The organism is Deinococcus aquatilis DSM 23025, from assembly GCF_000378445.1.
Taxonomy (GTDB): Bacteria; Deinococcota; Deinococci; order Deinococcales; family Deinococcaceae; genus Deinococcus; species Deinococcus aquatilis.
This window is the reverse complement of record NZ_KB899736.1, coordinates 1-43,505: the sequence shown is the minus strand read 5'-3', so window position 1 is coordinate 43,505 and position 43,505 is coordinate 1. Positions and strand designations below refer to the sequence as shown.

Below are 43,505 nucleotides of genomic sequence, written 5' to 3'. Positions count from 1 at the left end.
GTCCCGAGACGCTGCTTTGCGAGGTAGGCATCAACGGTTTCAATGTGAATCCGATACAACCGGGCGACGACTTGACGGGGCTGTCCGCCTTCGATCGCAGCCACCACCCGTTCACGCAAATCCAGACTGTACCCTCGGCCTCCCACTCGTTTCATGTCATCATTATGACAAATGCTCTAAAGCTAAAATTCTGACGCCCGTTCCCACCTGCGCTTTTCCCACTCACCACTTCCCCTTTTTCGCCTATCCTCCCCCCATGACCCAACCTGCCCCATCCACCGTTCTCGCACTTGATGTCAGCAAGCGGCGCATCGGCTTTGCGGTCAGTGCCGGGGGGTTGGCTTTCGGGCGCGGCAGCATAGACCGCAAACGCCTACCCCTCGACCTGAAAGCGGTGCGCCTGCGCGTCAAGGAATCGGGGGCGGGGCTGCTGTTGCTGGGGCTGCCGCTGGACGCCGATGGGGGGCACAATGCTGCGCTGGACCGGGTGCGGGCCTTTGGGCGAATTTTGCAGGAGCAGGGTTACACGGTGGCCTATCAGGATGAGCGCTTTACCACGCAGCGGGCGCGGGCGCTGGGCGCAGCCGATGAAGACGAGGCCGCCGCCGTGCAGATTCTGGAACTGTATCTGATGGGCATTCAGCACAACGCGCCCGCCGAGGCCGAGTTCGACGACTGACCTTCGGATCAACCTCTGAATTCCGGCGCTGGGTGCGGGGTGTTCCTGCGGGCGTTCTGGATTTTGGCCCCGATTCGGCTGCCTGTCACTCTGAACCCGGTTCAATTTCCCGGTTTCCCGCTAGAATGCCTTCATACGCAGTTGTTCCCCAAGAATGGAGCCCAGAGCGAACCTGTCGTTCTTTCATTCTTTTGCACCCCTCTTTGGCCTGCCTGCTGTGTGCAGCGCGGCCACCTGCCCCGGAGGCCACCCATGCAAGGCAATATGATGGATGTACCGCTGACTGTCCCCTTCATTCTGGAACGGGCACGCACCACCTACGCCGCCCGCGAGGTCGTCAGTCTGCTGGTGGCTGGCCGCGACGAAGCTGGACAGCCGATTCCCCACCGTCACAGCACCACTTACGGCGCGGTGGCTGACCGTGCGCTGCGTCTGGGTGCAGGTCTGCTGGGCCTCGGTCTGAAGCCCGGAGACCGGGTGGCGACGCTGGCCGTCAATTCCTTCCGGCACCTGGAAGCCTATCTGGGCGTGCCCAGCGCCGGATTGGTGGTGCATACGGTGAATATTCGCCTGCATCCCGAGCAGATCGCCTGGATTCTGAACCATGCCGAAGACCGCGTGCTGCTGATCGAGAACATTTTTGCAGCCATGATTCCGGCACTGAAGGCCGCCTGCCCGCTGCTGGAGCAGATTTACGTGCTGGGGCCAACGCCCGCGCCCATCCCACTTCCCGGCGTGTCCGACTACGACACCTTTGTGATGGCTCAGGAACCTCTGGCCCGCTACCCACAGATTGCCGAAACCGATGCGGCGGCCATGTGCTACACCAGCGGCACCACCGGAAACCCCAAAGGCGTGCTGTATACCCACCGCTCCACGGTGCTGCACTCGCTGGTCAGTGCCCCCAAAGACGGCCTGAACGTGGGCGAAGCCGACAGCGTGATGCCGATTGTGCCGATGTTCCATGTGAATGCGTGGGGCCTGCCCTACACCTGTGCCATGTACGGCGCAAAACAGGTGTTTGCGGGGGCCTTCAGCGATGGCCGCACCCTGGCCGGCCTGCTGCAAAACGAGGCCGTGACCATCACAGCGGGCGTGCCGACCATCTGGATGGGCCTGCTGGGAGAACTGGACCGGGCCAGAGCTGAGGGCCAGCCCTACGACCTGCACGCGCTGGAGCGCCTGATCGTGGGGGGCAGCGCCGCGCCCGAAAGCCTGCTGCGGGCCTTCTCGGATCGCCACCACCTGACCATGCTGCACGCGTGGGGCATGACCGAAACCCACCCACTGGGCACGGCCAGCGGCGTTCCTGCCGGGGTAGACCCCACCAGCGACGAGGGCTTTGCGCTGCGGGCCAAGCAGGGCCGCGCCGTGCCACTGGTCTGGCTGGATCTGCTGTCGGAAGAGGGCGAGCGCTTGCCCCACGACGGCAAAACGATGGGCCGCCTGATCGCCCGTGGGCCGTGGATCGCCAATTCCTACTTCAAGGGCGAGGGCCAGAGCAATTTCTTTGAGCTGGACGGCAACCTGTGGTTCGATACGGGCGATATTGCCACGCTGGATTCACGCGGCTACATGCACATTCAGGACCGCTCCAAAGACCTGATCAAGTCGGGCGGCGAGTGGATCAGCTCCGTGGATCTGGAAAACGCGATCATGGCCCACCCCGCCGTGGCCCAGTGCGCCGTGATTGCCATGGACGATCCCAAATGGGATGAACGCCCGCTGGCCGTGGTCGTGACTCAGCCCGGAAAAAGCGTCACCCACGAAGAAATCATCGACTTTATCGCGCCCAAGTTTGCCAAGTTCTGGCTGCCTGACGCCACCATCACTGCCGAAAGCATTCCGATTGGGGCCACCGGCAAATTCCTGAAACGCGAAATGCGCGAGCAGTACAAGGATTTCAAGCCGGGGAACTGAGGGATTGAGGCCAGCAGTTCTGAGCCAGAAACTCTAAACGCCGACTCTTTTCTATTTTCTGCCATCCGCCGCGCCTCAGGTCAATCCGACTGGGGCGCGGTTCTGTTCACTGTGCCCCCTACGACTGCGCCGCCAACGTTTCGGCCTCCTGCAATTCCCCCCGCACCTGCTCCAGCGCCAGCCCCAGCAGATTCTGGCCCCAGCGGGCGCGGTTGGCTTCGGCGTCTGCTTCGCGGTAGCCGATGCCCCAGATGCGGTCTGACGGCGAGGCTTCCACCAGCGGCGCGTCGCCAGTTTCGAGCAGCACGGCGCGGAGTTTGGCATTCTGGCCGAATTTCAGCCGCAGCATGTCCAGCGCCACCTCAAAGCGCTTTTCTTCCCAGACCGCGTTGTCGTAGGGCGTGACCAGACGGCCCAGGCGTTTGCACTCTTCGGGCGTGGGCGCGGCCAGAATCGCGTCCAGGCGCACCTTGTCGCCAAAACATTCGGCTTTGCGGGCCATCAGGTACTGTTCGGCGGTGTGGTAGGTCAGGCCATCGGCGCTGAACACGCTGGGATGAAAGTTGGAAAAGGGATGTGCAGTGCGGTAAAAGTACACGGGAGCAGTCATGGAGACAGCCTGTCACGCGCCATGCCCTCCCGCATCGGTACTGTGGCCTAAGCCGCCCCAGCATCCCGGCGGGCTATACTGCTCTGCTATGCCGCGCCCCTCCCGAACCCCTTTCCGCCCCAATGGTCGCTCTGATCCCAATTCGCCCTTCAAGCGCAAGGCCAGCAAACCCAAAGGCGATTTCCGGGAGCGGCAGCCCGCGCACGAATACGTGCTGGACGTGTTGCCGGGGCTGGAGGCCATCGCTGAAAACGAACTGGCCGATGTGCCGTTGGCCCGCGATATTCGGGGACTGCGTTTCTGGTATCCCGGCGATATGGAGCGCCTGAACCGCCTGAAATCGGTGGTGGCCGTGTACCGCGTCAAGGCCTGGGATGTGCCGCGCCCACGCGGGTTTCTGGGCAACCAGCAGCTCAGCGAGTTGGCGACCTTTGTGGCAGAAGTGGCGCGGGTGGGCGGTCATAAATCCTTCCGGCTGGGCGCGGCGGGCAAGGAATCCAGCGTGATGCAGCGCCTTGCCTCCGAACTCGAAGGACTGATCGACCTGCCGCACCACGCCGAGGAAGGCGAATTGCTGCTGAGGTTCCGGCCCGAAGAACATGGCGAAGGCTGGGAAGTGCTGGCCCGCATGACGCCCCGGCCCCTGTCGGCGCGGGCGTGGCGTGTATGCAACATGAACGGCGGCCTGAATGCAACGCTGGCCTACGCCCTTCTGAAACTGGCCGGACAGCGCGACGAAGACCGGATTTTTAACCCCATGAGCGGCAGCGGAACCCTGCTGATCGAACGCGCCCTGATGGGGCCAGCGGCGGCGATGGTGGGCGTAGACATCGACCCCGCCGCTGTGGAATGTGCCCAGCGCAACCTCAAGGCTGCCAAGCGTGAAATAGAGGTGGCCTGCGTGGACGCCCTCAGCACGGGCCTGCCAGACCGTTCCTTCGACCTGATTCTGGCCGACCTGCCGTGGGGCGACGCCATCGGCACGCACGGCGGTAACGAGGTGCTCTATCCGGCCTTCCTGAAGGAGATGTACCGCCTGCTGAGCCGCCAGGGACGCCTTGCTGTGATCACGCACGAAATCAAACTGTTTCAGGGCTTACTCGAAGACAGTACCGAGTGGTACGCCCGAGAACTGTTTCAGGCCTACAGCGGGGGGCATCATCCCAAGGCGTATCTGCTGAGCAAACGGTAAAGAGGGTGTGGGGGGTAGGAAAAGAGCGAGTGTGGAGCATAGACCGTGGGAAAAGCTAAACCACAATCCACGTTCTACAATCCACGCTCCTTTACTCTAGGGGCATGACATCTACTGGGGCGGGCTTACGCTGGGGCATCTTGGGCGCGGCGCGGATTGCGCGGGCACTGATTCCGGCCATTCGGGCAGCGGGCGGAGAAGTGACCTTTCTGGGCGTGCGCGAGCCGAACTCCGAGCGGGCGCGGGCTTTTGCCGCCGAGTGGAACATTCCGGTGGTGGGCAGCTATGCCGAGGCCATCGCCTCCGATGTGGACGCCATCTACAACCCGCTGCCCAACGACCTGCACCTGCCCCTGACCCGCGACACCCTGCGGGCTGGAAAGCATGCCCTGACCGAAAAGCCGTTTACCCTGAACGCGCAGGAGGCCGCCGAACTGGAACGCGAGGCGCAGGCAGCGGGCCGGGTACTGCTGGAAGCCTTCGCTTACCGCTTTCAGCCGCATGTAGAGCGCATCGTGGAGTTGGTGCGCGGCGGAGAACTGGGCGAGATCCGGTCTTACCGGGGCGCGTTCGGTTTTCCCCTGACCAACCCCGACGACTTCCGCTGGGAGGCCAGCAAGGGCGGCGGCGCACTGTTTGACGTGGGCACCTACACGGTCAACCTGATGCGTCTGCTGCTGGGCGAACCCCAGGCCGTGAGCGCCCGCGCCCGCTGGACAGAAGGCGGGGCCGCGTCGGGCGTCGATGTGGGCCTGAGCGCCGTTCTGGATTACCCGCAGGCTCTGGCAAGCATCGACTGTGCCTTCGATTGGGGAGACACGGCCACCCAGCGGCTCACCGTGATCGGCACGCGGGGCACGTTGGAGATGTCGGGGGTATTCCACAGCAACACCGATCATCCCGGTGCATTCACCATCACCAATGCCGCCGGGTCACGGCAGGAAACCTTTGGGCCATTCAATGCCTACGCGGGCATGGTCGCCCATTTCCAGCGGGTGGCATTGGGGCAGGAAGCGGCCCTCTATCCGCCCAGCGACGCTGTGGCCCATGCCCGCGTGCTGGACGCCCTCTTCGCCTCGGCCCGCACGGGAGGAAGGGTGGAGATCGGGGCTTCCTGAGCTGAAGAGAGGCCAAGATTGGGCGTCTGATACGGCATGAAAGAGAGTCCGTACCTGCTGGTCGTCTGCTCTTCCACGAGGTAGAGGGACGATTTGGGGGCAGAGGTCACCTGTAAGGGGCGAACCCCCCAGTTTCCCAAAGTCACTTTCACGCCGTATCACACAGACCTGGGCGGGTTCTTTAGGCCGTCTATCAGCTCAATTATTCATATTCACGCTACGGTCCAGCAGAGCAGTTGTGCCCATGACGGCCTCCTGTGGTCAACTGCTCTAAATTGGCGCGTCTTCTGCAAATTTCGGCTCCCGCTTTTCGCGGAGGCTGGCGAGGCCCTCGCGCACGTCGGGGCCAGTAAAACCCAGGAACTCCAGCGCGAGGCTGGCGTCGAAGGTCGGGCCTGCGGCACGGAGCCAGTTGTTCAGGGCGTATTTGGTCCAGCGTACGGCGGTGGGACTGCCTGCCGCCAACTGGCGGGCCACCTTCCAGGCGCGGTCCAGCAGTTCGTCGTCGGGTACGCACAGGCTGACCAGCCCGATGCGCTCGGCTTCCTCGCCCGAGACGGGTTCTCCGGTCATCAGGTGGTATTTGGCTTTGTTCAGCCCGCACAGCAGCGGCCAGATGATCGCCGCGTGGTCGCCTGCCGCCACACCCAGGCGCACATGGCCGTCCAGCAGCCTCGCTGTTTTGGCGGCCACACTCACGTCGGCCAGCAGGGCCACAGCCAGCCCAGCGCCCACGCAGGGGCCGTGAATGGCGCTGACCACAGGTTTTCCGCAGTTGATCACGTTGTATACGAGGTCGCGGGCTTCTCGCCAGACGCGGGCCAGCGCCGTGAAGTCGGAGGCCATTTCTTCGATCAGTTCAAAATCGCCCCCCGAAGAAAAGCCGCGTCCCTCGCCCCGGATCAGCACGCAGCGCACACCCTCGGCGGCGTCTATATCGCGCCAGACCACCGTGAGGGCGCGGTGGGCGGCGGCGTTCACGCTGTTCAGGGTGCGGTCGTTTTGCAGCACCACTTCCAGAATGCCGCCCTCATGCAGTTGCAGGTGCAGGCCGGGATACGCGCCAGGGACAGTGAGCTGAGCAGCACTGGGAGAATGAAGAGTCATGCGCTGAGGCTAATACAGATCAGGTGAGGCTGGGGCAGATAGAAAGACACCCGCAACACAGGTACAGGTTCCCGGCAAGACTTGATCCCCCTGATCGGGTGTACAAGACATTGAGTCAGAAAGATCGGGCACAGCCGTTACCATAAAGGCGTTTCAGATCCAATTGACAATTCATTCTCATTCTGGAGATTCCATCATGCCGACTGCATTTCTTCGCCTGTCTGTTGCTTTGGCCGCCCTCTGCGCTATTCTGACTGCCTGCCCCAGCGACCTACCGCCCCCGCCGCCGCCCGGTGTGCAGGTCAACGTGACCGATCCGGATAACGGAAAGAATTTCAGCTATTACTCCGATAACTTTGTTCCTGTACGGGTGCCCCTCGCCTCTGCGCCCCAATCGGCTGCCGAAGCCCAGATGCTGGCAGCCATCAATGCCGAACGCGCACGCGGAGGCGTCTGCCCGGCTGCTTCGGGGGGCACGGTCACGTTTCCGGCCCGCGCTCCCTTCATTTTTGAAGGGCATCTGCATGCTGCTGCCAGTGGGCATGCGGCCTACATGGCCTCCAAGAACCTGATCGATCATATCGGTGCAGGGGAAAGCACGCCTGCCAGCCGGATGGTCGCGGCAGGCTATACCCCTGCGCCGCCCTCACAGAAGCTGGTGATTTTTGAAGAATCGCTGGCGCTGAACATAGATCAGAGCGCCGAAGTGATTGCGGCCTGGAAAACCAGTGTGCGGCCCTCTTCGATGTTCTGACAGACGGCAGCGCGGCCCGCAGTCAAAATGGAAATGTGGTGGCCTGGGTGCTGGACATAGGCGGCATCATCTCCAAGTAGCTGCGCCACAAACAGGCAGGACGGGCCAGAGAGTGGAAGCCCGTCCTGCCTTTGTTTTTCCTGCTGCTCAGCCCAGTTTGCGTTTCAGGTAATCGTCGAGTTGTGCCAGTTGCAGATTCAGGTCGCGTTGCAGAGCGTCGATTCGGGCGTTGGTGGCCGCCAGATCGGAAGGGCTGAGTTCTTTCCCCAGTCCCAGCGCTTTGGGAGCCTGCACCTGCGTCTCCAGCAGGGAGAGGCGCTGATCGAGGTGCGTCTGCAACTGCGCGAAGCGGCTGCCTTCCTGACTGTCGAGGCTGACACGCAGGCCTTCCATATCGCGCAGCAATTTGGCGCTGTCGGCCTGTGCCCGCAGCCCGGTCACGCCTGCCCAGAAATAGAACACCAGGGCAAGCACCAGCCCCAGCAGCAGCAAAATCAATCCCAGTGGCACGCCCGTATAGGTCACGAAGCCCAGGCTGAGGGTGTGGGGAAAGGTCAGAGCATTGATATTGAGGATGCCGAACAGCATCAACACCACCACAATGACAATCAGGACAATGGTACGCATATCAAGCAAGGTAACACCCCGGCCAGCAGAAGAGGCCGGGGGAGGATTGCGATAAAGTTCACGTTAAAAACGGAGATCAGTTCACGCGGTCAAGGATCAGGTCTTCGGGTGCGGGTGCGGCGGCCTGCAAGGTTAGTCCGGCGGTCAGCAATGTGCGGGCCACCTCCAGCCCCCGTCCATCCCGGTGATACAGGCGCAGCACTGCCTCTCCGGCCTGTACCGCGTCGCCGGGTTTCTTCAGCAACTCCACGCCCACGCCGTGATCGATGGCCTCACCTTTGCGCTCACGCCCGCCGCCCAGCACCAGCACGGCGCGGCCTACGCTCAGGGCGTCGATGCTGCCCACAAAGCCGCTGCTGGTCGCCAGAATGTCCTCTCTGCCGGGGGCCACATCAAACTTTTGGGGATCGTCCACGTAGGTGGGGTCGCCGCCCTGTCCCCCGATAAAGGCCCGGAATTTGGCGAGCGCGGAGCCGTCTTGCAGGGTGGCGCGGGCGCGGGCCTCGGCCTGCTGCTCGTCTTCGCCCTGCGCCGCCAATGCCTCCACCGCCAGCGATACGCACAGTTCGGTCAGGTCGTGGGGGCCGTGACCGCGCAGGGTGTCCAGCGCTTCCAGCACTTCCAGACTGTTGCCCGCCATGAATCCCAGCGGCGCGTCCATGTCGGTCAGTACGGCCCGCACCTGCCGCCCGGCCCGGTTGCCGATGTCCACCATCGCCCGCGCCAGCCCGCGTCCATCGGCCAGCGTTTTCATAAATGCGCCCGCGCCTACCTTCACGTCCAGCACCACCGTATGTGCGCCCGAGGCCAGCTTTTTGCTCATGATCGAACTGGCGATCAGGGGCAGGCAGTCCACGGTGGCAGTCACGTCGCGCAGGGCGTACAGCTTGCCGTCAGCGGGGGCGAGGTCTTTGCTCTGGCCCACCAAGGCCAGTCCAATCGTACGAGCCTGCGTCAGAAAGTGGGCTTCATCCAGTTCCGAAGTCCAGCCCGGAATGCTTTCCAGTTTGTCTATGGTGCCGCCCGTGTGGGCCAGTCCGCGCCCGCTCATCTTGGCCACTGTGAGGCCCAGCGCGGCCAGCATCGGCGTCAGGATCAGGCTGGTCTTGTCGCCCACGCCGCCCGTGGAGTGCTTGTCTACGGTGTTCGGCAGGTCGCCCAGTTCCATCTGGTCGCCGCTGGCCGCCATCACCAGGGTCAGGTCGGCGGTTTCCTGTGGGGTCATGCCCTTCAGGTACACCGCCATCAGCCACGCCGCCACCTGATAATCAGGCACGTCGCCCCGTGTGTAGCCCAGCACCATCGCTTCCAGTTCTGTGCGGGAGTGCTCTTGACCGTCGCGTTTTTTCTGGATCAGGTCAGGAATATGCAGTTTCGGAGTTGCGGTCATACGGCAGTGTACGGGGCGCGGCGGGGCCGGGGCCGTGAATCTTTGGGCTTACTTCAGCTTTCACTGCTGGGCTGAACGTCACTCTTCCAGCCGATTTTGTCGTGTGTACCGTCGCAATACGGTTTGTGGCTGCTGCCACCGCAACGGCACAGGGCGGCGCGAACTTCCCGCACGAGGCCTTGAGGGGTGATCAGGGTCAGGTCGCCGCGCACGATCAGGGGGCCGTCCGGCAACGGAGAAATGGTGGTGGTTGGGTCGGGCGTCTCGGCGGGGCCAGCCTCCAGCACGTAATGCAGCGCTCCGGTGGGGCAGGTTCTGACCACAGCGGCCACCGCTTCGGCCTCGGCGTGGGCAGGCTGAATCCAGGGGCGGGCCTGCGGATCGAACACCTGCGGCAGTCCACGCACGCAGTTGGCGACATGGCGGCAGCGCACGGCGTCGTAATACACGGTGATGCCGGGGGCGGTGTACGCCCTGCCGCTGGTGGTGGCGTCGGCGGGTCGGGTCATGCTTCAGTTTAACAAACGGGAGTTTGACCAACAGGCCGCTCACTGATCCGCGTCCCCATCTCCGAGCGCTGCACCCCAGTTGAGCTACCCTGCACCTATGCGGGTATTGGTCACGGGGGCAACAGGCTTTTTGGGTGGTGTGGTCGCCCGCGAGCTGGCCGCGTCCGGTCATGAGGTGGTGGGCGTGGGGCGGGACGCCGTGCGGGGTTCGGCCCTTGGAGAAGCTGGCGTGCGTTTCGCGGCGCTGGAGTTGCGGGACGCCGCAGGGCTGACCGGGCTGATCGCCGGGGCCGACGCCGTGGTGCATTCGGCGGCCCGCTCGACGCTGTGGGGCCGCTGGGCCGACTTTTATGCCGACAATGTGGAGGTCAGCGCGGCAGTGGCGCGGGCCTGTGCCGGGGCGGGCGTGCGGCTGGTGCACATCAGCACGCCCAGCGTATACAACGCCACCGGCCTCACGCACAACATCCCGGAAAGTACCCCGCTTGGCCCACCCCAGTCTCCACACTTCGACTCTTTATATGCCCGCAGCAAATATCTGGCCGAACTGGAAGTGCAGGCCGCGTATCCCGAAGCGACTCTGCTGCGTCCACGCGGTATCTACGGCCCCGGCGACACCAGCATTTTGCCCCGGCTGGCGCTGGCGTTGCGGGCGGGTCGCCTGCCCCGGCTGGACGGCAGGGGAGAGGTTCACACCGAACTGACGCACGTTCGGAACGTGTCTGAGGCGGTGAGATTGGCCCTGCTGCGGCCTGCTCCGGGCCTCTTCAACATCACCGATGGCGTCACCATTCCTATCTGGGCCACCCTGGACCGCCTGGCCGATGCGTTGGCCGTGCCGCGCCCCACCCGGCAGGCCAACCCCCGCGTGCTGGAGGCGGTGGCCCGCGTGCTGGAGGGCGTGTACGCGCTGCACCCCCGCCGCCCGGAACCGCCCCTCACAGCCAGCGGTGTGCGCCTGCTGACGCGGGGCATGACCCTCGACCTGACCCGCGCCCGCCAGCGCCTGGGGTACGCGCCCGTGGTACATCCCGATCAGGGGTTAGAGGAAGCGATAGGAGCCGTAGCCCATGCCTGAGCCTGTTTCCTCCAACCCAATCCCATCCAGCCCCCTCCCCTTCAGTCCAGTCACCGTTCGGGTCGTTCCCCTCGCGGCGGGCGAATGCCTGAATCTGGCCGCCCTGACGCAACGGGGGGCGGCGTGGCGGGTGCAGGCGTACCCGGCGGGATTCGCGCTGCTGCTGCACCCTTCTGGCCCCGTGCTGCTGGACACCGGCTACGGCCCACAGGTGCCCCGGCTGATGCGGCGCTGGCCCGGTGTGCTGTACGGCCTGATTACCCCGGTTCGGTTGGCGGCGGGAGGCACGGCGGCGGCGCAACTGGCCCGGATGCGGCTGGATGTTCGGAGCATCAAAACAGTGATCGTGTCTCATCTGCACGCCGATCATGTGGGCGATCTGCGGGCGTTTCCGGGGGCGCGGTTCGTGCTGGACGGCGCGGCCTATCCGCCCCTGCGCGGCCTGAAGGGACTGCGGGCGGTGCGGCGGGCCTTCCTGCCCGAGCTGTTGCCGCCCGATTTCGAGGCCCGCACGAACGCGCTGCATTTTGCCCCGGCCCCCGCGTGGCTGGCCCCCTTTGCCGAGGCCGCCGACATTTTTGCCGATGAAAGCGTGTGGGCGGTGCGCGTGCCCGGTCACGCCCCCGGCATGATCGCCCTGATCGTGCGCGAGGCGGCGGCGGGTGAGGACGGCTCCGAATGGACGCTGCTGGCAACCGACGCCGCGTGGAATGTGCGTGCGTTGCGTTTGCCCAGAGGAGAAGGGGCCGAAGGCGAACAGGACGGTGAGGTGCATCCACTGGCCCGCATCGCCTTTTTTGATGTGGAGCAGGAGCGCCGCAGCCGCCAGCAGTTGCAGGACTGGCTGGCCCGCCATCCCCGCGCCCGCGTGATCGTGAGCCACGACCTCCCCGAAAGCCGTTTGGCCCAGCCATGAACGATGCCCTCGCTGCCGTCTGGTACGCCCTCGCGGAAGGCCGTCTGCATTTCCGCACGCGGGCGGCGCTGGAACGGCATCAGCAGCGGCTGGCGCGGGAGCAACTGCGCTGGGTGGCCGCGTACAGTCCCGCCGTGGCGGCCCGGTTCCGTGCTGCGGGCCTCGGCCTGAGCCAGTGGCACAGCCTGCCGCCCACGGGCAAAGCCGAGATGATGGCGCAGTTCGACCACCTGAATACCGCCGGACTGAAACTGGCCGAGGTGCTGGCACTGGCCCGCTCTGCCGAAGACCAGCGCGATTTTTCCGGCCAGTTGCGCGGCGCGGCCCCCTCCGCCTTTGCGGGGCAACCCCTGACCGTGGGCCTGTCCAGCGGCACCAGCGGCACACAGGGCGCGTTTCTGGTGGGTACCACCGAGCGCCAGCGCTGGGCGGGCGTGGTGCTGCGGCATCTGCTCCCGCCGCCTTTTTTCCGCAGTCTGCTGCGCCCCCAAAGGGTGGCCTTCCTCCTGCGGGCCGAGGGAGGGCTTTACCGCAGCGTGCAGAGTCGCCGGATCAGTTTTACTTTTCTGGATCTGCTGCGCCCCGTGCCCGAACTGGCCGCCGCCCTGAGCGCCGCCGACCCGACCCTGCTGGTGGGGCCGCCCAGCGTGCTGCGGGCGCTGCTGGAGGCCGGAGCCGTGGCCCGCCCAGAGCGCGTGGTGTGCGTGGCCGAGGTGCTGGAACCCGATGACCGCGCCGCTCTGGAGGCCGGATTTGGCCCGGTGGTGCAGGTCTATCAGGCCACCGAGGGGCTGTTGGCGTTGCCCTGCTCACACGGGCATCTGCACCTCAACGAAGCCCACGTTCACTTTGATCTGGAGGCGCTGGGAGACGGGCGTTGGCGGCCCATCATCACCGATTTACGCCGCCGGGTTCAGCCCATGATTCGGCACCGACTCGACGATATTTTGCATCTGGACGGTGCGGCTTGCCCCTGCGGCAGTGCGGCGCGGCGCGTCATTCGCATAGAGGGAAGGCAGGACGACGCGCTGGCTTTTGCCAGTCCCTCCGGGTCACTGGTCACGGTCTGGCCCGACTTTGTGCGGGCGGCCCTGAACCGGGTGCCGGGGTTGCGGGAATACCGCGCCGAACAGACGGCCCCGCACACGCTCCGGCTGCTGCTTGACCCCGATTCGCCCGAGGTTCGCGCCCACGCCGCCGCCGAGGTCGCCGCTGCCCTGACCCGCGCTGGGGCCGATGCTGGGCGCGTCCACCTGACTTTTGGCCCGCTGTTACCCGCACCGCCCGGAACCAAACGCCGCCGGGTGCTGCGCCGCCGTGAGGCAGGATCTTCTCCCATTGCCGAGGTCAATTCATGACTATTCCGATTGCCGCCGTTCTTCCGATTCGCATTCTGGGCACGGGGCAGGCGTTGCCCAGCCGCGTGGTGCCCACCGCCGAGGTTGCCGCGCTGTGTGGCCTGACTGCCGAGGCTGCCGAGGCCCGCACCGGGGTCCGCGAACGCCGCTGGCTGTCTGGATCAGAAACGGCGCTGACGCTGGGGGCACAGGCGGCCCGGAATGCACTGGCGGCGGCGAATCTGGCCCTTGAAGATGTGGACGTGCTGCTGAATGCCAGCGGTTCTCAGGCCCAGCCGATTCCCGACGGTGGGGCGCTGCTGGCCCGCGAACTGGGCCTCAGTGGGCGGGCGGCCTACAGCATTCACGGCACCTGCCTGAGCTTTTTGCTGGCGCTGCAACACGCGGCCCTCCTGATCGGTTCGGGGCAGGCGGCGCGGGTGCTGATCGTCAGTACCGAGGGCGGCAGCGTGGGCCTGAACATGGCCCAGCCCGAAAGTGCCCTCCTGATCGGTGACGGCGCGGCGGCGGTGGTGCTGGGGCGGGCGGTGCGCCCCGGTCAGGGCCTTCACGCGGCCCGCATCGAAACCTATCCCGAGGGCGCGGATCACACCCGCATTCAGGGCGGCGGCACCCTGCGCCATCCCCGCAACGCCGCCGTGCAGCCGCAGGAATACCTGTTCGATATGCAGGGCCTCGGCGTGCTGAAACTCGCCAGCCGCGTTGTTCCCGCCTTTCTGGAGCGCCTGCGCCCGGGCCTCAGCACCGGTTTGGCGGGCATTTCCCGCGTGGTGCCGCATCAGGCCAGCAAGGTGGGGCTGGATCTGCTGCGCCGCTACGGTTGGCCCGAAGACCGGGTAGAAGTGACCCTGCCTACGCTGGGCAACGTGATCGCCGCGAGCCTGCCCCTCACGCTGCATCAGGCGCTGAGTACCGGGCGGGCTGGGGAGGGCGACACCGTGTTGATGGTGGGCACCGGGGCGGGCCTGACGGCGGGCGGGCTGATTCTGGAACTCTGAGCTTGAAGAGGTTTCATTTCTGTATTCCTTCCCTGCTGCTACGGTTTTCCCCCACCCCCCAGCCCCCGCCCCCAAAGGGGTCAGGGGAGCGAAGCGCTGCGCTCGGCAGGAGTGATCTTGTCGCGTTTTGACTCGGCCAGATCGTCCGTTTGAAGCTGAATCGCCAGTCGTCTTGATGTTGGAATTGGCCCGCCCACTGCGTGGACGACGGCCTCACACGCACTTGGGCGGGAACGGTTTGGGGGGTGTGGCCCTCGGCCCTTGTGGGACTCGTAGAACTGCACTGTAGAGGAGCGTTTATTGATCCCTGTTGGGCTGAGCACCGTTCTGGCAGAGGCATGACCCCCCCGTCTACTTCGCAGCCAGCCCCCTTAAAGGGGAGCGCACCAGCTTTGGTCCTCCCCTTTAAGGGGGGGCGTTGCGTCAGCAACGGGGGGGGTTAGGCCACCAAGCATTCAAAGTGTTGCAATAGGTTACAGCGGGGAAGCTCACCGACTCATTTTTCTCCTGTATGACAGACCACCACACCGCCTAGAATTCACCTCCACCACGCTGTTCCCACTTCCCACTCACCACTGACCACTCACCGAGGGTTGTACTCTTCCCATGCCCACTCCATCCCTTCCCCTGACCGGAAAAGTTGCCCTTGTTGCCGGAGCCACACGCGGCGCTGGGCGCGGTATCGCCACCGAACTGGGCGCACTGGGGGCCACCGTGATCTGCACGGGCCGCAGCACCCGCCCCAGTGCAGACGGCCCAGACTTAGACGGCACAGGCCCCAGCGATCTGGGCCGACCCGAAACCATCGAAGACACCGCCGAACTGGTCACGGCAGCGGGCGGCGTGGGCGTGGCGCGGCGTTGCGACCATTCCGACGAAGCACAGGTGGCGACCCTGATGGAGTGGGCATGGGAAGAGTACGGCGGCTTCGACATCCTGATCAACGACATCTGGGGCGGTGAATCACTGATGGAGTGGGGCAAAAAGTTCTGGGAACAGGACCTGCACCGGGGCCGCCAGATGCTGGAACGGGCCATCTGGACGCATATTCTGACGGCCCACGCGGGCTTGCCACTCCTGCGGGCGGGTGGATTGGTGGCCGAAATTACTGATGGCGACGGCTGGTATTACCGGGGCAATTTCTTTTACGACCTCGCCAAAACGGGCGTGATGCGTCTGGCTCAGAACTGGGCCAGCGAGCTGAAAGACGACCCCCGCGCCATCACCAGCCTCAGCGTCACGCCCGGATTTCTGCGAAGTGAGGAAATGCTGGCCCACTTTGGCGTGACGGAAGACACCTGGCGGGAAGCCGTGAAGCAGGAACCCGACTTTGCCGAGTCCGAAACGCCGCATCTGGTGGGCCGGGGCATCGCGGCGCTGGCTGCCGACCCCACCAGACGCCGATTTGATGGGGCGGCCCTGGCCTCGTGGACTCTGATGGACGAATACGGATTGGCCGATATAGACGGCAGAAAACCGCACTGGGGCAACTGGTACCGGGAGCAGGTGAAGCCGAGGCTTTGAGCGTGTGCCCTCCCAGTCTCATGTCATCCTGAGTTCATGCCCCCAGACCTGCCCCCGCCCGAACAGTTCGAGCCGGAGACCCGCGCCGAGTGGCGGGCGTGGCTGGCCCAGAACCACGCTTCGGCGCGGGGCGTGTGGCTGGTTCTTCGCAAAAAGGCCGCACCGGTGCCCAACCTGAGCTGGGCCGAGGCGGTGCAGGAAGCCCTCTGTTACGGCTGGATCGATAGCAAACCCCGCAAGATGGACGACACGCGTTCGGCGTTGTACTTTGCGCCCCGCAAGGCGGGCAGCGGCTGGAGCGCCGTCAACAAGGGCCACATAGAGAGGCTGGTGGCGGCAGGCCAGATGACGGCGGCGGGGCAGGCCCGGATAGACGCGGCCAAAGCTGACGGCTCGTGGACGTTGCTGGACAGCTCAGAAGCCCTCGAAGTGCCGGAGGACCTGAAGGCCGCCCTGAACGGCGTTTCCGGCGCATGGGAGCAGTGGAACGCTTTTCCGGCCAGCGCCAAAAAAGCCCTGTTGCAGTGGATCGCGCAGGCCAAAACCGCCGCGACTCGCTCCAGACGCCTCACCGAAACGGCGGAACAGACCGCGCAGGGCCTTCGGGCCAACACTTGGAAACAGGGGCGTTAACCTTTCCACAATCCAGTTTCCCAAACTGTCTCCTGCTTTATTCGGTAAAGTACCCGCATGGAATACCGGAACCTGGGCAAGAGTGGCTTGAAAGTCAGTGAAGTGGCGTTGGGCGGTTGGGAAACCTATGGCCGCAGCGTGAATGAAGCGCAACTGGTGCGCGACATCGTGATGAAGGCGTACGAGGAAGGCGTGAATTTCTTCGATCAGGCCGACGTGTACGCCCGTGGCAAATCCGAAGAGATGATGGGCGCGGTGCTGCGCGAATTGCCCCGGCACACGCTGGTCATTTCCAGCAAGGTCTTCTGGCCCATGAGCGACGACGTGAATGACCGGGGCCTCAGCCGCAAGCACATTCTGGAAAGCATCGACGGCAGCCTCAAGCGATTGGGCACCGATTACCTCGACATCTATTTTGCCCACCGCTACGACCCCGATGTGCCGATGGAAGAAATCGTGATGGCCTTCGATCAGGTCGTGCGTTCGGGCCGCGCCATGTACTGGGGAACCAGCATGTGGCCCGCTGCCCGAATTGCTCAGGCTGTGGAATTTGCCCGCGCACACGGCCTGCACGCCCCCGTGACCGAGCAGCCCGAATACTCCATGCTGCGCCGCGAGCGCGTGGAAAAAGAAATCCTGCCCTACACCGGGGATGCGGGCGTGGGCCTCGTGGTCTGGAGTCCTTTGGCGATGGGCCTGCTGACCGGCAAATACGATGAAGGCAAGCCCGAAGGCGCACGCCTGACCGAGAACGAGAACTGGAGCAAGAACTTCCTGACCGATGAAAACATCCAGAAGGTGCGCGACCTGAAACCCATTGCCGACGATCTGGGCATCACGCGGGCACAACTCGCCTTGGCGTGGATTCTGCGTCAACCCGGCGTCAGCAGCGTGATTACTGGGGCCACCAAGGTCAGCCAGATCGAGGACACCGTGAAGGCCGCCGGAGTGCGCCTCAGCGAAGACGTGAACAGCAAGATCGAAGCTGTGCTGACCCGCTGAGACGATAAAGTCGCGTGTAGACCCCCCAGTCGGATTTGCCGCCAGCCCCCCTCAAGGGGAGCGCAACAGCCCTTGTCCTCCCCTTTAAGGGGGGGCGTTGCGCCAGCAACGGGGGGGTTCGCCTTCCACCCTTTCCCGGCCTGCCCCCACAGCAGGTCGGGTTTTCTTTTCCCCTGCCGCCAGTCTGCAACTTTCGCCGCTCTCGCTCGGCCCTTCCGCGCCCTATGCTGACCAGATGACGCAGCGGCCTTCCTCTTCACTACCGGCCATAGAAACGCGGGAACTTCAGAAGGTGTACCGGGGGCGAGCAGTTGTGGACGGCCTCACGCTGACCGTGCAACCCGGCGAGGTGTTCGGATTCCTCGGCCCCAACGGTGCGGGCAAAAGCACCACCGTCAAGATGTTGCTGGGGCTGGTGCACCCCAGCGGCGGAGAAGTGCGCGTACTGGGCGGCCATCCCTCTGACCCCGCCGTGCGTTCCCGGCTGGGATTCCTGCCCGAACAGTTCCGCTTTCAGACGTGGATGACCGCCGAAGAATTCCTGAGTTTTCACGGACGGCTGGCGGGCCTGCGGGCCGACGAACTCCGCGCCCGCATTCCGCAGGTGCTGGAAACGGTGGGCCTCGGCGGGCGCGGCGCAGAGTCTCTGGGCGGCTATTCCAAGGGAATGTTGCAGCGGGCGGGGCTGGCCGGGGCGATTCTGGCGCGGCCCCAACTGGTCTTTCTGGATGAACCCACCAGTGCCCTCGACCCGATTGGGCGCGTAGAAGTGCGCGAGATCATCGAGGGGCTGCGGGCGCAGGGTGTGGCGGTGTTTCTGAATTCTCACCTGCTGTCGGAAGTGGAGCAGGTGTGTGACCGGGTGGCCTTCGTGAAGGCGGGGCGGGTGCTGCGGCAGGGCAGTATGCGCGAACTGATGGGCGATGTGCTGCCCGTGGGCGTGCGGGTAGACCGCCTGACGCCACCGCTGCTGGAAGCGTTGGCCCGCATTGGCGAGGTGCGCCACACCGACACCCAGAACGCCGACCACGCCGATATAGAACTGTGGGTACAGCGCCGCGAGGATGTGCCCGCGCTGGCCAACGCCGTTCATGCTCACGGGGCGCGGCTCTATGCCCTCACGCCGCGCCGCCCTGATCTGGAAACCATGTTCCTCGAACTGATCGAAGATACGCCCGAAGCCACTTCGCCGCGTCAGGAGGCTGCCCATGTCTGATTCAGCTCTTTCTACGCCCCAGACGCCTTCGTTCGGGCGCAATACCCTGCTCATCGCAGAACTTTCTTTGCGCGAGGCTGTTCGCAAACGGCTGGTCATCGTGCTGTTGGTGCTGACTGGGGCCTTCGTGGGCTTTTACCTCTACGGCATCTTCCGGCTGGAGGGCACGCTGGATCAACGCGCCATTGACGCTGGGCTGGATGGCCGCAGCATCAGCGGTTTAGCCAACGCGCCCATCGTGTACGCGTCGGCGTTCGGTATGTATCTGGTGTTTTTTCTGGGGTCGCTGATGGCCGTGCTGTCTACAGTGGGCGCGGTCAGTGCCGACGTAGAAAACGGCGTGATGCAGAGCGTGATCGCCCGCCCGGTCACGCGGGCCGCGCTGGTGCTGGGGCGCTGGTTGGGCTTTACTATCGTCAACGTGTCGTATATCGCGCTGGTCAGTGCGGCCCTGTTGGGCGGGATTTATCTCATTACCGGGTTCGTTCCGCCTGCGCCGCTGCCCGCTGTGGGCCTGATCCTGCTCGCCATCGTGGTCATCACGGGCCTCACGGTTCTTGGAAGCACGCTGTTCAGCACGCTTGCCAACGGCATCGGCGTGTTCGTGCTGTACGGTGTGGGTTTTGCGGGCGGCATTCTGAGTACCATCGGTTCGTTTGCCGACAGCCCCACCTTGGTCACGCTGGGCAAGGTCGCCAATTTTGTCATGCCCACCAATGCGCTGTGGCTGGGGGCCAGTTATCACCTCCAGAATGCGGCGGTGCTGCAACTCGGAGAGATGGCGCGGGGCGCAAATCCCATCTTCGGCAGCGAACCGATTGCGGTGGGGCTGGTGCTGTGGGCCTGTGCTCTGGCGATTCTGGCCGTGCTGGCCGCCATGTGGAGGTTCAGCCGCAAGGACCTGTAGGACGGACTTATACGGATTTGACTGGCAGTACTTCGGCCAGCCAATCACGTTCATGAATGTCGTCCCGCTGGACACCGCCCGTATTGGGGCGCGTCACAAAGCTCATCAGGGGCCAGACATACCCATGTGCACTGAGGGCATAACGTCCGTGCTCTTTGGCTCCCGGTACCCGGCCACCACTGCTCTGATAGGCCACGCTCACCTCGTCTCCGGGCTGTAAGCCGCTCAGTTCCGAGTTGGTGACCGTGCCTGTAAACGTCCGGGCAGGGTCAGCGACCTCGCCCGTCCATGCTCCCCGGATAGCCACGACGCTGGATGTATTTGTTTCTGGGGTCATTGGCCCATGACAACAGACCCCGCGTGAGGCGAATGTGCCGCCTGTACGCAGGGTCTTCAGAAAAGCTCAACAGTGAAGGGTCTTATAAGTCCAGAGGGTCGGGATGCTTGGAAGCGTTCTCGGCTTCTTCCAGATGGTTGGGGCGGCGGTAGAGCTTGTCTCGGGCAGCCTCGTCACCTACGCCCGCCGCCTTGTCTGTGGGGGTCAGCTTTTCATCGCTGTGCTCGACGGTAGGGTTGGGGTTGGTCAGGGTCGTCTTGTCGTCGGACTGCGTCATGGGTTGAGTCTCCTTGCTGAACTGAACCGAGCTGGGCTGCACTGCACTGGTCTGTACGTTCTGGGTGGGGCGCGGCATGGCATCTGGAACGGTGGGTTCCGTGGCTGCCGGGTATGTGGGCGGGGTCTGCGCTCCAGCCTCCTGCCGCACGACCGAACCGCCCTCTACAGGCTCCGCTGCTGCCGTGTTCAGTTCCTGAATCAGGCGCTCGCGGGCGCTGATCTCGTCGTCTATGCGGCGGATGTCTTCCTGAACGCTCTCCAGCACGCTGACGTCGGCCCCGGCATGATAGGAGCGGCCCAGGCGGGCAAACAGGCCGTCTTGCTCCCGCGTGAGCTGGAAGACTTCGACCCGGAGTTTGGTCACCTGAGCGACTTCCTCGCCCCGGCGCTGCACGCGTTCGGCTCCCCGGCGCACACTGTTCAGAATGTTATCCAGCATTCCTCAAGTGTGCCGCCCCGCACCCGGCAATGGGTGAGGGGCGGTTTAGAGAACACACGGTGAGAAGGCACCTGGCAGGGGTGGGCAGCTCGAATGGGCCAGGGGCCACAAACCCTCAGGCGCAGACTTTCATCGGCCACCACACCCTTCCCACACCCTCTTCAGGCCAGTTCGTTTTCCAATTTGCCCGGCTGCTGCTCCTGCACGTGCTCCAGCAGATGCGCCAGCGCCAGGGGAATGGCGGCGTCCCAGCCCTGAGGGTGGCAGGCGGCGGGATAGGGCACGGGCGGCGTGTGGGCCTCGCGCTTAAATCCGGCCAGCAGTTCGCTGAGGCGGCGGTCGTCGGCGGCGCGGGCCACGTCGAACAGGGCGCGGGCCACCTGCCCTGCCTGCGCGTTCAGGCCGTAGCGGTGCATGCCCAGCGCGGCTGCGGCGGTGTCGTGCGGCCACACGCTGCCGTTGTGATAGGACACCGGGTTATACCGAATTTCGCCCTCGCCCAGCGTGCGAATGCCCCAGCCGCTCCAGAGTTGCTGGCCCAGCGCTGTAGCGGCCACCTGCGGCGCGAATTCGGGCGGCACAATGCCCGTCCAGAGCGTGTGTGCCGGGTTGCTGACGAGGACTTTCAGGGGCTGTTTATCTCCGTTCAGGCCATGCACGTAGTAGTTTTTCTCGGGCCACCAGAAAGCCGCGTGAAAGCGTTCGCGCAGTTGGGCGGCGCGGGTCTCCCATTCCGCCGCACCCGCCTCTTCGTTCAGCAGGCGGTACATCCGGGCAGCAGCGAGGTAGGCGGCGTAGGCGTAGCCCTGCACCTCCACGACGGCCACATGCCCGCTGATATCCACTCCCTCAGCCGTAAAGGTGGAGTCGCCGCTGTCTTTCCAGACGGCGTTGGTAATCCCGCCGGGGTCGGGGGTGTATTCAATCAGGCCGTCTCCATCGGGGTCGCCGTCGGTCAGGCACCAGTTCAGGGCCGCTTCCCACTGCGGGCGCAACTCGCGGGCAATGTCGGGGTGCGCGGCGCTCAGCTCGCCCACCAGCCACACGAACAGGGGCGTGGCGTCGGCGGTGGCGTAGTAGGGGCGGTGCGGGGTGTGCCCCATACGCGTCAATTCCCCGATGCGCTCCTCATGCAAGATCTTGCCGGGTTCTTCCAACGTCGATCTGTCGTACTTGCTGCCCTGCCGCGCTGCGAGGTAACGGGCCACCGTCAGCGCCAATTCGGGCAGATGATCTTTGACCATCAGGGAGATAATCAGGCTGTCGCGGCCAAACGGAGCCACGAACCACGGCAGGCCCGCCGCCGGAAAGCGGCCCTGATCGGTCTGAAACGACAGGCTCCGCAGGTCTTCGATGCTCTGATCCAGCACCTGTTGATCCAGCGGGTCGGAGAGTTTGAGGTTCAGTGCCCCGTGTAGCGCGTCGTATTCGGCGGCCAGAGCTGCGGGGTCGCCGGTGGTGGGCTGCTCGCTCCCTTGCAGCGGAAACACGCTGACCTGAATTCGCGTCTCGGCTTCCGTGAGGTGCCAGATCAGCTTCTCGCCGTCCCAGGCGGCAGCGGGCGAAACATGCACCAGAGCGCGGCTGTGCAGCCCGTCTCCGGCGACATAGCTGAATTCCACCCCGCCAGGCACCTCCTGAATGCTCACCATGCGTTCTCCGAGGCCGCCGGGCCAGCCGCGCACCTCGAACATATCCACGAAATCGGCGGCCAGCGCCAGCGTCAGGGTGTGCGGGCCTTCACCCAGATAGCGGGTCACGGTCAGGGTGTCCCGAATTTCGCTGCCCGTCAGCGTCAGGTCGCGGGAAAGGCCCACTTTCATGGTGTAGCCCACGTTGGCATTGGCGCTGTGTTCGTGCAGCCAGAAGGGGTAGCGTTCGTGCTGCAGGAGGTGTTGCGGGCGCTCGCCGTCCAGGCGCCATTCGTAGCGGCTCAGAAAGCGGGTGTCGCGGCGGTACAGGCCACTCTCGCCCTCGGAAATGTCGTAATGACGGTCTCCCACGAGATACAGATCATTTTCTTTGAGAACAGTGCGGGTATTGAGCATGGACGCTCCTTGGGGGCGGCGTGTGGCGGGAAGGAAAGCGGAAAACTGCGGGACAGGGCGGAAGCTGGAGGAAACTCAAACGTTCAGATTGTAAGCGGTTACAGAGGCAGAGTGTTCTGAGTTTTGGCAAGAGGGGAGAGGCGAAGGGGGATTGATCTTTGTTGGGCTGGGTCACGTTCCGGGCGTAACCCCCCAGTCGGCTTCGCTGCCGGCCCCCCTCCCTTCGGGCTGTACCAGTCAAGTGGAGCACCAAAAGCGCAGTTGTCCGGGGGGTGGGGGGGGTCGTGTTGCCCAGCCTCAGCCCTTCACAGCGCTGTCGGAGCCTGTATCCACGAAGTACCGCTGGAAAATGATGAACACGATGATCACGGGAATGGCCGACAAGATCGCGCCCGCCAGAATCAGGCCGTAATCGCCCTGCCCGCCGTAGAGCTGCGAGAAGCTGGAGAGGCCCACCGTCAGGGTGAAGTCGGTGTTCTGGCGCAGCAGCACCAGTGGCCAGAAAAAGTCGTTCCATGCGCCCTGAAACTGCGTGATGGCGAGGGCGATCAGGGCGGGGCCAGCCTGCGGCAGCATCACCCTCCAGAAGGTCGTAAAGGGGCCTGCGCCGTCTATGCTGGCCGATTCTTCCAGCTCTTTGGGCATCCCCTCAAAAAACTGCTTCATCAGAAAGACGCCGCCCGCCGCCACGAGGCCGTTAAACCACAGCCCCCAGATGTTCAGCAGGCCCAAATCCTTGAGCAGCACGTAGTTGCTGACCAGATTCACCTGACTGGGCACCATCTGCACAAACAGGACGGCCCCCAGAAAGATCAGGTTTTTGCCGGGAAACTCCATGCGGGCCAGCGCGTATCCGGCCAGCGAGCAGAACACTATGGCGGCGGCCACGCGCAGAAAGGCGTACAGGAACGAATTCAGCACCCAGGAAAAGAACAGGCTGCGGCCCGATGTGGGGTCCATCGTTTCGTTGAAGGCGCGGCGATAGTTGTTGAAGGTGTAGCCCAGAATGCCGGGGGTGATGTTACGGAAGGCGAACGAGCGGTCAAAATTCTGCTTATCGCTGGGCGGCAGGGTGCTGTTCACGATGGTCTGCCCGCGCTGTACGTCCACCTGCATCGGCGTGCGCTCGAACAACGGCCCGCGCAGATAGTAGTTCTCGCCTGCCTTGACCAGTTCCACCTGCTGGGTTTCGCTGAGTTCGTATTGCTTCTCCTGTGCGGCGGGCGTATCCAGCGTCACCTTCACGATTTCGCCGCCCGGAAGCTGCGCCTTCACGTCGCTGTCGGGTGTAGTCAGCTTGGCGCGGATCACCTCGCCCGTTTGCGCGGTCAGCACGGGGTAGCTGACGGTGGTGCGGTAAATCTTGGTGTCTCCACTCTGCGAAACCTGTACGGTACTCAGCTTGGCGTAATCCTTGGCCTGTGCCTGGCGGGCAATTGCCACCAGACTCACGGGCTGATAAGGAAACAGGCTCACGGTGGGCGCGTCCTGCGGGGCGTCTGCCGGAGAGCGCACCGAGACCTCGAAGACCACCTGACGGCCCGGAGTCAGGCCACCGTTCCAGCCGTTGCTTCCGCCCTGCACGCCCAGGTTGTAGGCGCGGCTCACGTACTGCGCCGTCAGTTGCGGAATGACCAGCTTGGGCGGGTACTCGTTGGGGTTGTCCTTCATGCTGCTCAGCAGGCCCATCAGGAATGGTCCCAGAAAAAAGAAACTCATGACCAGCATGAACACGTACAGCCAGCCTGCCCGCGCCCAACGCCGCCGCGCAAGCCACGCATCGTTGCCCGAAGCCGCCGCCCTGCGCTGTGCCTGAATGACCGTCATACTGCCGCCTCCTGCCCAGAACTCTCTGAACTTCCTGAAGAAAAGTTGCTGCGGGCCATCTCAGTTGGCTTCCGGGGCCACAAAGAATTTGCGCTGAATAAAGACCATCGACAGGATGATCAGGGCCAGAATGATGGCCGCCGCCGAGGCCATGTTCACCGGGGCCGCGCCGTTCTTGAAGGTATTGGTGTACACGTAGTAGGCCAGCGTAATCAACGTGTCCTGCGGGGCCGCCGAGCCGATCACGGCCACCTGATCGAACATCTGCATGGTGCCGATCAGTCCCACCGTCACCACATAAAAGGTCACGGGGCGCAGCATCGGAACCGTCACGTTCATCAGTTTCTGATAGGGCGTGGCCCCGTCGATGTCGGCGGCTTCGTACAGAGAGCCGGGAATACTTTGCAAGCCCGCCAGAAAGAACAGCATCAGCGTGGGCACGGTGGTAAAGGTGTTCTGAATGATGACCACCAGCAGCGGAATACTCAGCACCCGCACGCCGCCGATACTGATCCACTTGTCGGCAAAGTACTGGTAGTCGTAGGGAGCCACTTCGCGCAGACCGATGACTCCGGTGGAATTGAGTACGAAGACCACCACGAGGGCAATCAGGGCGCTCACGGCGGCCAGCGCCGGATCAAACCAGCCTGCGGGCAGCTTGCGCGACCTCTCCCACAGCACCTGCGCCACCTGCACCACGATCAACACGCCCAGAAAGGCCAGAATCAGGGGCTGGGCCGCCTGCCACTGGGTAATCAGGTAGTTGGCGATGCCCCGGCGCTGAAACAGCCACAGAAAAATCAGGGTAATGACCACGCTGGACGTGATGGAAGGCATGTACCACGCCGAGCGGAAGAAGGCCATGCCGCGAATCCGGTTGTTGAGGGCCACCGCCATCAGCAGCGAGAACACGGTTTGCAGCGTGGTGGTCACGATGGCAAAAATCAGGCTGTTGGCCAGTGCCCGCCGGAACGATGGATCGGCCAGCACATCCACATAAGGCTTGATGCCAATGAGTTTGGGCGTATTGAAAAGGTTGAAATCGGTAAACGAATAATAGATGGCGCGGGCAAAGGCATAGAAGAAGAACACCAGCGTAGTGATCAGAAATGGAGACAGGAAGAGCAGGGCCGTGGTGGTGGTCTGGCTCTGCTTGGATCGGGTCGCCTTCGGCCTGATTGAAGGAGGCTTGGCAGTGGGATCGGTGGTGGTCATAGGCCCTCCAGCAGCGGTGGAAAACAATGGCAGAGGGCCGGGGGCAGGCCAACTCGCCTCCCGACCCTCTGAACAGATCAACCCTCGGCGGGAAAGATCAGCGGTTCTGGAAGGTGTTCATGTCCTGCTGGGCTTTTTTCAGGGCGTCGGCGCTGCTCTTCTGACCGCTGAGGACGGCGGCGAGGGCGTCGTTGATGGGCTTGCTCCAATCGGCACCCTGAGGCCCGAAGGTAAAGGCCTTGACGTTGCCGTCGGAAGCGCCGTCGAACACGAGGCGGCTGTTCACTGCGCCTGCATCGGTCTTTTTGAAGTAGGCGTTGCTTTGCAGGGCGCTGCGGCTGGGAATCGCCAAGCCCTGCTCCAGCACGTACTGCTGCACGGCGGGGCTGGTCAGGATGTTCAGCACCTTGGTCGCGGCGGCCTTGTTCTTGGTGCCCGAGTTGATGGCCCAGCCCACGGTGTACAGGAAGTTGCCGCGCTTGGCCGTCTTATTGTTCTTGGGCATCAGTGCCGTGCCGAACTTCAGGTTGGGGGCGTTGTCGCGCAGGAAGTTCACGACCCAGCCGCCCTCGATGGCAACAGCCACCTTACCGGTCTTGAGGCAGCCGCCCGTCCAGCCTTCCGAGACTTCGCTGGGCGTGATACCCACCTTGTTCTTGGCGAGGCCCGTGTAAAAGTTGAAGGCTTCAGCAAAGCGGGGGTCGGCCAGATTGGTCTTGCCCTTGGCATCGAACTGGTTCCAGCCGGTGGCATAGGCGAACGCACCGAAGCGGTCAAAGTTGGGCTGAAGGCAGATGCCGTAGTACTCGTTGCCCAGATTCTTCTTGAGGGTGGTCAGCTTGGTTTGCAGGTCTGTCCAGGTGTCGTTGTTGCTGGGGTAGGCCACTTTGGCTTCGTCAAAGAGGTCTTTGTTGTAGACCAGCGTCAGGGTGTTGAAATCCTTGGCGATGCCGTACAACTTGCCGCCCTGCGTGAAGGCCGTATTCAGGCTCTTGATGTAGGGCGTGGTGCTGACGACGCCGTTGAGGGGCAGCACCTTGCCGGTTGCCACAAAGCCGCTGAGGGTTTCGGCGGGCAGGTAAAACACGTCGCCAGCGGTTCCGGCGGCCAGCAGGGTGGTCAGAGACTTGTTGTAGTCGCCTTGCAGCGGCTCGTAGACCACCGTGATCTTGTCTTTGGCAAGGGCAGGTTTCACGAACTTGTTGATCAGGTCGCCCACCACGGCAGGATCGGTGCCGCCGTAACCGTTGATCTTGACGGTGGTCTGGGCGGCGGCGCTGGAGGCGAGGACGGCGAGGCTGAGCAGGAGTGCGTTCTGAATCTTCATGATGACCCTCCGGGGGCAGGCGCAACCGTTGCGCCGGAAATAAGCTGAACAGGGATAAATTCGCCACGGGGAATGCCACCCGAGATGGCCTCCCCAACAAGCGTGAGTGCGGTGCTGGCAATGCGGGGAATATCTTGAGAAACGGTGGTCAGGGCGTAGGGCAGCGGTAATTCGGGCAGGCCGTCGAAGCCCACGACGGACACGTCGCCCGGAATGTTGAGGCCCAGGTCTTCCAGGGCGGCCACTGCGCCGATGGCGCTTTCGTCGCTCTGGGCAAACAGACCCGTAAAGCGCACGCCCGCTTCCCATGCCCGCCGCACTGCCCGGTAGCCGCCCAACACCGTGAAATCGGCGGCCAGAAGTTGAGTGTCGGCCCCGACCGTTCGTGCCGCCCGCTCGAATCCCCGCTGACGGTCCTGGGCCACCTGACTGGGGCCAGATCCCAGGTAGGCCAACTGGCGGTGTCCGGCTTCCAGCAGTTGCATGGTTGCCAGATGTGCGCCGCCTTCATCGTCCGGGGCCACCCAGAACGATGCCGGATGATGCCCGATCAGCACGGCAGGCACGCCCGCCTGCTGCAAGAAAGATAGCCGGGGGTCGCCCTCTACCGCGTGCATGATCAGCACGGCACTGGGCAGGCGGGCCATACGGGTCAGGTCGGCCCGCAGATCCAACAACTGCACGCCAAGCGGCGCGGTATGGGCCTCCAGCGCCCGCCGAAACAACACCTGATAGGGGCTGAGCATGGGGTCGTCGCGGTCCAGAGACAGCCCCAGCGTTTGCCCGGTGCGCCAGCTCAGGTTGCGGGCGGCGGGGTCGGGGGTGTACTCCAGCCTGGCAATCACTTCCTGCACACGGGCGCGGGTGCGCTCGGCCACGGTGGAATGCCCGTTGATCACGCGGCTCACGGTTCCTTTGCTCACGCCGGAAGCGCGGGCAATATCGTCGATGGTGGGGCGGATCAGGGCGTCAGACATAGGTGATGTTTTAGCTCTCCTTGAAAATACGTAACCGGTTACATAGTCAACGGGAGCGCCAGAGTTGGTGTGGCAAAGCATCCGCGGGGAGGCCGGGTGTGACCCAGGTTGGTCACGCCGAGTTTTTGTAATCGGTTACAAGACCATTGTGCGCCTAATTTCACACCTGTCAAGCCCTCCATAAGAGCGCATGAAGCTTCTTCATCCAGGCGCGGTTTGCTTCACCGGACACCCACTCCACCAGACACAGGCTCTCGCGTGGCGGGCGTCGCGTGCGGTGGCTCTAGGCTCCGCAGTTGCGTTCCCCCGTCGGTACTTATTCTGCCCTGTCGCTCTCCGGTACGCTCCATCATGACCCCCTCGCCTGCTACTTTTGCCACCACCGACCTCAGCGACGCACACCCGGAGGCGCAGATTCTAGCTCCGGTCTTCCGAAACTACGGCGGCTGGTCGCGCTTTTCTGGCCCTGCCGTGACCCTGAGAGTGCTGGAAAATAACCCGCTGGTGCGCTCAACCCTCGAAACGCCGGGGCTGGGCCGCGTGCTGGTCGTGGACGGTGGCGGCAGCCTGAACTGTGCGCTGTTGGGCGGAATGCTGGCGCAATTTGGCGTGCAGAACGGCTGGGCGGGCACCATCGTTTATGGCTGCGTGCGCGACAGTGCCGAACTCGGGGCGCTGCCCATCGGAATTCGGGCATTGGCGGCCCACCCCCGGCGCAGCGGCAAGGAGGCGCAGGGTGAAGCGGGCATGGCCGTCACGTTTGCGGGTGTGACCATTCACCCCGGCGATCAACTCTATGCCGATGAGGACGGCATTCTGGTCATTGCAGCCCCCTGACCTGACCCACTGCGCTAGTCTGCCGTGTGTCCACGCCGCCCCGCCCGATTCGCCCGCTGTGGGTCGCGCTGGGTTTCATCCTGACCGGAATAGGTTTTGTGGGCCTGATTCTGCCGGGATTTCCGGGTACCGTCTGGTTTGTGCTGGCTGCCGCCGCCTTCGCCCGTGGCGATCCGCGCTGGGAGGCTTGGCTGCTGTCTCGCCCGGTGATCGGGCAACTGGTGGACGATTACCGATCTGGGCGCGGCATGCCGCTGCGGGCCAAATGGGTGGCGTGTGCGTGCATCGTGCTGGCCGTGGGCCTGAGCCTGCCGCGTATTCCGGTGCTGGTGGGGCAGGTGACGTGGGTGCTGCTGGGGCTGGCGGGCGTGGTGTACATCGTGTGGCGCGTGCCCACCAGGGGGGCCAAATGAGGGTCTTGAACATCCCGGTTTCGCCGGACCTGCTGGCAGGCTGGGCCGATTGGTTGGCTCCGCCCATGCAGCCCTTCTTTCTGACAGCAGCAGAGGCTTCGGCGCTGGGCCTCTCCACCGTTGCTCTGGCCGACTGGCAGCGCACCCCCGAACTGCGGGACACCTTCGCCCTCTGGAGCCTGTCTGACGCCGCTGACCGGGTGGCCCTGCTTTCCGAAGAAGACTGGAACAGCTTAAGCGCGACTGTGCGCCGTCGTCTGGTGCACCTACAGGTGCAGCATGGGCGCGGCAATCTGCCCCATGCGAAAGCTTTTCCCGACCTGTGGCCTCATCGGGGGCGGTTTGTGTGGTGGCCTTCCATGCTGACGCTCGCTGTGGTGGCCCGCGCCGTGGCTGGTGAATCCCAACCTTGCCAGCGTGAGCAGGTGCCTCCCACCGTCTAGCAGGCCGCCGAAAAGCTGCTGCCACGTGCCCGCATTTTGGCCGGAACTTTTGCAGAAGCCAGTGGCCCCAACTGTTTTGGCACGGTCATGGCCGCCGCTGGCGTGCTGGGTGCAGAGCTGGAATGGATGCAGCGCGAACCGTTTGAAGAATTCTTGACGGCTCATACCCGGTCTGGGGGTAACGACAACCACCCCGGCACGCTGCTGGTCTGGCGCGGCGTGGGCGGGCAACTGGAACACGCCGCCGTCACACTGGGCGGAGGCTGGGCGCTGCACAAGCCAGCTCAGTCCTGGACAGCGCCGCGTGTGGTCTTGCCCACCCGTGCCCTCATTCGCGCCTACCGCACCCCCGGACACCGACTGGAGCGGCGCACGCCTGGCCCGTAATACGGACTCCGCTTCATTCCGCCACAACCTTGAAGCACTGCTTGCGGCTGCATCGTCGTGAACGGACGCCCATGAGGACGCCACTCCTCCATAACGCCGAGTCCGTATCTTTTCCTACTCGTTTCACTCGAATTAAACACCAAAAAGCACGGTGTTTAATCAGAATCCGTATAACCCTACTTTCCGTGCTTGGTCAGCCGCCACAGGGTCACGGCGTTGGTGATCAGCAGCAGCACGCACAGGCCTGCCATCGGCCATTCCTGGCGCTGCACAAAGCGGATGCTCAGGATGCCCCAGCCGCACACCAGCGCCACCACCAGCCAGACCCGCCATGCTGGAGCGTTCAAGAAAGAAACCTCATGCTCTCAGCATAGGGGGTGACTGTGGGCGACACGTCCCGGTCAAACAGAACCCAACAGAATGAAGCCGGGACGTTCATCTCCCGGCCTCGTCTTGGTCGTCCATGCGCGTTCCGGGCACATGGGCAAATTCTGAAGACGCCCCCGGAGCAAGTGGGTGTGCGGCGTCTGGGTCAATGGTGCGCCAGGACCGCATGAGGCGCACAAAAACCGGGTGAGAAGGGGGGAATGGCAGGTCAGATCAGCGTTATGTTTCACCAGTGCTGTCAGCCGAAAGCTCTGATCCACGAACTCCGCTGATGATGGGTGCTCGGTGATGCTCTGAGCCGGGAATCATTCGCTCAGCACGCCTCTCCCAACGCCGCATTATTTCCCCAGCGAGGAAGCCAGAGCCGCCTTGAGTGCAGTTTCGGCGTTCAGCGTGCCAGTGCCGCAGGTTCGGGCCGGGTCCGGGTCGCAGCGGCCAGTGGGAAAAGGCGTGACGGTGCGGGTCAGCAGGCTCCGCAGTTGCGCGGGCGAGAGCCTGGGGCGCACGCCCAGCAGCAGGGCTGCCACTCCCGCCGCGTGTGGGGCGGCAAAACTGGTGCCGTTGGGTTCGCGTATGCCTGCTGGGCCACTGAGACTGCTGGTCAAGATGCCCCGCCCCACGTCACCGCCCGGAGCGGCCAGAGCCACCGCCCGCCCCCAGTTGGCATAGCTGGGCCGCACACCAGCCTCATTCACGCTGGTCACGGTCAATACGTTGCGGCATCCCGCCGGAGAGTAGCCGCTGGCATCCTTGCCGTCGTTGGCGGCTCCAGCGATCACCAGTGCGCCGCGTGCGGTCACGGCGTCCACGGCGGCCTGCACGCGCAGGTCACAGCGGGTCAGTGGAATGAAGTCGGCGTACAGGCTCAGGTTCAGAATTCGGGCCGGATTCGGGTTGGTCGGTACACCTGCCACCGTCAGGCCCGCCGCCCAGCGCAGGCCATCGGCCAGATCCTGGGGGTCAATCATGCCGTCGGTGCCCGCTACACGCACCTGCACCACCCGCACACGCGGCGCGATTCCGGCCATGCCGCGCCCATCGTGCGCCGCGCCGATGATGTTGCCCACCACTTCGGCATGGTAGGCTAGCGCCCCGGCTCCCGCTGCGTCGGCGTCGCGCCCGTTGCCGTCGCCCGCCCGCGCTGCGTCCGATACGAAGTCATAGCCGTTGACCACGCGTCCCAGCAGTTCCGGCGAAGCAATAAAGCCTGTATCCAATACCGCCACCGTGACGGGCGACACCACGGCGGGAAGCTGTGCCCACGCGCCTTCCACGCCGATGGCCCGCAGATTCCATTGCCGTGAATACAGCGGGTCGGTGGGCCGGGGCAGGCCAGGCCGGGCGGTTGGGCTGGCTGAATTGGGCGTGGTAGTGGAATTTGGTGAGGTTGGACTGGTCGTGCGCGGCGGCGTGGTCGGTGTGGTGGGCGACAGCTCCGGCAGTGGGGCAGGAGTGGGCGAGAGTTCCGGCAGGGTGCTGGGCTGGCCCGGAGTGGTGGGCGGCGTGCTGCGCGGCGGCAGTGCAGGAATGGACGTGACAGACTGGGCGGCGAAAGACAGTCCGCCCACACCTGTCAGCAGGCCACCGAGGAGCAGGGAGCGAAAGTGGCCCCCACGGCGGTTTCTCAGGCGATTCTTCATCCTGCCAGTCTGCCCCGTAGGCCTGATGCTCGTCTGAGACGGCATTTGTGCATTGCCTACGTTCTGGAGGCCCAGCCCGCTGCGCGGATAACATGGCGGCATGACAGCGAAAGCAGCGCAGATGCCCCCGGCCCATCTCAGCAAGGTCATTGTTCTGACGGGCGCTTCCAGCGGGATTGGGCGGGCCACGGCCCTGGAACTGGCGGCGCGGGGGCACCGGCTGGTGCTGGCCGCCCGCCGCGCCGATGAACTGGGCCTGCTGGCCCGCCAACTTGATCCCACAGGTGTTCGCGTGATCGCCGTGCCCACCGATGTTACCGACGACGCCTCGCGCCGGGCGCTGCTGGCCGCCGCCACCGCACATTTTGGCCGGATAGACGTGCTGATCAACAACGCAGGCGTGACCGTGGAGCAGGGCTGGTGGTGGGATGATGCCGACCCCCTGCGCGTGCTGCGGGTGAATCTGGAATCGCCCATAGAACTGACGCGGCTGGCCCTGCCCGACATGCAGCGGCGCGGTGCGGGCCAGATCGTGAATATCGGCTCGGTGGCGGGGCGGGTGGCGACCAACGGCATCTACTCGGCCAGCAAGTACGGCCTGCGCGGGTTTTCTCTGGCGCTGCGAAGGGAATTGCAGGGCACGGGCGTCACGGTCAGTCTGGTCGCGCCCGGTTTCGTGAAAAGCGAGATGACCGCTTCGGCCCGCCTGCCGATGCCGGGGCCGGAAGTGGTGGCCCGCGCCGTGGCCGACGTGCTGGAGCGCCCCCGTGCCGAAGTGACCGTGCCCAAGTTCTACTTCGCTTTTGTGATTCTGAATACGTTGCTGCCCGGCTTTGGCGATTTCGTGGTGCGGCGCATTATTCGGCGGCGCTATGCCCACCCGTCCGCCAGAGGTTGACCCGAAGACCGCCCCTGCCGACAGCCTCTGCTGGCCCTCTTCTGGCAATCATGTTCACAAAATCTCAATGCTGCTGCTGACCACCTGACCCGCCCGACCTCTACACTGGGCAGGTGAATCCGGCTCCCAGTTCGCCCCCGAACGCCTCTGCCCCGCCCACCTTGCCGAGGCTCAGCCTCTTCAAAACGGCCTTCAAGATGCTGCTTCCGGTGCTGGAAAGAACGGTGGTGGCCCTGGATCACGCCATCAGCGGATACGTGCAGCCCCGGCGGGCACGCGGAAAAATGATTTTGCAGCCGTATGTGGGCTGGGGTACGCCGCAACAGGCAGAACTGACAGGCCGGGTGTTGCTGCCGCGTACCCTTGCACCTGCCAAAAAAGGGGACGCCCGCTGGCGCAATTTCCGCAATATCCTGCGCCGCCTGTTCTCGCGGGAGGTGGGCGGCGTGCGCGTCACTGGCGTGCTGAACGGTCTTTCAGTCAGTGCCCTCAGTGACCACGACGGTTATTTCAGCCTGGTTTTTGCGCCGCCCACACCGCTGCCGGATGGTTGGCACGAGGCCAGCCTCAGCATTGAAGGCCGTGAGGGGACCACCCGCGCCCGCGTGCAGGTCGTGGCTGACGCCCGTTTCGGCATCATCAGCGACCTTGACGACACCGTGATTCAGTCGGACGTGACCAGCCTGCCGCGCATGTTGATGACCAGCCTGACTGGAAATGCCCGCACCCGCCTGCCGTTTCCGGGTGTGGGGGCGCTGTACCGCGCACTCACCCGCGACGGCGAAACACGCAATCCCATCTTTTATGTGTCCAGCAGTCCGTGGAATTTCTTCGATCTGCTGTGGCAGTTTCTGGATTACCGCCGCATTCCGCTGGGGCCGATGTTTCTGCGGAACTGGGGAGTCGATCTGCTGGGCGGGCACGGCGGCTACAAACACGGCGTGATCGAGCGCATTCTGACCCGTTTTCCCGATCTGAATTTTATTCTGGTCGGAGACAGCGGCGAAAAAGACCCCGAAATCTATGCCGAAGTGGTTCGCAAATACCCCGGACGGATTTTGGCCGTGTACATCCGTGACGTGACCGATGCGGGCCGGGATGAAGGCGTGAGCCAACTGCGGGCCGAAGTTCGCAAAGACGGTGTGGATCTGGTGCTAGCCTCCGACAGCCTGAACGCCGCCGGACACGCGATGGCGATGGGCCTGATCACGCCCAATGAGTACCGCAGCGTACTGACGAGTGTGGCGCGGAGTTACGAAAGCTGAGGGACGGGGTGGGGGGAGTGGTCAGTGGGAAAAGCACCTGAGCAAGAGCGGTCAAGGTCGGCGTCATTTTACAGTGACCTTATAAGGAGCTTTTATAGTGGTCTACAACACTCCGCTACAGCCCCTGACGCTAAACAGATCGCTGCTTCGCTCATTCCGGCGCTCAGCGAGCGGCTAGACTTGTTTGTGCAGGTGCAGTAAGTTCGGAGAAAATGATGCCCAGTAACGCACATTTCATGTACGTTTTTGATGGTCAACGTTTTTATGAGTCGGAACGACATGGAGGAACTTGGATACCATCGCGACTTTCACATGGTGAAGACGTGCATCTGGAATATCTCTGCCGACTCACCGAGGTCGGCCCTCCCTCCTGGCAAAATTGGCAGTTTCCCCGCCCCATCAACAATAAGTCTCTGGAGATCTTTGCTGATGGAGGGACGTTTTACAGCAATTACGGTGGATACGTCATCAATTTTGATAAAAAATCGATTGTTCTCAGTGTTTATCATTGGGATCTTTCTTTAGATAACTATGTTGACGGTTTGTTCATTGCCTATTTCAACCACGAGCCGTACCTCAGAGAGAACTTGACGGCGGTGATGCTGGAATTTTGGCCTGGATGGGAGATCAACTGGACGACTCAGGAGGATTTGGAGGAGTTTCTCTTCTCCAAGATCAGCTACTCTCAAATACCTCTTCTGAGCAACAAACCCAAGGAAAACGATCCTCTATTATCTATTCCGCAGAATAAGCTCAGAGGAATTTTCAAGAACAGAGCCACTGGGCCTTGGAGTTTTCGCGGCTACTGAGCCTGAGAGCAATTTCGTGCTGGGTGACAGATTGAAGCGCGGCAATCTCAAAAGTGGGCTTACCTTTTCTGACAATTTAATTATTGTAGACGGCACTCCGCTACAGCCCCTGACGCTAGACAGATCGCTGCTTCACTCATTCCAGTCCCAAAAAAACAACCGCCAAGCATCCCCGGCGGTTGTTTTTATCTTTTCCCACTCACTCCTACCCACTCACCACTACCGGGTTTTCACCCCGATGCTGGCCCACCGTTTCCACCCCGGCGACCCCGGCGACGGCGACGGCGTTTGGCTTCGTCGGCCTGGGCCGCCTGAGCCTGTGCGGTCTGCCCAGCGGATTGCTGCACCGCCGTGGCCTGAGCAGGAGCAGCGGCCTGAGATGCGGCGGCCTGCTGAGGGCGAGGGGTGCTCTGCTGGCGGCCATTGACGCGCTGGACGGCTCCCCGGTCATTGCCGCCACGGGTGTAGCCGCGTCCACCGCGCTCGCTTCCGGCACGGTCATTGCGCTCGAAGCTGCGGCCTCCGCTGCTGCGCCCACCCTGACTTTCTTCGGGCGGCATGTGATCCAGCGTCCAGTCGCCAAAGTACATGCGCTGCACGGTGATGTTCACAGGGCGCAGGTGTTCGTTGCGGGGGCGCTCCAGCGTGATCACGCGCCGGGGCCGCCCGCCCTGACTGCCGGAAGTCGCGGCGGGGCGGCCACCTGTGCGGGGACCGTTCATCGGCTGCCCGCCAAAGGTCGAGCCTTCGCTTCTCTCGCCCCGCTCATAGCGGCCACGCCCACTGGGACGCGCAGGCGCAGAGGAGGCGGCGGGAACGGGGGCCGGATCATCCAGCGTGAATTTGCGCGGCGCACTGGTGGGCACGCTCTGCAACTTCTCGCGGCGTTCCTGCTCGCGGTCATCGCGGCGGCGGGCGCGGGGTTTGTGTTCGGAATCCATGTCGTTCTCCTGAGTGTCGGGGGTGCTGCTCTGCAGCGTAAAGTCGGTCTGACGGGCCAGCGGATTGACGCTGCTGATGGTCACGTTGACGGCGTCTCCGAGGCGGTAGCTCCGGCCCCGGCTGCGTCCGCGTAGCATCCCAGCATCTTCGATGAATACGTAATAGTCGTCATCCAAGTTGCTGATGTGCAGTTTGCCTTCCACGCCGTTCTCCAGCGCGATAAACAGGCCGCTGGCAACCACGCCCGACACGTTTCCGGCAAAGGTCTGGCCCAGATGTTCCTGCGCCCACTTCGCCTGATAGTACTTGGTCAGGTCGCGTTCGGCCTCCGAAGCGGTGCGTTCGCGGGCGCTGGTGTGGTTGCCCATGTCGGGCAGCTTGGCCTGCAACTGCCCCACGGCGCGGCTTCCGGCCTTCAGTTCGCCGTTCAGCACGCCGCGCAGCGCCCGGTGGACCATCAGGTCGGGGTAGCGGCGAATGGGCGAGGTGAAGTGCAGGTATTCCGCGAATGCCAGTCCAAAGTGCCCGAGGTTCTCCCCGGCGTATTTGGCCTGCTGCATGGAGCGCAGGAGCAGCGTATTGACCACGCTTTCGCGGGGTGTGCCGCGCACCTGCTTGAGTACCGCCTGATACGCCTGTGGGGTGGGTTCGCCGCCGGGGAACGAGAAGCCCAGTCGCCCGATGGCCGCCGTCACATCCTGAAAGCGTTGCAGGGTGGGTTCCTCGTGAATGCGGAACAGGGTCGGAATCTCGCGCTCCAGCAGGTAATGCGCGACGACCTTGTTTGCCAGCAGCATCAGGTCTTCGATCATGCCGCGTGCGGTTTCTTCGCGGATCGGCGTCAGTTCCATGCGGCCATCCGGCCCCACGTCCACCTTCACTTCCCGCATCTTGAAGTCCAGCGAGCCTTCGCGCAGGCGGCGTTGGCGCAGCTTGGTCGTGATCTTCAGCAGCAGGTGCAGGTCGCCTTCCAATTGGCGGGCGGCTTCGGGCAGCGTGGCGGTGGCCTCGCTATACGCCTGAACCTCGTCGTAGGTCAGGCGGGCCTTGGAATTGATCACGCTGGGCGCAAGCTGCACCTTCAGAATGTCGCCCTCTGCCGAGAGTTCCACCAGCGCCGTCATGGTGAGGCGGTCCTGATAGGGCACGAGGCTGCACACGCCGTTGCTGAGGTGCTCGGGCAGCATGGGCAGCACCCGCCCCGGCAGATACACGCTGGTGGCGCGGGCGTAGGCTTCCTCGTCCAGCGGCGTGCCTTCGGGCACGTAGTGGCTTACGTCGGCGATATGCACGCCCACCACAAACGTCCCCTCGGGGGTCGGCTGAATATGGATCGCGTCGTCGAAGTCCTTGGCGTCGCGGCCATCCACCGTAAAGATGTTGTAACTCCGCAGGTCGAGGCGGCCAGCCAGCGCCTCTGCGGGAATTTCGGCGGGGATGGCGTTGGCCTGAGCTTCGGCTTCCGGCGCAAATTCTCCGCGCAGGCCGAACTTCACGATGACCGCTTCAGTTTCGGTTTCGGGGTCGTCCTCGTTGCCCAGCACGCGCTTGATCTGCCCGAAGACTTCATCCTCTCCGGTGTGCTCGGGCCAGTACAGCTCCGTGACCACGCGTGCGCCCTGCTCCAGCCCTTCCAGACCTTCTGGAAGCACCAGAATCCGGTGGCGGGCGCGGTGGTCGTCGGGCTTCAGGATCGGGTGGCCGTGGTGGAATTCTAGCGTGCCCACGAGCTGCTTGTAGGCCCGCTGCACGATTCTGACCACGCTGGCACGCGGGCTGCCGTCTCCGCGCTGGCCCCGGCGGGGGCCGCTGTTGCCATTGCCGTAGCCGTTGCTGCTGCCGCCGCGCCCTTCCATCCGCACCAGCACGATGTCGCCGTTCCAGGCTTCCATCGTGTTGCCCTCGGCCACGTAGTAATCTTCGCCGCCACTGTCGGGCACCACGAAGCCGAAGCCCGCTGCTGACGCCTGAAAGCGTCCCCGCACGAGGCTCATGGCTTCGGGCAGGCCGTAGGTATGGCGGCGGGTTCGCACCACTTCGCCGGATTCCGTGAGGGTGTCCAGCAGGGCTTCCAGACTGCGCCAGTCACCAATCCGCGAGATGGTCTGGCGTGTGAAGGTGCGTTCCAGATCGCGCACATGCACGGGCCGCCCCAACTTCCGAAGCTGCGCGATCACGATGTCACGGGCAGGATTCTGGTTTTCCTCGCCGCTATCCGTTTCCGCGCTGTCGGTCGCGTCGGCCTGCGTCTCCGCTGACCTAGATTCAGCCTCAGTTTCTTCCGACTCCACTTGCGCGGGTTGTTCGGCTACCGCAGGTTCTGACGGCGCGGCTCCCGTCTGCTTGCCCCGGCCCTTACCTTTCGGGCGAGTGGCCTTCTGAGGGGCAAGCTGGGCGGCGGGTTCGGCCACCTCAGGCTCCTGCGCTGCTTCGGCGGGCACCTCGACGGGCACGGCTTCTACACCGCTCAACACCTCGGTCAGAGGCAGTGGCTCGGCGGGTGCATCGGCCACCACCGCTGCGGCTTTGCGGCCTCTGCGGGGCTTGCCCGTTCCCTTAATCGGGACTTCCAACAGCACCGGCTCGGCCTCTACAGGGGCAGGCGTGGCGTTGTCGGTCGGGGTGGGGCTGACCGCTTCGGCCAGTTCCAGCACCGCCGTTTCTACCGTGTTGCTGTCTGCCGTGCTGCTCGTCAAGACCAGAGCAGGCGCGTCGGCTTTGGCCTTGCGCGGGCGCTTGGCTGGGACCGACTTACTGGCGGCAGGTTGGACAGCAACGGGTTCTACGGGCACAGGTTCCGTCGGAATTTCGGCTGGAATCTCAGCCGGAACTTCTTCCGGAGCAGGCTCGGTCTGGATGGCTTGCGCCTCGGCGGTCTGGGCCTGTGCCGCTTCTGCGGCGGGTGCGCTGGCCTTACGGCCTCCACGCTTGGCTTTGGCAGCGGGCGCAGGGCTGACAAGCTCGGGGGCAAGTCCAGAGGTAGCGGCTTCGGCTGGAGCCAATTCGGATTCAACCGGTTCGGGTTCAGTGGACGCAGTGATGGGCGCAACTTCTGGCAGAGCAGCTTCTGACAGGGGAGAGGTAGCGGTGGCTTCTTCTCCAATGCTTACTGCTTCAGCCTCGGCGGGCGCTGCTTCTGTAGGTGCTGGATTCACTGCGGCCTTGCGGCCCCGCCTGGATGCAGGGGCTTTGGGCTGCGGCGCGGTTGTAGGGGCTTCGGCCTGAATCTCTGCCTGTTCAGGCTCAGCCTGCGGCGCTGGTTCGGCCTGAACTTCCGTCACGGCTTCAGCGGGCACCTTCCGGCCCCGTTTGGCGCGTGCTGGCGCGGCTTGTGCAGGCTCGGCGCTTGGAAGCTCAACGCGCAGAGGTTCAACCGCTGCGGCAACCGTCAACAGAGGTTCTGCCTCGGGCGTCGCCACTTCTGCTGCAATTTCTTGCTCTGGCGCAGCGGGTACACGCTTGGTTCCGGTGTTCTTCTTGCTCGGCTTGCTGTTCTGATCGGAGTTGACGGCATCTGCCGCCGATTGGGGCGCAGCCTGCGCGGGCGTGGTCGCCTTGCGCGGGCGCTTGCCTTGCTGTCCCTTCGTGGCCTGCGCCGTGTCGGGTGTCATTGTCTGTTCGGAGTCGGCGCTGACGCTGGTCGCGTTCTGCGCCGCACCCCCCTTGTTCACTTTAGGCATTCCGCACCTGGGGTCTAGAGCTGCTGTGCCCGTGGGTTCTGATTTTGTGTGGGGCACGCGGCCCCGGCCTACTGGCCCTGTCTGCCACGTACGCCCCGGTCAGCACTGGCCGCCCACGGGGATAGATGATCGCTTGTCACGGGGGGCCGCCCTGCATCCGCGCTGCCATCAGGCCACTGTTGAGCCTGGGGGAATTGCGGGGGCGCTTTCCTCATACCACCCGGAAGCGTCCTCAGTTTAACACATGGCCTCGCCCGCGCCGCTGATCCTGACTTCAGGTCAGAGTTAAGAGGCAATTTATGAATGCCGATCAAGCACTTGAGGGCGTATGGGAAGTGGGAAAACTGGGGGTCGCTGGACTGCTCCCGCGCCCCATCCGGCCAAGCCTGCGGCTTACAACTGCACCGTGCCCACAATCGGCGCGTGATCGCTGAGGCGGGCGAAGCGGTCAGCCTGCACGCCCTGCACGTCTATTCCGGCAGCCAGCAGATAATCGATGCGCCAGCCCACATCGTTGTCGAATGCGCCGGAGCGGTTGCTCCACCACGTATAGGCGGGCAGATCGCCCAGGCTGGCGCGGTGGGTATCGGTCAGGCCGCCTGCCAGATGCGCCGTCATCCATGCCCGCTCGTGGGGTAAGAAACCGCTGTTTTTCTGGTTGCTGCGCCAGTTTTTCAGGTCCATTTCCTGGTGCGCCACGTTGTAATCCCCGCCAATGATCAGCGGTGTACCCTCGGCCAACAGCGCGTCTGTCCAGTTCTGAAACACCACCAAAGCCTCATCCTTGAAGGTCTGGCGCAGGCCCCGGCTGCCGCTGGGCAAGTACACGCTTACAAAACGCACGCCTTCCACCACTGCGCTCAGTACCCGCCCTTCGGCATCCAGCGCGTCGTGCAGCAGTCCTACACGCACATCGGTCAGCGGACGGCGCGAGAGGATGGCGACGCCGCTGTAACCGGGCTTTTGTGCCGGAAACCAGGCGCTCTCGTATCCCGGCAGCGCGTCCGGCATCGGATCGGCCCGTACTTCCTGAATCAACAACACATCGGGGGCCGTCTTCTCGACCCAATCGGCCAGCCCTTTTCTGAGTGCGCTCCGCAGCCCGTTCACGTTCAGGGTAGCAACCTTCAACGTGCCGGACGGCTGGGTGATGGGGGGGAGGTCGGGGGTGTCCAGCGTCATCTGCAAGCAGCATAGCGCCCCTGTCTGCACGGCGCCTTAGAGGAGAATGCCAGAGGGGAAATACCGGCCCAGTCAGCCCTAACGATCTTTTGGTAACAGCAGCTTGAGCAGATCCTTAGCAGACGCTTAGTCAATCTATGTCCTCAGTCCATTGGCTATCGCTTAGGCTAGGGGTCATATGGCCGACATCAAATTCCGCAACGAGTCCGACGGCAGCGATTTTCAGATGCCTCACCCCAAGGCAGTCCGCGTTCTGGCGGATGTGGATGCCTGGGCACAGAAGAACGGTTTTGAGCATGTGGTGTTCTGGCGCGACCCTGAAGACGAGCATAAATTCTGGGTGCAGTTGGGCGAAGACAAGCTGAACTACTGGATTCATTCCAGCACCTTCACCGATGGCAAGCACGAAACCGTGGAGATGCAGATGGATTACGCCCGTGGTGCCCAGCGCCGCAGCGCGGCTGGCTACGGCAAATTCGACAAGTAAGTTCAATCAGTAAAACTGGATAACCTACCCTTTCCTACGGGTCATGCCGCCTACACTGGTGGTCATGGCCCGTTTCTCTGTTCGACCCCGCTGGCTGTTGCTGACGGCTTTTGCTGGGCTGGCCGTTTTGCTCGCAGGTTGTTCCGATGTACGTTACCTGGCTCAGGCGGCGGGTGGACAACTGGAGTTGTTGCGGCGGGCGCGTCCGGTGGCGGCGGTGTTGGCCGATCCTCAGACCCCTGCCGAAACGCGGCGCAAGCTGGAACTGGTGGGCCGGGTACGGGCCTTTGCCGTGCGCGAACAGAGTGCAGGAGGGCTGGGCCTGCCCGATCACGGCTCCTTTCAGTCTTATGTGGAGCTGGGGCGGCCTGCGGTGGTCTGGAACGTGTTCCGGGCGCCCGAACTGAGCATCAACCTGTACACGTCCTGCTTTCCGGTGGCGGGTTGCGTGGGCTACCGGGGCTACTTCCGTGAGGCCGATGCACAGGCATATGCAGGATCACGCCGGGCGGCGGGCGAGGACGTGACGGTGGGCGGCGTGAGTGCCTACAGTACGCTGGGGTATCTGCGCGATCCGGTGCTGTCCAGCATGCTCAGCGCCTCCGATGCCAGCCTGATCCGCACCATCATTCACGAGTTGTCTCATCCCAGCCTGTACGTGGCGGGCGACACCATCTTCAACGAGTCCTACGCCACGGCCCTGGAAGAAGAGGGCATGCGGCGCTGGCTGGCCGCCCACGGCACGCCCGAACTGCGCGAGCAAGACCGGCTGGCACAGGAGCGGGCAGCGGGCTTTGAAGCCCTGTTGCTGCGAACCCGCACCGAATTGGAGCGCCTGTACGCCCAGCCCTTACCACCAGCGGAATTGCGGGCAGGCAAACAGCGGGTGCTGGACAGTTTGCAGGCCCAGTACGCCACCCTCAAGACCTCGTGGGGCGGCTACAGCGGCTACGACGGTTGGTTTGCACGCGGCGTCAACAATGCCTCGCTGGGGGCGGTGGCGGCCTACGCTTCCCTCGTGCCCGATTTTCAGCGGCTGCTGGCCCGTGTGGGGGGCGATATTCCCGCCTTCATAGCGGGGGCCAAAGCCTGCGCTGCTCAACCACAAGCTGAGCGGCAGAAGTGTTTGCGGGGCGAAGGAACATGACAGCCGACCATACGGACTCCGCTTCATTCCACCACAACCTTGATCCCACCGCTTGCGGCTCCATTGTCGTGAACAGAGAGGAGTGGCGTGGTCAACCGCGTCCGTTTCCGGGATACTCGCATGAGCAAGCCACTCCTCCACAACGCGTAGCCCGTACTCTTTCCTACTCGTTTCACTCGAATTGAACACCGAAAAGCACAGTGTTTGATCGGAATCCGTATCACTCCGTTCCTGTCGCGTTTAAGAATTTCTGACCCAATCTGCACGCAGCCTTTACATGCTGTGCCGCCTCACGTTTGGCCTCCCCCAGTCGGGCCAGAGTTGGGCCGTGTTCGTTTGAGGGCGGGTCGGATTCAGGCTCTAGCGTCAGCATTGTCTCGTTTTCTGTCTCACCTACCGTTTCAAGCCTATTCACTCCAAAAGCAGGTATCCCATGAAAATTTCTAACCTTTTGTATGTCCTCGGCTTCGCGTCCATTGCTGTTTCTGCGGCCAACTACCTCAAGGGCAAGTCTGAAGACGGCAAGGATGAAGCCACTAAAGAGCGCGATGGCCTGTTCGTGGGTCACTGGGCACCCACCTTCTTTATCCTCGGCAAGATTGCCGAAGACCGCAAGATGTAAAGGCGGAAGCCTCAGCGATAACCCCCAAAAGACAAGAACTGGCCTGCAAGTGGGGCCAGTTCTTGTCTTCTTTTGCTGGTCTTATACGGACTTGCTTGGGGGACCGACAAAAGTCATGTGAAGCCTTGGATGAGGTGCCAGCGGAGTGGGGAACTTCGTCGGCGTGAGGGTTCGGGATCAACGTTTGAGGAGAGGCGCAGCCTCTCCAAGAGCGGCGTTCTTTCCGTGAGCGATCGACGAACAGCTCGCCAGCCGATGTGAAGGTAGCTTAGTCCCCGCTGCCAGTGCGTATCCACCGTCCGGCGCGCTCCAACAGCGACGACCGCAGTCCCTTCACTCAGGAGCATCAAATAGGCGAGACCGATCACACACAGCAACT

The 43,505-nt window shown here is 63.7% G+C and carries 41 protein-coding genes; 24 read left to right on the top strand and 17 right to left on the bottom strand.

The annotated features are described in order from the left end of the window. On the bottom strand, positions 1-155 hold a 155-nt coding region (locus F561_RS30555), incomplete at its 3' end, for an IS630 transposase-related protein (RefSeq protein WP_425386927.1). Between the two features lie 101 nt (positions 156-256). On the opposite strand from F561_RS30555, the gene ruvX reads away from it, so the two are divergent. Continuing rightward, entirely contained in the window at positions 257-679 is a 423-nt protein-coding gene (ruvX, locus tag F561_RS0118735) for a Holliday junction resolvase RuvX (protein WP_019011505.1), read from the top strand. A 252-nt stretch (positions 680-931) separates the two neighbouring features. Beyond that, entirely contained in the window at positions 932-2,599 is a 1,668-nt protein-coding gene (locus F561_RS0118730) for a long-chain fatty acid--CoA ligase (protein ID WP_019011504.1), read from the top strand. Positions 2,600-2,717: 118 nt separating this feature from the next. Here F561_RS0118730 and F561_RS0118725 read toward each other — a convergent pair whose 3' ends face one another. Continuing rightward, a complete protein-coding gene (locus F561_RS0118725) occupies positions 2,718-3,209 on the bottom strand; it encodes a riboflavin biosynthesis intermediates N-glycosidase (RefSeq protein WP_019011503.1) in 492 nt (163 codons plus the stop codon). Between the two features lie 88 nt (positions 3,210-3,297). Here F561_RS0118725 and F561_RS0118720 point away from each other — a divergent pair, with 88 nt between their 5' ends. After that, positions 3,298-4,401 (top strand): methyltransferase domain-containing protein, encoded by a 1,104-nt coding sequence (locus F561_RS0118720; RefSeq protein WP_019011502.1) that lies wholly within the window; start codon positions 3,298-3,300, stop codon positions 4,399-4,401. Positions 4,402-4,505: 104 nt separating this feature from the next. Then, the gene (locus F561_RS0118715; protein ID WP_040381222.1) at positions 4,506-5,519 is read left to right on the top strand and encodes a Gfo/Idh/MocA family protein; all 1,014 of its coding nucleotides are present in this window, start codon (positions 4,506-4,508) and stop codon (positions 5,517-5,519) included. Between the two features lie 270 nt (positions 5,520-5,789). On the opposite strand, the gene F561_RS0118710 is transcribed toward F561_RS0118715, so the two are convergent. Beyond that, complete coding sequence (locus tag F561_RS0118710; protein ID WP_019011500.1) at positions 5,790-6,626, bottom strand: enoyl-CoA hydratase/isomerase family protein; 837 nt, start codon at positions 6,624-6,626, stop codon at positions 5,790-5,792. A 196-nt stretch (positions 6,627-6,822) separates the two neighbouring features. On the opposite strand from F561_RS0118710, the gene F561_RS0118705 reads away from it, so the two are divergent. Beyond that, positions 6,823-7,380, top strand: coding sequence for a CAP domain-containing protein (locus F561_RS0118705; protein ID WP_019011499.1), 558 nt, complete (start codon positions 6,823-6,825; stop codon positions 7,378-7,380). A 147-nt stretch (positions 7,381-7,527) separates the two neighbouring features. On the opposite strand, the gene F561_RS0118700 is transcribed toward F561_RS0118705, so the two are convergent. The 3 genes from F561_RS0118700 to F561_RS0118690 form a co-directional block, all read right to left on the bottom strand. Then, complete coding sequence (locus F561_RS0118700) at positions 7,528-8,007, bottom strand: hypothetical protein (RefSeq protein WP_019011498.1); 480 nt, start codon at positions 8,005-8,007, stop codon at positions 7,528-7,530. Positions 8,008-8,083: 76 nt separating this feature from the next. After that, positions 8,084-9,397, bottom strand: coding sequence for a thymidine phosphorylase (locus F561_RS0118695; RefSeq protein ID WP_019011497.1), 1,314 nt, complete (start codon positions 9,395-9,397; stop codon positions 8,084-8,086). Positions 9,398-9,450: 53 nt separating this feature from the next. Next, positions 9,451-9,906 carry a (4Fe-4S)-binding protein gene (locus tag F561_RS0118690; RefSeq protein WP_019011496.1) on the bottom strand — a complete coding sequence of 152 codons (456 nt, stop codon included), beginning with the start codon at positions 9,904-9,906 and terminating at the stop codon, positions 9,451-9,453. 97 nt (positions 9,907-10,003) lie between these two features. Between F561_RS0118690 and F561_RS0118685 the strand changes: the two genes are divergently transcribed. The 9 genes from F561_RS0118685 (at position 10,004) to F561_RS0118645 (ending at position 19,538) form a co-directional block, all read left to right on the top strand. After that, a complete protein-coding gene (locus F561_RS0118685; RefSeq protein WP_019011495.1) occupies positions 10,004-10,984 on the top strand; it encodes an NAD-dependent epimerase/dehydratase family protein in 981 nt (326 codons plus the stop codon). Next, the gene (locus tag F561_RS25990; RefSeq protein ID WP_019011494.1) at positions 10,977-11,900 is read left to right on the top strand and encodes an MBL fold metallo-hydrolase; all 924 of its coding nucleotides are present in this window, start codon (positions 10,977-10,979) and stop codon (positions 11,898-11,900) included. Before F561_RS0118685 ends, F561_RS25990 begins: the two co-directional genes overlap by 8 nt. After that, entirely contained in the window at positions 11,897-13,258 is a 1,362-nt protein-coding gene (locus F561_RS0118675; protein ID WP_019011493.1) for a F390 synthetase-related protein, read from the top strand. The genes F561_RS25990 and F561_RS0118675 overlap by 4 nt, the downstream gene beginning before the upstream one ends. Then, complete coding sequence (locus tag F561_RS0118670) at positions 13,255-14,256, top strand: 3-oxoacyl-[acyl-carrier-protein] synthase III C-terminal domain-containing protein (protein WP_019011492.1); 1,002 nt, start codon at positions 13,255-13,257, stop codon at positions 14,254-14,256. The genes F561_RS0118675 and F561_RS0118670 overlap by 4 nt, the downstream gene beginning before the upstream one ends. A gap of 606 nt (positions 14,257-14,862) precedes the next feature. After that, the gene (locus tag F561_RS0118665; protein ID WP_019011491.1) at positions 14,863-15,780 is read left to right on the top strand and encodes an SDR family oxidoreductase; all 918 of its coding nucleotides are present in this window, start codon (positions 14,863-14,865) and stop codon (positions 15,778-15,780) included. A gap of 36 nt (positions 15,781-15,816) precedes the next feature. Beyond that, a complete protein-coding gene (locus F561_RS0118660; RefSeq protein ID WP_019011490.1) occupies positions 15,817-16,413 on the top strand; it encodes a YdeI/OmpD-associated family protein in 597 nt (198 codons plus the stop codon). 57 nt (positions 16,414-16,470) lie between these two features. Beyond that, positions 16,471-17,415: an aldo/keto reductase family protein gene (locus F561_RS0118655; RefSeq protein ID WP_019011489.1), complete on the top strand. Its 945-nt coding sequence runs from the start codon at positions 16,471-16,473 to the stop codon at positions 17,413-17,415. 235 nt (positions 17,416-17,650) lie between these two features. Next, positions 17,651-18,631: an ABC transporter ATP-binding protein gene (locus F561_RS0118650; RefSeq protein ID WP_040381220.1), complete on the top strand. Its 981-nt coding sequence runs from the start codon at positions 17,651-17,653 to the stop codon at positions 18,629-18,631. After that, entirely contained in the window at positions 18,624-19,538 is a 915-nt protein-coding gene (locus tag F561_RS0118645) for an ABC transporter permease (RefSeq protein WP_019011487.1), read from the top strand. Before F561_RS0118650 ends, F561_RS0118645 begins: the two co-directional genes overlap by 8 nt. Before the next feature lie 7 nt (positions 19,539-19,545). Here the strand turns inward: F561_RS0118645 and F561_RS27380 are convergent, their stop codons facing one another. From F561_RS27380 to F561_RS0118610, 7 genes are all read right to left on the bottom strand, one after another. After that, positions 19,546-19,875 (bottom strand): hypothetical protein, encoded by a 330-nt coding sequence (locus tag F561_RS27380; protein WP_019011486.1) that lies wholly within the window; start codon positions 19,873-19,875, stop codon positions 19,546-19,548. A gap of 82 nt (positions 19,876-19,957) precedes the next feature. Then, complete coding sequence (locus tag F561_RS27375) at positions 19,958-20,593, bottom strand: hypothetical protein (protein WP_019011485.1); 636 nt, start codon at positions 20,591-20,593, stop codon at positions 19,958-19,960. 161 nt (positions 20,594-20,754) lie between these two features. Continuing rightward, positions 20,755-22,641 (bottom strand): amylo-alpha-1,6-glucosidase, encoded by a 1,887-nt coding sequence (locus F561_RS0118630; protein WP_019011484.1) that lies wholly within the window; start codon positions 22,639-22,641, stop codon positions 20,755-20,757. Between the two features lie 297 nt (positions 22,642-22,938). Continuing rightward, complete coding sequence (locus tag F561_RS0118625) at positions 22,939-24,468, bottom strand: carbohydrate ABC transporter permease (protein WP_019011483.1); 1,530 nt, start codon at positions 24,466-24,468, stop codon at positions 22,939-22,941. Positions 24,469-24,528: 60 nt separating this feature from the next. Then, positions 24,529-25,683: a carbohydrate ABC transporter permease gene (locus F561_RS0118620; protein ID WP_019011482.1), complete on the bottom strand. Its 1,155-nt coding sequence runs from the start codon at positions 25,681-25,683 to the stop codon at positions 24,529-24,531. Between the two features lie 97 nt (positions 25,684-25,780). Continuing rightward, complete coding sequence (locus F561_RS0118615) at positions 25,781-27,010, bottom strand: extracellular solute-binding protein (protein ID WP_019011481.1); 1,230 nt, start codon at positions 27,008-27,010, stop codon at positions 25,781-25,783. After that, positions 27,007-27,987, bottom strand: coding sequence for a LacI family DNA-binding transcriptional regulator (locus F561_RS0118610; RefSeq protein ID WP_019011480.1), 981 nt, complete (start codon positions 27,985-27,987; stop codon positions 27,007-27,009). Before F561_RS0118610 ends, F561_RS0118615 begins: the two co-directional genes overlap by 4 nt. A gap of 351 nt (positions 27,988-28,338) precedes the next feature. Between F561_RS0118610 and rraA the strand changes: the two genes are divergently transcribed. Genes rraA through F561_RS29050 form a run of 4 tightly spaced genes read left to right on the top strand, consistent with a single transcriptional unit; the run spans position 28,339 to position 30,067 of the window. Then, on the top strand, positions 28,339-28,824 hold the full coding sequence (rraA, locus tag F561_RS0118605) for a ribonuclease E activity regulator RraA (protein ID WP_019011479.1): 486 nt from the start codon (positions 28,339-28,341) through the stop codon (positions 28,822-28,824). Positions 28,825-28,850: 26 nt separating this feature from the next. Continuing rightward, on the top strand, positions 28,851-29,237 hold the full coding sequence (locus F561_RS0118600; protein WP_019011478.1) for a YbaN family protein: 387 nt from the start codon (positions 28,851-28,853) through the stop codon (positions 29,235-29,237). Beyond that, positions 29,234-29,680 (top strand): hypothetical protein, encoded by a 447-nt coding sequence (locus F561_RS29055; protein WP_019011477.1) that lies wholly within the window; start codon positions 29,234-29,236, stop codon positions 29,678-29,680. The genes F561_RS0118600 and F561_RS29055 overlap by 4 nt, the downstream gene beginning before the upstream one ends. 36 nt (positions 29,681-29,716) lie before the next feature. Further along, positions 29,717-30,067, top strand: coding sequence for a hypothetical protein (locus F561_RS29050; protein WP_019011476.1), 351 nt, complete (start codon positions 29,717-29,719; stop codon positions 30,065-30,067). Between the two features lie 176 nt (positions 30,068-30,243). Here the strand turns inward: F561_RS29050 and F561_RS29550 are convergent, their stop codons facing one another. Both F561_RS29550 and F561_RS0118585 read right to left on the bottom strand, forming a co-directional pair. Beyond that, positions 30,244-30,414: a hypothetical protein gene (locus F561_RS29550; RefSeq protein ID WP_168733539.1), complete on the bottom strand. Its 171-nt coding sequence runs from the start codon at positions 30,412-30,414 to the stop codon at positions 30,244-30,246. A 378-nt stretch (positions 30,415-30,792) separates the two neighbouring features. Beyond that, positions 30,793-32,094, bottom strand: coding sequence for a S8 family serine peptidase (locus tag F561_RS0118585; protein WP_019011474.1), 1,302 nt, complete (start codon positions 32,092-32,094; stop codon positions 30,793-30,795). Between the two features lie 100 nt (positions 32,095-32,194). Between F561_RS0118585 and F561_RS0118580 the strand changes: the two genes are divergently transcribed. The 3 genes from F561_RS0118580 to F561_RS0118570 all read left to right on the top strand — a co-directional run bounded on the left by F561_RS0118580 (position 32,195) and on the right by F561_RS0118570 (position 35,066). Then, positions 32,195-32,992: an SDR family NAD(P)-dependent oxidoreductase gene (locus F561_RS0118580; protein WP_019011473.1), complete on the top strand. Its 798-nt coding sequence runs from the start codon at positions 32,195-32,197 to the stop codon at positions 32,990-32,992. Between the two features lie 197 nt (positions 32,993-33,189). Continuing rightward, positions 33,190-34,257: an App1 family protein phosphatidate phosphatase gene (locus tag F561_RS0118575; protein ID WP_040381227.1), complete on the top strand. Its 1,068-nt coding sequence runs from the start codon at positions 33,190-33,192 to the stop codon at positions 34,255-34,257. A 212-nt stretch (positions 34,258-34,469) separates the two neighbouring features. Continuing rightward, positions 34,470-35,066: a hypothetical protein gene (locus F561_RS0118570; RefSeq protein ID WP_157451998.1), complete on the top strand. Its 597-nt coding sequence runs from the start codon at positions 34,470-34,472 to the stop codon at positions 35,064-35,066. Positions 35,067-35,296: 230 nt separating this feature from the next. Here F561_RS0118570 and rnr read toward each other — a convergent pair whose 3' ends face one another. Then, complete coding sequence (rnr, locus tag F561_RS25970) at positions 35,297-39,688, bottom strand: ribonuclease R (RefSeq protein WP_019011470.1); 4,392 nt, start codon at positions 39,686-39,688, stop codon at positions 35,297-35,299. A gap of 393 nt (positions 39,689-40,081) precedes the next feature. Further along, the gene (locus tag F561_RS0118560; protein WP_019011469.1) at positions 40,082-40,870 is read right to left on the bottom strand and encodes an exodeoxyribonuclease III; all 789 of its coding nucleotides are present in this window, start codon (positions 40,868-40,870) and stop codon (positions 40,082-40,084) included. Positions 40,871-41,048: 178 nt separating this feature from the next. Between F561_RS0118560 and F561_RS0118555 the strand changes: the two genes are divergently transcribed. The 3 genes from F561_RS0118555 to F561_RS0118545 all read left to right on the top strand — a co-directional run bounded on the left by F561_RS0118555 (position 41,049) and on the right by F561_RS0118545 (position 43,126). Further along, on the top strand, positions 41,049-41,357 hold the full coding sequence (locus tag F561_RS0118555) for a hypothetical protein (protein WP_019011468.1): 309 nt from the start codon (positions 41,049-41,051) through the stop codon (positions 41,355-41,357). A gap of 64 nt (positions 41,358-41,421) precedes the next feature. Beyond that, the gene (locus tag F561_RS0118550) at positions 41,422-42,504 is read left to right on the top strand and encodes an aminopeptidase (protein WP_169389541.1); all 1,083 of its coding nucleotides are present in this window, start codon (positions 41,422-41,424) and stop codon (positions 42,502-42,504) included. 433 nt (positions 42,505-42,937) lie between these two features. Then, complete coding sequence (locus F561_RS0118545; RefSeq protein WP_019011466.1) at positions 42,938-43,126, top strand: hypothetical protein; 189 nt, start codon at positions 42,938-42,940, stop codon at positions 43,124-43,126. Positions 43,127-43,505: the final 379 nt, after the last annotated feature.

Coding starts and splice junctions, on each gene's coding strand:
- ruvX (WP_019011505.1), top strand. CDS start 257: ATGACCCAACCTGCCCCATCCACCGTTCTCGCACTTGATGTCAGCAAG.
- F561_RS0118730 (WP_019011504.1), top strand. CDS start 932: ATGCAAGGCAATATGATGGATGTACCGCTGACTGTCCCCTTCATTCTG.
- F561_RS0118725 (WP_019011503.1), bottom strand. CDS start 3,209: ATGACTGCTCCCGTGTACTTTTACCGCACTGCACATCCCTTTTCCAAC.
- F561_RS0118720 (WP_019011502.1), top strand. CDS start 3,298: ATGCCGCGCCCCTCCCGAACCCCTTTCCGCCCCAATGGTCGCTCTGAT.
- F561_RS0118715 (WP_040381222.1), top strand. CDS start 4,506: ATGACATCTACTGGGGCGGGCTTACGCTGGGGCATCTTGGGCGCGGCG.
- F561_RS0118710 (WP_019011500.1), bottom strand. CDS start 6,626: ATGACTCTTCATTCTCCCAGTGCTGCTCAGCTCACTGTCCCTGGCGCG.
- F561_RS0118705 (WP_019011499.1), top strand. CDS start 6,823: ATGCCGACTGCATTTCTTCGCCTGTCTGTTGCTTTGGCCGCCCTCTGC.
- F561_RS0118700 (WP_019011498.1), bottom strand. CDS start 8,007: ATGCGTACCATTGTCCTGATTGTCATTGTGGTGGTGTTGATGCTGTTC.
- F561_RS0118695 (WP_019011497.1), bottom strand. CDS start 9,397: ATGACCGCAACTCCGAAACTGCATATTCCTGACCTGATCCAGAAAAAA.
- F561_RS0118690 (WP_019011496.1), bottom strand. CDS start 9,906: ATGACCCGACCCGCCGACGCCACCACCAGCGGCAGGGCGTACACCGCC.
- F561_RS0118685 (WP_019011495.1), top strand. CDS start 10,004: ATGCGGGTATTGGTCACGGGGGCAACAGGCTTTTTGGGTGGTGTGGTC.
- F561_RS25990 (WP_019011494.1), top strand. CDS start 10,977: ATGCCTGAGCCTGTTTCCTCCAACCCAATCCCATCCAGCCCCCTCCCC.
- F561_RS0118675 (WP_019011493.1), top strand. CDS start 11,897: ATGAACGATGCCCTCGCTGCCGTCTGGTACGCCCTCGCGGAAGGCCGT.
- F561_RS0118670 (WP_019011492.1), top strand. CDS start 13,255: ATGACTATTCCGATTGCCGCCGTTCTTCCGATTCGCATTCTGGGCACG.
- F561_RS0118665 (WP_019011491.1), top strand. CDS start 14,863: ATGCCCACTCCATCCCTTCCCCTGACCGGAAAAGTTGCCCTTGTTGCC.
- F561_RS0118660 (WP_019011490.1), top strand. CDS start 15,817: ATGCCCCCAGACCTGCCCCCGCCCGAACAGTTCGAGCCGGAGACCCGC.
- F561_RS0118655 (WP_019011489.1), top strand. CDS start 16,471: ATGGAATACCGGAACCTGGGCAAGAGTGGCTTGAAAGTCAGTGAAGTG.
- F561_RS0118650 (WP_040381220.1), top strand. CDS start 17,651: ATGACGCAGCGGCCTTCCTCTTCACTACCGGCCATAGAAACGCGGGAA.
- F561_RS0118645 (WP_019011487.1), top strand. CDS start 18,624: ATGTCTGATTCAGCTCTTTCTACGCCCCAGACGCCTTCGTTCGGGCGC.
- F561_RS27380 (WP_019011486.1), bottom strand. CDS start 19,875: ATGACCCCAGAAACAAATACATCCAGCGTCGTGGCTATCCGGGGAGCA.
- F561_RS27375 (WP_019011485.1), bottom strand. CDS start 20,593: ATGCTGGATAACATTCTGAACAGTGTGCGCCGGGGAGCCGAACGCGTG.
- F561_RS0118630 (WP_019011484.1), bottom strand. CDS start 22,641: ATGCTCAATACCCGCACTGTTCTCAAAGAAAATGATCTGTATCTCGTG.
- F561_RS0118625 (WP_019011483.1), bottom strand. CDS start 24,468: ATGACGGTCATTCAGGCACAGCGCAGGGCGGCGGCTTCGGGCAACGAT.
- F561_RS0118620 (WP_019011482.1), bottom strand. CDS start 25,683: ATGACCACCACCGATCCCACTGCCAAGCCTCCTTCAATCAGGCCGAAG.
- F561_RS0118615 (WP_019011481.1), bottom strand. CDS start 27,010: ATGAAGATTCAGAACGCACTCCTGCTCAGCCTCGCCGTCCTCGCCTCC.
- F561_RS0118610 (WP_019011480.1), bottom strand. CDS start 27,987: ATGTCTGACGCCCTGATCCGCCCCACCATCGACGATATTGCCCGCGCT.
- rraA (WP_019011479.1), top strand. CDS start 28,339: ATGACCCCCTCGCCTGCTACTTTTGCCACCACCGACCTCAGCGACGCA.
- F561_RS29055 (WP_019011477.1), top strand. CDS start 29,234: ATGAGGGTCTTGAACATCCCGGTTTCGCCGGACCTGCTGGCAGGCTGG.
- F561_RS0118585 (WP_019011474.1), bottom strand. CDS start 32,094: ATGAAGAATCGCCTGAGAAACCGCCGTGGGGGCCACTTTCGCTCCCTG.
- F561_RS0118580 (WP_019011473.1), top strand. CDS start 32,195: ATGACAGCGAAAGCAGCGCAGATGCCCCCGGCCCATCTCAGCAAGGTC.
- F561_RS0118575 (WP_040381227.1), top strand. CDS start 33,190: ATGCTGCTTCCGGTGCTGGAAAGAACGGTGGTGGCCCTGGATCACGCC.
- F561_RS0118570 (WP_157451998.1), top strand. CDS start 34,470: ATGATGCCCAGTAACGCACATTTCATGTACGTTTTTGATGGTCAACGT.
- rnr (WP_019011470.1), bottom strand. CDS start 39,688: ATGCCTAAAGTGAACAAGGGGGGTGCGGCGCAGAACGCGACCAGCGTC.
- F561_RS0118560 (WP_019011469.1), bottom strand. CDS start 40,870: ATGACGCTGGACACCCCCGACCTCCCCCCCATCACCCAGCCGTCCGGC.
- F561_RS0118555 (WP_019011468.1), top strand. CDS start 41,049: ATGGCCGACATCAAATTCCGCAACGAGTCCGACGGCAGCGATTTTCAG.
- F561_RS0118550 (WP_169389541.1), top strand. CDS start 41,422: ATGGCCCGTTTCTCTGTTCGACCCCGCTGGCTGTTGCTGACGGCTTTT.
- F561_RS0118545 (WP_019011466.1), top strand. CDS start 42,938: ATGAAAATTTCTAACCTTTTGTATGTCCTCGGCTTCGCGTCCATTGCT.